Source organism: Thiomonas sp. DCM-2, assembly GCF_056820905.1.
In genome coordinates this window covers 277,705-332,394 of the sequence record NZ_CM165962.1, presented here as the reverse complement: position 1 = coordinate 332,394, position 54,690 = coordinate 277,705, and the positions used below count along the sequence as shown (strand labels likewise).

General features: G+C 62.3%; 57 protein-coding genes, 3 pseudogenes and 1 riboswitch (2 of these 61 cut by a window edge). Of the genes and pseudogenes, 33 read left to right on the top strand and 27 right to left on the bottom strand.

The genetic code is table 11. From position 1 onward, the window contains the following. On the bottom strand, positions 1-1,377 hold the 5' portion of the coding sequence (locus AC1ZQA_RS01655; RefSeq protein WP_482678108.1) for an aminotransferase-like domain-containing protein. It extends 93 nt beyond the left edge of the window; 1,377 of the gene's 1,470 nt are visible here — the first part of the coding sequence; the start codon lies at positions 1,375-1,377; its stop codon lies beyond the left edge, outside the window. A gap of 98 nt (positions 1,378-1,475) precedes the next feature. Between AC1ZQA_RS01655 and AC1ZQA_RS01650 the strand changes: the two genes are divergently transcribed. Beyond that, positions 1,476-2,417, top strand: a complete 942-nt coding sequence (locus AC1ZQA_RS01650) for a DMT family transporter (RefSeq protein ID WP_482678107.1) — start codon at positions 1,476-1,478, stop codon at positions 2,415-2,417. Next, a complete protein-coding gene (locus tag AC1ZQA_RS01645) occupies positions 2,408-3,604 on the top strand; it encodes an aminotransferase-like domain-containing protein (protein WP_482678106.1) in 1,197 nt (398 codons plus the stop codon). Before AC1ZQA_RS01650 ends, AC1ZQA_RS01645 begins: the two co-directional genes overlap by 10 nt. Before the next feature lie 49 nt (positions 3,605-3,653). On the opposite strand, the gene AC1ZQA_RS01640 is transcribed toward AC1ZQA_RS01645, so the two are convergent. Further along, on the bottom strand, positions 3,654-4,127 hold the full coding sequence (locus tag AC1ZQA_RS01640) for a c-type cytochrome (protein WP_482678105.1): 474 nt from the start codon (positions 4,125-4,127) through the stop codon (positions 3,654-3,656). Between the two features lie 418 nt (positions 4,128-4,545). Between AC1ZQA_RS01640 and AC1ZQA_RS01635 the strand changes: the two genes are divergently transcribed. The 3 genes from AC1ZQA_RS01635 to AC1ZQA_RS01625 all read left to right on the top strand — a co-directional run bounded on the left by AC1ZQA_RS01635 (position 4,546) and on the right by AC1ZQA_RS01625 (position 6,164). Then, on the top strand, positions 4,546-4,845 hold the full coding sequence (locus AC1ZQA_RS01635) for an SWIB/MDM2 domain-containing protein (protein ID WP_482678104.1): 300 nt from the start codon (positions 4,546-4,548) through the stop codon (positions 4,843-4,845). 89 nt (positions 4,846-4,934) lie between these two features. Then, a complete protein-coding gene (locus AC1ZQA_RS01630) occupies positions 4,935-5,531 on the top strand; it encodes a phospholipase D family nuclease (RefSeq protein ID WP_482678103.1) in 597 nt (198 codons plus the stop codon). A 117-nt stretch (positions 5,532-5,648) separates the two neighbouring features. Continuing rightward, positions 5,649-6,164, top strand: coding sequence for a peroxiredoxin family protein (locus AC1ZQA_RS01625; RefSeq protein WP_482678102.1), 516 nt, complete (start codon positions 5,649-5,651; stop codon positions 6,162-6,164). Positions 6,165-6,180: 16 nt separating this feature from the next. Here AC1ZQA_RS01625 and AC1ZQA_RS01620 read toward each other — a convergent pair whose 3' ends face one another. After that, entirely contained in the window at positions 6,181-7,092 is a 912-nt protein-coding gene (locus AC1ZQA_RS01620; protein WP_482679262.1) for a LysR family transcriptional regulator, read from the bottom strand. Positions 7,093-7,444: 352 nt separating this feature from the next. Between AC1ZQA_RS01620 and aceB the strand changes: the two genes are divergently transcribed. Beyond that, the gene (aceB, locus tag AC1ZQA_RS01615; RefSeq protein ID WP_482678101.1) at positions 7,445-9,031 is read left to right on the top strand and encodes a malate synthase A; all 1,587 of its coding nucleotides are present in this window, start codon (positions 7,445-7,447) and stop codon (positions 9,029-9,031) included. A gap of 6 nt (positions 9,032-9,037) precedes the next feature. Here the strand turns inward: aceB and AC1ZQA_RS01610 are convergent, their stop codons facing one another. Beyond that, the gene (locus AC1ZQA_RS01610; protein WP_482678100.1) at positions 9,038-9,478 is read right to left on the bottom strand and encodes a hypothetical protein; all 441 of its coding nucleotides are present in this window, start codon (positions 9,476-9,478) and stop codon (positions 9,038-9,040) included. Positions 9,479-9,487: 9 nt separating this feature from the next. On the opposite strand from AC1ZQA_RS01610, the gene AC1ZQA_RS01605 reads away from it, so the two are divergent. The 3 genes from AC1ZQA_RS01605 to AC1ZQA_RS01595 all read left to right on the top strand — a co-directional run bounded on the left by AC1ZQA_RS01605 (position 9,488) and on the right by AC1ZQA_RS01595 (position 11,168). Next, the gene (locus AC1ZQA_RS01605; RefSeq protein ID WP_482678099.1) at positions 9,488-9,775 is read left to right on the top strand and encodes a GGDEF domain-containing protein; all 288 of its coding nucleotides are present in this window, start codon (positions 9,488-9,490) and stop codon (positions 9,773-9,775) included. 176 nt (positions 9,776-9,951) lie between these two features. Continuing rightward, on the top strand, positions 9,952-10,644 hold the full coding sequence (locus AC1ZQA_RS01600) for a cupin domain-containing protein (RefSeq protein WP_482678098.1): 693 nt from the start codon (positions 9,952-9,954) through the stop codon (positions 10,642-10,644). Positions 10,645-10,682: 38 nt separating this feature from the next. Then, positions 10,683-11,168 carry a transcriptional repressor gene (locus tag AC1ZQA_RS01595; RefSeq protein ID WP_482678097.1) on the top strand — a complete coding sequence of 162 codons (486 nt, stop codon included), beginning with the start codon at positions 10,683-10,685 and terminating at the stop codon, positions 11,166-11,168. A 10-nt stretch (positions 11,169-11,178) separates the two neighbouring features. On the opposite strand, the gene AC1ZQA_RS01590 is transcribed toward AC1ZQA_RS01595, so the two are convergent. From AC1ZQA_RS01590 to lipB, 3 genes are all read right to left on the bottom strand, one after another. After that, positions 11,179-11,634, bottom strand: coding sequence for a DUF3429 domain-containing protein (locus tag AC1ZQA_RS01590; protein WP_482678096.1), 456 nt, complete (start codon positions 11,632-11,634; stop codon positions 11,179-11,181). A gap of 93 nt (positions 11,635-11,727) precedes the next feature. Further along, positions 11,728-12,690: a lipoyl synthase gene (gene lipA, locus AC1ZQA_RS01585; RefSeq protein WP_482678095.1), complete on the bottom strand. Its 963-nt coding sequence runs from the start codon at positions 12,688-12,690 to the stop codon at positions 11,728-11,730. A gap of 20 nt (positions 12,691-12,710) precedes the next feature. Continuing rightward, a complete protein-coding gene (lipB, locus tag AC1ZQA_RS01580) occupies positions 12,711-13,373 on the bottom strand; it encodes a lipoyl(octanoyl) transferase LipB (protein ID WP_482678094.1) in 663 nt (220 codons plus the stop codon). A 105-nt stretch (positions 13,374-13,478) separates the two neighbouring features. On the opposite strand from lipB, the gene AC1ZQA_RS01575 reads away from it, so the two are divergent. Next, a complete protein-coding gene (locus AC1ZQA_RS01575) occupies positions 13,479-14,153 on the top strand; it encodes a class I SAM-dependent methyltransferase (RefSeq protein ID WP_482678093.1) in 675 nt (224 codons plus the stop codon). A 53-nt stretch (positions 14,154-14,206) separates the two neighbouring features. After that, positions 14,207-14,371, top strand: a complete 165-nt coding sequence (locus AC1ZQA_RS01570) for a hypothetical protein (protein WP_482678092.1) — start codon at positions 14,207-14,209, stop codon at positions 14,369-14,371. Between the two features lie 8 nt (positions 14,372-14,379). Here AC1ZQA_RS01570 and AC1ZQA_RS01565 read toward each other — a convergent pair whose 3' ends face one another. After that, entirely contained in the window at positions 14,380-14,994 is a 615-nt protein-coding gene (locus AC1ZQA_RS01565; protein WP_482678091.1) for a Crp/Fnr family transcriptional regulator, read from the bottom strand. 70 nt (positions 14,995-15,064) lie between these two features. Further along, positions 15,065-15,145: riboswitch (S-adenosyl-L-homocysteine riboswitch) on the top strand. Between the two features lie 55 nt (positions 15,146-15,200). On the opposite strand from AC1ZQA_RS01565, the gene metH reads away from it, so the two are divergent. Further along, entirely contained in the window at positions 15,201-17,939 is a 2,739-nt protein-coding gene (gene metH, locus AC1ZQA_RS01560) for a methionine synthase (protein ID WP_482678090.1), read from the top strand. An 88-nt stretch (positions 17,940-18,027) separates the two neighbouring features. Here metH and AC1ZQA_RS01555 read toward each other — a convergent pair whose 3' ends face one another. The 3 genes from AC1ZQA_RS01555 to AC1ZQA_RS01545 are packed head-to-tail and all read right to left on the bottom strand — an operon-like array spanning position 18,028 to position 23,906. Continuing rightward, a complete protein-coding gene (locus AC1ZQA_RS01555) occupies positions 18,028-21,147 on the bottom strand; it encodes an efflux RND transporter permease subunit (protein WP_482678089.1) in 3,120 nt (1,039 codons plus the stop codon). Positions 21,148-21,161: 14 nt separating this feature from the next. Next, positions 21,162-22,346, bottom strand: a complete 1,185-nt coding sequence (locus AC1ZQA_RS01550; RefSeq protein ID WP_482678088.1) for an efflux RND transporter periplasmic adaptor subunit — start codon at positions 22,344-22,346, stop codon at positions 21,162-21,164. 54 nt (positions 22,347-22,400) lie between these two features. After that, the gene (locus AC1ZQA_RS01545) at positions 22,401-23,906 is read right to left on the bottom strand and encodes an efflux transporter outer membrane subunit (RefSeq protein ID WP_482678087.1); all 1,506 of its coding nucleotides are present in this window, start codon (positions 23,904-23,906) and stop codon (positions 22,401-22,403) included. A 247-nt stretch (positions 23,907-24,153) separates the two neighbouring features. On the opposite strand from AC1ZQA_RS01545, the gene AC1ZQA_RS01540 reads away from it, so the two are divergent. The 3 genes from AC1ZQA_RS01540 to AC1ZQA_RS01530 all read left to right on the top strand — a co-directional run bounded on the left by AC1ZQA_RS01540 (position 24,154) and on the right by AC1ZQA_RS01530 (position 27,277). Continuing rightward, positions 24,154-25,056, top strand: a complete 903-nt coding sequence (locus AC1ZQA_RS01540; RefSeq protein WP_482678086.1) for a helix-turn-helix domain-containing protein — start codon at positions 24,154-24,156, stop codon at positions 25,054-25,056. 68 nt (positions 25,057-25,124) lie between these two features. Then, positions 25,125-26,402, top strand: a complete 1,278-nt coding sequence (locus AC1ZQA_RS01535; RefSeq protein WP_482678085.1) for an O-acetylhomoserine aminocarboxypropyltransferase/cysteine synthase family protein — start codon at positions 25,125-25,127, stop codon at positions 26,400-26,402. An 83-nt stretch (positions 26,403-26,485) separates the two neighbouring features. After that, on the top strand, positions 26,486-27,277 hold the full coding sequence (locus AC1ZQA_RS01530; protein WP_482678084.1) for a glycine zipper 2TM domain-containing protein: 792 nt from the start codon (positions 26,486-26,488) through the stop codon (positions 27,275-27,277). Between the two features lie 297 nt (positions 27,278-27,574). Here AC1ZQA_RS01530 and AC1ZQA_RS01525 read toward each other — a convergent pair. Next, positions 27,575-28,162 (bottom strand): annotated as a pseudogene (locus AC1ZQA_RS01525) (ATP-binding protein); the annotation flags it as partial. Between the two features lie 432 nt (positions 28,163-28,594). Between AC1ZQA_RS01525 and AC1ZQA_RS01520 the strand changes: the two are divergent. The 8 genes from AC1ZQA_RS01520 to AC1ZQA_RS01485 all read left to right on the top strand — a co-directional run bounded on the left by AC1ZQA_RS01520 (position 28,595) and on the right by AC1ZQA_RS01485 (position 34,171). Beyond that, positions 28,595-29,665: an ImmA/IrrE family metallo-endopeptidase gene (locus tag AC1ZQA_RS01520; RefSeq protein WP_482678083.1), complete on the top strand. Its 1,071-nt coding sequence runs from the start codon at positions 28,595-28,597 to the stop codon at positions 29,663-29,665. Positions 29,666-29,675: 10 nt separating this feature from the next. Beyond that, a complete protein-coding gene (locus tag AC1ZQA_RS01515) occupies positions 29,676-30,233 on the top strand; it encodes a hypothetical protein (RefSeq protein ID WP_482678082.1) in 558 nt (185 codons plus the stop codon). Continuing rightward, positions 30,157-30,774, top strand: coding sequence for a thermonuclease family protein (locus tag AC1ZQA_RS01510; protein ID WP_482678081.1), 618 nt, complete (start codon positions 30,157-30,159; stop codon positions 30,772-30,774). The genes AC1ZQA_RS01515 and AC1ZQA_RS01510 overlap by 77 nt, the downstream gene beginning before the upstream one ends. A gap of 50 nt (positions 30,775-30,824) precedes the next feature. Continuing rightward, a complete protein-coding gene (locus tag AC1ZQA_RS01505) occupies positions 30,825-31,124 on the top strand; it encodes a type II toxin-antitoxin system YafQ family toxin (RefSeq protein WP_196240184.1) in 300 nt (99 codons plus the stop codon). 126 nt (positions 31,125-31,250) lie between these two features. Beyond that, positions 31,251-31,826 carry a recombinase family protein gene (locus tag AC1ZQA_RS01500; protein WP_482678080.1) on the top strand — a complete coding sequence of 192 codons (576 nt, stop codon included), beginning with the start codon at positions 31,251-31,253 and terminating at the stop codon, positions 31,824-31,826. 106 nt (positions 31,827-31,932) lie between these two features. Next, positions 31,933-32,520 carry a recombinase family protein gene (locus tag AC1ZQA_RS01495; protein ID WP_482678079.1) on the top strand — a complete coding sequence of 196 codons (588 nt, stop codon included), beginning with the start codon at positions 31,933-31,935 and terminating at the stop codon, positions 32,518-32,520. A 119-nt stretch (positions 32,521-32,639) separates the two neighbouring features. After that, entirely contained in the window at positions 32,640-33,338 is a 699-nt protein-coding gene (locus tag AC1ZQA_RS01490; protein ID WP_482678078.1) for a DNA adenine methylase, read from the top strand. After that, positions 33,335-34,171: an 8-oxoguanine DNA glycosylase gene (locus AC1ZQA_RS01485; RefSeq protein ID WP_482678077.1), complete on the top strand. Its 837-nt coding sequence runs from the start codon at positions 33,335-33,337 to the stop codon at positions 34,169-34,171. Before AC1ZQA_RS01490 ends, AC1ZQA_RS01485 begins: the two co-directional genes overlap by 4 nt. Before the next feature lie 33 nt (positions 34,172-34,204). Here the strand turns inward: AC1ZQA_RS01485 and AC1ZQA_RS01480 are convergent, their stop codons facing one another. From AC1ZQA_RS01480 to AC1ZQA_RS01465, 4 genes are all read right to left on the bottom strand, one after another. Then, positions 34,205-34,867: a nitroreductase family protein gene (locus AC1ZQA_RS01480; protein WP_482678076.1), complete on the bottom strand. Its 663-nt coding sequence runs from the start codon at positions 34,865-34,867 to the stop codon at positions 34,205-34,207. Next, positions 34,857-35,465 (bottom strand): 7-cyano-7-deazaguanine synthase, encoded by a 609-nt coding sequence (locus AC1ZQA_RS01475; RefSeq protein ID WP_482678075.1) that lies wholly within the window; start codon positions 35,463-35,465, stop codon positions 34,857-34,859. The genes AC1ZQA_RS01480 and AC1ZQA_RS01475 overlap by 11 nt, the downstream gene beginning before the upstream one ends. Beyond that, positions 35,462-36,679 (bottom strand): nucleoside 2-deoxyribosyltransferase, encoded by a 1,218-nt coding sequence (locus AC1ZQA_RS01470; RefSeq protein WP_482678074.1) that lies wholly within the window; start codon positions 36,677-36,679, stop codon positions 35,462-35,464. Before AC1ZQA_RS01470 ends, AC1ZQA_RS01475 begins: the two co-directional genes overlap by 4 nt. A gap of 521 nt (positions 36,680-37,200) precedes the next feature. Continuing rightward, entirely contained in the window at positions 37,201-37,914 is a 714-nt protein-coding gene (locus AC1ZQA_RS01465) for an autoinducer binding domain-containing protein (RefSeq protein ID WP_482678073.1), read from the bottom strand. 107 nt (positions 37,915-38,021) lie between these two features. On the opposite strand from AC1ZQA_RS01465, the gene AC1ZQA_RS01460 reads away from it, so the two are divergent. From AC1ZQA_RS01460 to AC1ZQA_RS01430, 7 genes are all read left to right on the top strand, one after another. Then, a complete protein-coding gene (locus tag AC1ZQA_RS01460) occupies positions 38,022-38,459 on the top strand; it encodes a DUF4902 domain-containing protein (protein WP_482678072.1) in 438 nt (145 codons plus the stop codon). Between the two features lie 83 nt (positions 38,460-38,542). Continuing rightward, the gene (locus AC1ZQA_RS01455) at positions 38,543-39,097 is read left to right on the top strand and encodes an acyl-homoserine-lactone synthase (protein ID WP_482678071.1); all 555 of its coding nucleotides are present in this window, start codon (positions 38,543-38,545) and stop codon (positions 39,095-39,097) included. 83 nt (positions 39,098-39,180) lie between these two features. Beyond that, entirely contained in the window at positions 39,181-40,554 is a 1,374-nt protein-coding gene (locus tag AC1ZQA_RS01450; RefSeq protein WP_482678070.1) for a saccharopine dehydrogenase NADP-binding domain-containing protein, read from the top strand. Positions 40,555-40,579: 25 nt separating this feature from the next. Continuing rightward, a complete protein-coding gene (locus AC1ZQA_RS01445; protein ID WP_482678069.1) occupies positions 40,580-41,689 on the top strand; it encodes a hypothetical protein in 1,110 nt (369 codons plus the stop codon). A gap of 347 nt (positions 41,690-42,036) precedes the next feature. Next, positions 42,037-42,645, top strand: coding sequence for a GNAT family N-acetyltransferase (locus tag AC1ZQA_RS01440; RefSeq protein ID WP_482678068.1), 609 nt, complete (start codon positions 42,037-42,039; stop codon positions 42,643-42,645). 217 nt (positions 42,646-42,862) lie between these two features. Continuing rightward, positions 42,863-43,393, top strand: coding sequence for a MarR family winged helix-turn-helix transcriptional regulator (locus tag AC1ZQA_RS01435; RefSeq protein ID WP_482678067.1), 531 nt, complete (start codon positions 42,863-42,865; stop codon positions 43,391-43,393). Between the two features lie 65 nt (positions 43,394-43,458). Continuing rightward, a complete protein-coding gene (locus tag AC1ZQA_RS01430; protein ID WP_482678066.1) occupies positions 43,459-44,334 on the top strand; it encodes a DMT family transporter in 876 nt (291 codons plus the stop codon). Between the two features lie 27 nt (positions 44,335-44,361). Here AC1ZQA_RS01430 and AC1ZQA_RS01425 read toward each other — a convergent pair whose 3' ends face one another. From AC1ZQA_RS01425 to AC1ZQA_RS01375, 11 genes and pseudogenes are all read right to left on the bottom strand, one after another. Continuing rightward, a complete protein-coding gene (locus tag AC1ZQA_RS01425; RefSeq protein WP_482678065.1) occupies positions 44,362-44,616 on the bottom strand; it encodes a DUF2442 domain-containing protein in 255 nt (84 codons plus the stop codon). Further along, on the bottom strand, positions 44,600-44,806 hold the full coding sequence (locus tag AC1ZQA_RS01420; protein ID WP_482678064.1) for a DUF4160 domain-containing protein: 207 nt from the start codon (positions 44,804-44,806) through the stop codon (positions 44,600-44,602). Before AC1ZQA_RS01420 ends, AC1ZQA_RS01425 begins: the two co-directional genes overlap by 17 nt. 58 nt (positions 44,807-44,864) lie before the next feature. Further along, positions 44,865-45,053: pseudogene (locus tag AC1ZQA_RS01415) on the bottom strand (tyrosine-type recombinase/integrase); the annotation flags it as partial. 44 nt (positions 45,054-45,097) lie between these two features. Continuing rightward, a complete protein-coding gene (locus tag AC1ZQA_RS01410) occupies positions 45,098-46,012 on the bottom strand; it encodes an ornithine cyclodeaminase family protein (protein ID WP_482678063.1) in 915 nt (304 codons plus the stop codon). A gap of 32 nt (positions 46,013-46,044) precedes the next feature. Beyond that, the gene (locus AC1ZQA_RS01405; protein WP_482678062.1) at positions 46,045-46,659 is read right to left on the bottom strand and encodes a hypothetical protein; all 615 of its coding nucleotides are present in this window, start codon (positions 46,657-46,659) and stop codon (positions 46,045-46,047) included. A 15-nt stretch (positions 46,660-46,674) separates the two neighbouring features. Further along, the gene (locus AC1ZQA_RS01400) at positions 46,675-47,619 is read right to left on the bottom strand and encodes an aminotransferase class IV (RefSeq protein ID WP_482678061.1); all 945 of its coding nucleotides are present in this window, start codon (positions 47,617-47,619) and stop codon (positions 46,675-46,677) included. 1 nt (position 47,620) lies between these two features. Beyond that, positions 47,621-49,027 carry a phenylacetate--CoA ligase family protein gene (locus AC1ZQA_RS01395; protein ID WP_482678060.1) on the bottom strand — a complete coding sequence of 469 codons (1,407 nt, stop codon included), beginning with the start codon at positions 49,025-49,027 and terminating at the stop codon, positions 47,621-47,623. An 8-nt stretch (positions 49,028-49,035) separates the two neighbouring features. Beyond that, a complete protein-coding gene (locus AC1ZQA_RS01390) occupies positions 49,036-49,458 on the bottom strand; it encodes a DUF2000 domain-containing protein (protein ID WP_482678059.1) in 423 nt (140 codons plus the stop codon). Beyond that, positions 49,455-50,384, bottom strand: a complete 930-nt coding sequence (locus tag AC1ZQA_RS01385; RefSeq protein WP_482678058.1) for a DMT family transporter — start codon at positions 50,382-50,384, stop codon at positions 49,455-49,457. Before AC1ZQA_RS01385 ends, AC1ZQA_RS01390 begins: the two co-directional genes overlap by 4 nt. A gap of 5 nt (positions 50,385-50,389) precedes the next feature. Further along, entirely contained in the window at positions 50,390-50,737 is a 348-nt protein-coding gene (locus AC1ZQA_RS01380; RefSeq protein ID WP_482678057.1) for a Dabb family protein, read from the bottom strand. A 159-nt stretch (positions 50,738-50,896) separates the two neighbouring features. Then, positions 50,897-51,139 (bottom strand): annotated as a pseudogene (locus AC1ZQA_RS01375) (zinc-binding alcohol dehydrogenase family protein); the annotation flags it as partial. A 260-nt stretch (positions 51,140-51,399) separates the two neighbouring features. Here AC1ZQA_RS01375 and AC1ZQA_RS01370 point away from each other — a divergent pair. The 3 genes in view from AC1ZQA_RS01370 to AC1ZQA_RS01360 are tightly spaced (at most 5 nt apart) and all read left to right on the top strand, a layout consistent with a single transcriptional unit that may run on beyond the window. Then, entirely contained in the window at positions 51,400-52,284 is an 885-nt protein-coding gene (locus AC1ZQA_RS01370) for a phosphoribosyltransferase-like protein (protein ID WP_482678056.1), read from the top strand. Further along, complete coding sequence (locus AC1ZQA_RS01365) at positions 52,281-54,251, top strand: ORC-CDC6 family AAA ATPase (protein WP_482678055.1); 1,971 nt, start codon at positions 52,281-52,283, stop codon at positions 54,249-54,251. The genes AC1ZQA_RS01370 and AC1ZQA_RS01365 overlap by 4 nt, the downstream gene beginning before the upstream one ends. Positions 54,252-54,256: 5 nt before the next feature. Continuing rightward, a protein-coding gene (locus AC1ZQA_RS01360) for a hypothetical protein (RefSeq protein WP_482678054.1) crosses the window boundary here: on the top strand, positions 54,257-54,690 show its beginning. The gene runs 475 nt beyond the window's last position; only the first 434 of its 909 coding nucleotides appear in the window; the start codon lies at positions 54,257-54,259; its stop codon lies beyond the right edge, outside the window.

Below are 54,690 nucleotides of genomic sequence, written 5' to 3'. Positions count from 1 at the left end.
GTCGAACAGCTGGCCGGGCGCGAGCAGATAACCCGCGTCGAGCAGGCGCTGCGCCAGCATGGCGGTATCCGCTCCGGTGTCCACCCAGCCCAGCAGACCGCGCGGCGGGGTGACGAAACGGCAGCCCGCCTTCTCCGCCAGCCGCACGGCGCGGGCACGCGCCGCGTCCAGGCGGTCGCGCACCTGCTGCGTGATGCGGCGCAACTGGCCCTGCTCCAGGAGGTGCGCCAGCGCACGCTCAGTCAACGCCGGGGTGGTGAGCACGGCCAGCAGCTTCTGGTCGATCAGGCGTTCGACGATCGCGGGCGCGGCAGCGACAAAGCCCACGCGCCAGCCCGGGGCGAGAATCTTGGAAAAGCCGCTGAGGTAGATGGTGTGCTCCAGTTGGTCGAGCACACTCATGCGCGGGCTGCCCGCCTCGGCCAGCGCGGCGTACACATCGTCCTCCACCACCTGAAAGCCGTGGCGCTGCGCCAGCTGCAGCACGCGGTGGGCACTGGCCGCGCTCAGGCTTTGCCCGGTGGGGTTGTGCAGCACGCTCACGCAGATGAACAGCCGCGGCGCATGGGCGCGGGCAAGCTGCTCCAGCACCGCGAGGTCGGGGCCGTCCGCCCCGCGCGGCACCGGCAGCAGCTTCAGACCGTGATGCGCCATCTGCGCGAACTGCATGGCCCAGCCGGGGCTTTCCACCAGCACCGCGTCGCCGGGCCGGGTCAGTGCGCGCAGCACCAGATCGAGCGCCTGCGACGCACCACCAGTGGTGACGATCTGCTGCGCCGGCGCGTGCAGCGACAGGGCGGCCAATTGTTTTGACAGCGCCTCGCGCAGCAGCGGGTCACCCATCGGATGGCCGTAGTGCAGCGAAGCCTGCTCCAGTTCACCGGCACGGGCAACGCGCCGCAGCACCGCGCCCAGGGCCGGGCTTTCCAGCCACTGCGCGGGCAACACGCCAGAGCCGGGCGCGCCCCGCAGGCTCACACCCGAGCCCGTGCCCATCTGATGAAACATGCCGCGCACCAGCGCCGTGGCGTGCGTCGGTGCGGTCAGTGGGGCCGCTGGGTCGGGCGTGCGATCGCGCAGCGCCGTTGTTGGCAGCTCATCCGCCGAAGCGCGCACGAAATAGCCGCGATGTGGACGTGCTTCCACCAACCCTTGCGCCTGCAGCCGGTCGTAAGCCGCCACCACCGTCTGAGTGCTCAGGCTGTGGTGACGTGCGCAGTCGCGCACCGAGGGCAGGCGGCTGCCCGGCGGGAGCAGGCGGTTGCGGATGCGGGCGGCAAATTGCGCACTGAGCTGTTCCGCCAGGGTGGTCGAGGCCTTGCGCTGCAGCGGACTGGCTGCGCCAGGCTGCAATTCTGTATTGCTGGAATCACGCATACAGCGCCTTCTTTGTTTATTGAATGTGTATTGCTTCTGTAGTGGTTTTTGATTCTAAGCTTTGGAGCATGCAATTCATCAATCGACCCGCACATCGCATGCCATCGCGTCGGCCCGACGCCTGGAAGGCCCTGGCCCTGGGTCTGCTGGGAGTCGGATTGTTCGCCCTGTCGCTGCCGATGACGCGACTGGCCGTGGGCTCCAGCGCGCAACCGCAGCTCTCGCCGGAATTCGTCGCTCTGGGTCGCGCCGCAGTGGCCGGAGTGCTGGCGGCGCTGTGGTTGTTGGTGCAGCGCGCCACCTGGCCGCGGCGGCGCGAGTGGGCCTTGCTCGCCGCCATGGCTGCGGGCGTGGTGTTTGGCTTTCCACTGCTGACCTCCATGGCCTTGCGCCAGGTGGATGCGGTCCATGCCTCGCTCATTCTGGCCTTGCTGCCGTTGTTCACCGCAGCGGTCGGCGCATCTCTGGCGCGGCAGCGGCCATCGCCTGGTTTCTGGATCTGCGCCGCGGTCGGTGCGGCGCTGGTGATGGGTTACGCCCTGCTGCATGGACAGGCAGCGGGTTCACTGCAACTGCACCTGGCCGACGGCCTGCTGGTCGGCGCCATGCTGTCTGCCGCGGTGGGCTATGCGCTGGGCGGTCATCTCTCGCAGACTCGCCCCGCCGGGCAGGTCATCAGCTGGGCGCTGGTGCTCAGTCTGCCGCTGACCCTGCCCGCCGCGTGGTGGCTGCGGCCCAGCGCTGCAATACACGCCGCCGCCTGGGGCGGATTCGCCTATGTGTCGGTGGTGTCGATGTGGCTTGGCTTTCTCGCCTGGTATCGCGCGCTGGCGCTCGGCGGCACGGTGCGCGTCTCGCAACTGCAGTTGCTGCAGCCTTTTCTGTCGATGCTCGCGGCAGCGGCCTTGCTGCGCGAAGCGCTCGACGCCATCACCCTGCTGTTCGCCGCAGGTGTGATCGGCGTGGTGTTCCTGGCGCGGCGCATGCCGGTGCATGCCGCGCGTTCTGTCCCATCCCAACGGAGTTCCTCATGCGCATGATTCTGTCGCAGCGCAGCTGTCACTACACCCCGTCGCCCATCCGCGAACTGCTCGCGCTGACCGAACAGCCGGGCATGATTTCGCTGGCCGGCGGCCTGCCCGCGGAGACCAGCTTTCCGGTGGACGCACTGCGCGCTGCCTGCGCAGAGGTACTCACCACGCAGGCGCACGGCGCCCTGCAGTATGGCCCGAGCGAGGGCATTGCGCCGCTGCGCGAATGGGTCGCCGCGCAGCTGCGTGCGCAGGGTGTTGCAGCGACGACCGACGAGGTGCTGATCACCAGTGGTTCGCAGCAAGGGCTGGATCTGGTCGGCCGGGTGCTGATCGACCCCGGCAGCACCGTGCTGGTGGAACGCCCCACTTACCTCGGCGCGCTGCAGGCCTTCTCCCCGTATGCCCCGCAGTGCGTCGATCTGGAACAGGACGCTGAGGGCCCGCTGCCCGCGCTGGACGCATCCGCGCGCATGGTCTATCTGCAACCCAATTTCCGCAATCCCACCGGCCAGACCATGAGCGCCGCGCGGCGCGCGCAATGGGCGCAGGCGCTGCACGGCAGCCCCATCGCCCTGGTGGAAGACAACCCCTATGGCGAACTGTGGTTCGATGGCCCGCCGCCCGCGCCGCTGGCCGCACAGCTTCCAGGCCAGAGCATTGTGCTGGGCACCTTTTCCAAGGTGCTGTCGCCAGGACTGCGTCTGGGTTATGTGCACGGGCCGCGGCACGTCATCGCCAGGATGACCCTGGCGCGCCAGGCTGCCGACCTGCAGACCTCCAGCCTGACCCAGCGCCTGGTGCTCAAGGTGCTGGAGGATGGCCTGCTCGATGCCCAACTGCCCCGCATCCGCGCCTTGTATCGTGCCCAGCGCGACGCCATGCTTTCCGCCCTGTCCCGCCACATGCCCGAGGGAGTGCACTGGGACGTGCCGCAAGGCGGCATGTTTCTCTGGCTGCGCCTGCCCGAAGGCGCAGATGCCACCGCGCTGCTGCCGCTGGCGCTGCAACGCCAGGTGGCCTACGTGCCGGGCACGGCGTTCTACGCCACGGCGCCAGCGCCGCGCAACACCCTGCGTCTGTCTTACGCCACCGCAACGCCGCAGCAGATCGACACCGCAATCGCACGGTTGGGCGAACTGTTTGCTGCTGCGCGGGACGCAAGCGCGCGCAGCGACCCGGCTCTGGCCCTCTGAAACGACAAACCCGCCAGCGGCGGGTTTGTCGTCAACCGTGGTCAGGCGATCAAAGCTCTTCGCGGAAACTGTCGTGGCAGGACTTGCAGGTCTTGGCGGTCTCGCCGAACACCACCTTGATCTCGTCGAGCTTGCCGGTCTTGGCTGCGGCCACCAGCTTGGGCGTCATGTCCTGCAGCTTGTTGGCGTCGGCCTTGAACTTGTCCATCTCTTTCCAGATCGCCGGCTTGGCATGCGAGTTCGGCAGGTCGGTGCCCGGGCCGAACGCCTGCCACGGCAGGTGCGACATCATCGCGACGATCTCGGCGTTTTCCACCGCGGCCTTGGCATCGAACGGCGCCTTGCCCTGCACCATGGCACCCAGGCGCGCGAAGCTGGTGCCCATGATGACGAACGCGGACTGGCGATACTGCACCGCCTTTTCCGGCTTGGCGAACTGCGCATACGCCGGCACTGCGGCCAGAATGCCGCAGGCGAGCACGGCGGCAATGATCTTCTTCGGGTGAAGCGTGGCTGGGTTCATCGACAAACTCCTTGCTGGGATGGATGGATGGAGGGGCGCATTCTGCCCGGCGGGGGCCGAATGGCGCGTGCAGTGTAAGAAAAAGTACGGGCCGCTGCAGAACCCCTGCATGCGCAGCGCCACGGTGGACAAGGCAACAAAACGACAGGGCAAATGCAAAAAAATGCCGCGCGCACGGCGGTCAGCGGCGCGCACGGCTTAATATGCGCAGGATTGAGTTCGATCCTCCGGCGATGTAGCGCCGATCGGGGCGCAGGAATGCAGGTCCGGGAGGTCTGGATCAGCTCAATATTTCAGCGGGCATGGAGCTTCCAGGCCCGCCTCCATGACAACGGTACATCCGCGCTGTTTGTGGCCGGCCCCAGGCCGGACGACAAGCAAGCGGAACAAAAGCTCAACTTCTCGGAGTGCACTCAATATGGCCACTGCAAAACCTGCGGCAAAAAAAGCGACCGCCGCCAAAACAACCCGTCAACCCAGCGCGGCATTCATGAAGCCACTCACGCCGTCGGCGCATCTGGCCGCCGTGGTGGGCGCCACCCCGCTGCCGCGCACCGAAGTGGTGAAAAAGCTGTGGGAATACATCAAGAAGCACAAGCTGCAGGACGCGGCGAACAAGCGCATGATCAACGCCGACGCCAAGCTCAAGCCGATTTTTCTCAAGGATCAGGTCAGCATGTTCGAGATGACCAAGCTGGTCAGCGCGCACCTGAAATAAGGCAACGCTGCTGTGATGCGGCCGCGGGCTGACACCGCCCGCCGCCCCGGGCCCGGCCATGCCGGGCTTTTTCATTGCACCCTCTCACCATGCAGATCAAGCCGCTTCCTGCACGCCATCTGGCCCGCGTGCTCCTTCTCGGTGCGCTCCTCGGTGCCGCCTGCGTCCTGCCCGCTCAGACGCGCGCGCCGCAAGCCACAGCGCTGGCGCAGGGCGCCGCGGTGTCGAGCGCTTTTTCGCCCTCCGGCGATGCGCTGGCACTGGTGATCCAGGCCATCGACCAGGCGCACAGCAGCATTCACATGGCAGCCTATCTGCTCACTTCGTCCGATGTGGCACGGGCGCTGGTGCAGGCGAAGAAGCGCGGTGTCAGGGTGCAGGTGCTGCTGGACTGGAAAGGCAATCTGGATGAGGACGCCCGCTACGCCCGGCATGCGATCGGCATTCTGCGCAATGGCGATATCGCAGTGCGCAGCATCGACGCCTATGCCATCTTTCACGACAAATACATGGTGATCGACCGCCGCACGGTGCAGACCGGCAGCTTCAACTACACCTACGCCGCCGCGCATCGCAATGCGGAAAACGTGCTGGTGGTGTGGAACGCACCCGAGCTGGCCGCGCGCTACCTGGCCGACTGGCAGCGGAACTGGGACCTGGGGCGCCCTGTCCAGTTGCCCTACTGAAGGTGCGCGGCGCCCGATGTCCTGAATTGCCGTGTCGGGCGCAGGGTAGGCGCGACATCAGGTTCGCACGGCCTAAAATTTGGCTCTATCGGCATTGCGCCGTTTCAATCCACACCCATGAAATCTCTGTCCAAATCGCTCATCGCCGCCGTGGTGCTGGCCGTTGTCGCCATCGGTGGCTATCTTGGCTGGTCCGCGCTGGATCAGAAGCCGGTGGCGCCCAACGCCAGCTTCAGCCTGCTCGACGGCAAGTCGGTCGATCTGTCCGCCTATCGCGGCAAGGTGCTGCTGGTGAACTTCTGGGCAACGAGCTGCACCACCTGCGTCGGTGAGATGCCGGAACTGGTCAAGACCTACGACCAGCTCAATCCCAAGGGTTTCGACCTGGTTGCAGTGGCCATGAGCTACGACAACCCGTCCTTCGTGCGCAATTTCGTGCAGCAGCGCCAACTGCCGTTCACGGTCGCGTTCGATGCCAGCGGCCAGACGGCCAAGGCGTTCAAGGATGTGCGCCTGACGCCCACGAGTTTTCTCATCGACAAGTCGGGGCATATCGTCAAGCAGTACGTCGGTACGCCCGATTTTGCCGAACTGCACCAGCTCATCGACAACCTGCTGGCGCAAAAGGCCTGACGCGCGCGGCCAGCGCTCAAGTGTCGGGCTGGGCGCGCTTGGCCTGCGAGAAATGCAGCTTGAGATAGTCCAGCCACAGGCGCAGGCGCAGCGGCTGGTGCTTGCGCTGGGTGAATACCGCGAATATGCCGTTGGGCGGCGCGGCGTACTCTTCGAGCAGAGCCACCAGTTTGCCCTCTTTCAGGCTGTTGCCCACTTCCCAGTAGGAACGCCAGGCGATGCCCCGGCCTTCCAGGCACCATTGGTGCAGCACCGCGCCGTCGGTGCAGTCCATGCGGCCGTTGACCCGGATGTGCATGACCTCGCCCCCGGACTGGAACATCCAGCCGCGCGGCTGGCTCCCCACTGACGAATACGCCAGACAGTTGTGGCGAGACAGATCGGCCGGCGTCGCCGGAGTGCCGTGCTGCTGCAGATAACCTGGGGCCGCCACACACACCCGACGGTTGTCCGCCAGCCGCAGGCTGACCAGCGAGGAGTCGGCCAGGTCGCCCACGCGCACGGCGCAGTCGTAGCCTTCGTTGACCAGATCGACCAGGCGGTCGGTCAGATCGAGCGACAGCGTGACCTCGGGATGCAGATCGAGAAAGCCGGGAATCAGCGGCGCGACGTGACGGCGGCCAAACCCGGCAGGCGCGGTGATGCGCAGATGTCCGCTGGCCTTCACCCCGCCGGCACTCACGCTGGCTTCCGCGTTCTGCAGATCGGCCAGAAGGCGCTGGCAATTCTCCAGAAAGGCGCTGCCCTCATCGGTCAGACTGATGCGGCGGGTGGTGCGCAGCAGCAACTTCACGCCCAGCCGCGCCTCCAGCGCATCGATGCGGCGGCCGATGATGGCCGGCGCCACCCCCTCGGCATGCGCAGCAGCCGTGAGGCTGCCCTTGGTCGCCACCGCAACGAAGGTCTCCAACTGTTTGAGTTTGTCCATCTTGACCGGAAATGGCATCTGGGAAAGTCATCAATCTTAGGCAACACTGAACAAGCCCCTGGTGCGCCGCGCATCCGGTCTGCAGGCGGTCTGCTGTGTTGCACATCTTCGTCATCGCTTGGGCTATGGCTGCGGTGTGCGCCTTGCATCCCATCCCGCAGACCGGCGCGCACCATCACAAGGACTTATTCAGTATTGCCCCACATGCTTTCGCCGCGACCCGATGGCTTGATGTCGCACTGCAGCATAAACTGTGGGCATCCCACAAAGATGGGCGTTTGCCAGCGCGCCACGCAACCCGTTGCACCGCTGACGACGCAAGCCTGCCACTCACATTCACGGAGATCGCCAAATGACTACCTCTTCCGCCCCGTCGGGCGTCACGCTGACCGCCCCGCTGCAACCGGGCTTTGACCGCATTCTCACCCCGCAGGCGCTGGCCTTCGTCGCCAAGCTGCACCGCGCCTTCGAGCCGCGCCGCCAGCAGCTGCTGGCCGCACGCGCGGCGCGCACCAAGCGGCTCGACGCCGGGGAAAAGCCCGACTTCCTGCCCGAAACCCGCGCGGTGCGCGAAGGCGACTGGACCATCGCCCCGCTGCCAACTGCCTTGCAGCGCCGCCGGGTGGAGATCACCGGCCCGGTCGACCGCAAGATGATCATCAACGCCTTCAACTCGGGCGCCGACAGCTATATGGCCGACTTCGAGGACGCGAACACCCCGAACTGGGACAACCAGATCCAGGGGCAGATCAATCTGTTCGAGGCCATCCGCCGCACCATTCGCCTGGAGACGGGCGGCAAGACCTACGCACTCAACGACACCATCGCCACGCTGCAGGTGCGCCCGCGCGGCTGGCATCTGGACGAAAAGCATGTGCTGGTGGACGGCCAGCGCGTCAGCGGCGGGCTGTTCGACTTCGGGCTGTTCTTCTTTCACAACGCGCACGAACTGCGCGCGCGAGGCGCCGGGCCGTATTTCTACCTGCCCAAGATGGAAAGCCATCTGGAGGCGCGGCTGTGGAACGATGTGTTCGTGCTGGCGCAGCAGGAACTGGGCCTGCCGCAGGGCAGCATCAAGGCCACGGTGCTGGTGGAGACCATTCTCGCCGCGTTCGAAATGGACGAAATTCTCTACGAGCTGCGCGAGCACAGTGCCGGCCTGAACGCCGGGCGCTGGGACTACATCTTCAGCGCCATCAAGAAGTTCAAGCACGACCGCAACTTCTGCCTGGCCGACCGCAGCCAGATCACCATGACCGTGCCGTTCATGCGCGCCTACGCGCTGCTGCTGCTCAAGACCTGCCACAAGCGGCGCGCACCGGCGATCGGCGGCATGAGCGCGCTGATTCCGATCAAGAACGACCCCGAGAAAAACGCCAAGGCAATGGAAGGCATCCGCCTGGACAAGCGCCGCGACGCCACCGACGGCTACGACGGCGGCTGGGTCGCGCACCCCGGCCTGGTGCAGGTGGCGATGGAGGAATTCGTCGCGGTGCTGGGCGACCGGCCGAACCAGATCGACAAGACGCGCGAGGATGTGACCGTGACCGCCGCAAACCTGCTCGACTTCCAGCCCGAGCAGCCCATCACCGAGGCGGGCCTGCGCAACAACATCAACGTCGGCATCCATTACCTCGGCGCGTGGCTTGCGGGCAGCGGCGCCGTGCCGATCCACAACCTCATGGAAGACGCCGCCACCGCCGAAATCTCGCGCAGCCAGGTGTGGCAGTGGATTCAGAGCCCCAAGGGCGTGCTGGCCGATGGCCGCAAGGTGACTGCCGAACTGGTACGCGGCCTCATTCCGGAAGAACTGGCCAGGGTGAAAGCCACCGGCGCCGAGGGTCAGTTCGACAAGGCCGCCCGCATTTTCGAGCAGATGGCCACCGGCGACACCTTCACCGATTTCCTCACCCTGCCGCTGTACGAGGAACTCGGCTGAGCCACATCAAGCCCCAGCGCGAAAGCCGCCTTCGGGCGGCTTTTTTGCGTGCGATGGATTCACGACCCAAACACGGCAAGTCATCATGCCTGGCGCGTTCACCACCATCCAATGGCAGCCGCTGTCCGTGGCGCTGCAGCAGCTGCTGTTCGCGCTGGCTTGGATGGCAGTGACAGGCCTGTTGACGACCTCACGGCGCAGCGCGCGGGCCTGGGCGGTGTTTTGCGGCATCGGCGCGGCATCGCTCACGCTGCTGGCGCTGCGCGGCCATGTGCCGGATGTACTGCGCGACACCATGGCGGATGTGGCAATGGTCGCCTCTGCGCTTGCCGCCTGGCGGGCCAGCACGCAGTTTTTCGATGGGGCAAACCGCGACCAGGAACAGGCCGTGCTGCTGATCCTGGTCGCCGCCGCCGCGCTGGCATTGGGCACCAGCCCGGCGACCATGTCGCACACATGGGCGGCGAGGAGTTCCTGCTGTTTCTGCCGCAGACCGAGCTGGCCCTGGCGCAAGCCATCGCCGAGCGCCTGCGCCAGCACATCGCCACCTGGACACCGGAGCCGGAGCATCAGTCGGTCACCGTCAGCATCGGGGTGGCCCAGGCCAGCGCCGAGGATCAGGCGTTCGACGATCTGCTGATCCGCGCCGACCGCGCGCTCTACGCCGCCAAGGCCGCCGGGCGCAACCGGGTGCATGTCGCGCAAACCGCCTTTGCCGAGCTCGGCAACCTGTCCACGGCCTGAGCGCTGAAGCAGCAAACGCACGCACTGCGGGCAATGCCAGCACGGTTGACACGTGTTTGCAGCCAGCCGCTGCAAGACCGAGGCGCAGCGGCATAGTATGTGCGCCTCCCACAAGAGCCTGCCCGACGTGTTGCATCACCACGGCAAGCCATACCTCAGCCCTGAACATTGTTCCCATGAGCGCCTTGCTTGAAATCCCAGCCCCCACCCTGCTGCGCGCCGATTTTTCCCGCGCCGAAGTCGTGGACACCAACACCCTGCCCTGGGTGGATTCGCCCGCAGCGGGCGTGCAGCGCAAATTGATCGAGCGCGACGGCGGCGAGGCGGCGCGTGCCACCTCGATCGTGCGCTACGCCCCGGGTGCCCGGTTTGCCGCGCACAACCATCCCCTGGGCGAGGAAATCCTGGTGCTCGCCGGCACCTTTGCCGACGAGCACGGCGTTTACCCGGCGGGCACGTATCTGAAGAACCCACCGGGCTCCAGCCACGCGCCGTTCACCGAACGCGGCTGCACCTTGCTGGTGAAACTGCGCCACATGCAGCCAGACGATCGCCAGCGTGTGGCGATCAACACCCACCAGATGCCGTGGATACCCGGACTGGTGCAGGGCCTGAGCGTCAAGCCCTTGTCCGACTTTGCCGGCGAACACGCAGCGCTGGTGCAATGGGCGCCCGGCACCGTGTTCACCTCGCACCGTCACTGGGGCGGAGAAGAAATCTACGTGATCGAAGGCATCTTCGAGGATGAGCACGGACGCTACCCCGCAGGCACCTGGATGCGCAGCCCGCACCTCAGCCAGCACGCCCCCTTCAGTAGCCAGGGCTGCACCATCTTCGTCAAGGTCGGCCATCTGCCCGAACAGGGCTGAAACCAATCGGCAGCGCGGTCTGTTGCATACTTGCGCGCATGACTGCACACCGACACCTCCCTGCCCACCTTCACGCCGCGCAAGACGCGCTGCTGCACGCCGAAGCCCTGTGCGCCGCCCGGGGTGTGCGTCTCACCCCGCTGCGGCGCCGGGTGCTGGAGCTGGTGCAGTCGCGCACCGAGGCGGTCAAGGCCTACGACCTGCTCGCCCAGCTCTCCACCGAGGATCACGCCGCCAAGCCGCCGACGGTGTATCGCGCACTCGACTTTCTGCTGGAACAGGGATTGGTACACCGGGTGGACAGTCTCAACGCCTTTGTCGGCTGCAACCACCCGGACACACCGCATGCGGCGCACCTGCTGCTGTGCACGCAATGCGGGCGGGTGCAGGAGCTGCACAGCGACGCCCTCGACGTCGCCATCGCGCAGGCCGTGGGCGCCACCGGCTTTGTCACCCATCATGCCCGGCTGGAAGTGCAGGGGCTGTGCGCGGGCTGCGCCGCCAAGGCAGGTCAGACCGACTGAGCGCGCAGCGTCAGCCTGCGGGCTTGAGGGTGTAAAGCCGCACCAGCGTCAGCCCCAGACCGAGCAAGGCGCCCAGGGTCAGCCAAAGCCGCAGTTGCAGGAACCACGCGGGCCACGGCAACTGCTTGCGCAGCATGACATCCACGCCATATGCCACGGCCAGACCGATGAACAGCCCGGTCATGCCGTACACCCAGTTCGATGCCCAGGTCATGCGCCAGGCCCACAGCGGCAGCACCACGCCCCAGCTCAGCAGCAGCCAGGGGCGCTGTACCTGCCCCTCGGGCAGCACAAATGCCGCCCCCCAGTACAGCGCGCCGAGAAACGCCAGAATGACTGCCGCGTATTGCGCCTGGATCACCACCACGGCGGTCAGCGAGGTTTCGGGCGCAATCCAGACAGCCAGCCCCAGCGCGATGAAGGGAATCAGCCCGGCAAGGCCAAGCGCGTAGGCGGGAAATTTCATCGAGAGGTCTCCAGTGCATGCAGGGCGAGGTGAACTGAGAGAATTGTCGCCGACCCCGCCGTGCGCACTGCTGCGCGCGCGCAAACCAGCGCGTCAAACCCCGGCTGCATGCGCCTGCTGGTCCGCGTGATAGCTGCTGCGCACCAGAGCGCCGACCGCCGCATGGGTGAAGCCCATCGCGCGCGCCTCGCGCTCGAACAGGGCAAACGTATCGGGGTGCACATAGCGCGCCACCGGCAGGTGGTGGCCGGTGGGCGCGAGGTACTGGCCGATGGTGAGCATGTCGATGTCATGGGCACGCATGTCGCGCATCACCGCGAGAATCTCGTCGTCGGTTTCGCCCAGCCCGACCATCAGCCCGCTCTTGGTCGGGATGCCGGGATGGCGCGCCTTGAAGTCGGCCAGCAGCTTGAGCGAATGCGCATAGTCGGCACCCGGACGGGCCTGTTTGTACAGGCGCGGCACGGTCTCGAGGTTGTGGTTCATCACATCTGGCAGGCCGGCAGCGAAAATGTCCAGCGCCTTGTCCAGACGACCACGAAAGTCGGGCACGAGCACCTCGATCTGCGTGCCGGGCGACTGCGCGCGGGTGGCCTGGATGCAGTCGACAAAATGCTGCGCGCCGCCATCGCGCAGGTCGTCGCGGTCCACGCTGGTGATGACCACGTAGCGCAGTTTCATCGCAGCAATGGCACGGGCCAGATTGGTGGGCTCGTCGGGGTCGAGCGGGTCGGGCCGGCCGTGGCCGACGTCGCAGAACGGACAGCGCCGGGTGCATTTGTCGCCCATGATCATGAAGGTCGCCGTGCCCTTGCCGAAACATTCGCCGATGTTGGGGCAGCTCGCCTCCTCGCACACGGTCACCAGCCTGTGTTCGCGCAGCAGCCCCTTGATGGCATAGAACTGCGACGAGGGCGCGGCCGCCTTCACCCGAATCCACTCTGGCTTGCGCAGCGGCGCGTGCTCGGCGACGATCTTGATCGGAATGCGCGCGGTCTTGGCCTGCCCTTTCTGTTTGATCGTGGGGTCGGTGTGCAGGGGGGTGGGCGGGGTCATGGCAGCATGAAAAAACGCAATCAGACCGTCATGGTAGGCGCGACGGCAGATGCCTGCCAGATCGCACCGAATTCCTCGGCGAAGGCCGCTGCCACCTGCTGGGTTGTCGCCTGCGCGCCCAGGCTGGCCATGTCGATGGTGCGCAGCCCCGGATAGCCGCAGGGGTTGATCCAATCGAACGGCGTCAGGTCCATCGCCACATTGATCGCCACGCCGTGGTAGGTGCAGCCCCCGCGCACCTTCAGCCCGAGCGCGGAAATCTTCTCTCCGCTGGCCAGATAGATGCCGGGCGCACCCGATCGTCGCTGCCCGGCGATGTCCCACCGCGCCAGCGTGCGGATCACCGCCTCCTCGATGCGCTGTACGGTTTCGCGCACCATCCAGCGGTGACGGCGGATGTCGAGCAACAGATAGATCACCGCCTGCCCCGGCCCGTGATAGGTCACCTGCCCGCCGCGGTCGGTCTGCACCACCGGCACCGCATGCGGTACCAGCACATGCTCGGGCCTGCCGGCCTGTCCCAGCGTGAACACCGGCGGATGCTCCACACCCCAGAGCTGGTCGGGCGTTGCGGGCGTGCGCGCTTCGGTGAACGCGCGCATGGCGTCCCAGGTGGGCGCATAGTCCTGAACACCCAGCCATTGCAGGACGGGTGCTGCGTCGGCGCTGGCGTTCGGGTTCATGCTAAGGTGAGCCTGTGTTGCGGCACGAAAATAGGTATCCCAGGGAGACAACCGAAGACCGGGTGAAAAACCGGCTTCGAAAGACAGCAATTGTCCTGCATCCGCATGCGTTTCACGTCAACAGATTCCACCACCCGCATTCGCACCGTGCACCAGATCCGCGTGTTTCTGCGCGCCTGGGCGCGTGATCCGATGGGCGTCGCCGCCGTGCTGCCGTCCGGTCGGCAGCTCAGCCAGAAAATGCTCAAGCCGCTGTCGCTGCTGCCGGACACCAACCCGGCGACGCAGCGCGTCATCGAACTCGGCGCCGGCACCGGCGCGTTCACCCGCGCGCTGATCGACCATGGCCTGCACGCGCGCAATCTGCTGGTGGTCGAGCGCGACGCCGCGTTGCACGGCCTGCTGTGCCAGCGCTTCCCCGGCCTGCAGGTGATCCGGGCCGATGCCTGCGCGCTGCGCACCGCGGCACAGGCGTCGGGCTATCTGCAGGAGGGACCGGCGGACGCGGTGATCAGCGGCCTTGGGTTGCTGTCGATGCCGCGCGCCACCCAGCGCGCCATTCTGACGGAGGCCTTTGCCGTGCTGCGGCCCGGCGGCTGTTTCGTGCAGTTCACCTATGGTCATGCCAGCCCGGTGTCACGGGCCCTGCGCGACGACCTGGGGCTGCATGTGCGCCGAGCGGGGCTGGCCTGGCGCAACGCGCCACCCGCCTCGGTTTTCGTTTACCAGCGTGCTTTTACAGCCCCTCACACCTGCCAGGCGCCGGACCCGACACAATAGCGGCGCGTCGATGCCGCCATGCGGCGGGCGGCGATGGATTGGAGAAACGCGCCGTGGCTGGATTTTTTGTCTCCCTCATCATCTACCCCTTCGCCGTGTATGGCCTGCGGCGGTTTTTCACCGAGCGCCTGGGCATGGAGAGCCATATCGGGTTTCTGGTCTTCCTGCTCGCCAGTGTGGTGAGCTGGCTGGCCGCAGAGGCCGTGGGGCGGCTGTAACAGCGCAGTCAATCCGCGAGGGGGTCGGACGGATCGGCCGGGTCCGCCAGTTGACTCGGCGAGAAACCCGACTTCGGCCCCAGCATCTGCGAGCGGATGGCCGGGTGCATGGCACTGACCAGACGCGACATGGAGCTGAGCTTGTTCGAGGTATCGCGCAGGTGCTCGGCCAGACGGCTGGCAATGCCCAGCGCCAGCCGCGCCGCCGCTGCGGGGTGCTGCTCCACCAGTTGCTCCAGCGCCTGGCGGCTGAGTTCCGCCAGCGCCACGTCGGAATAGGCCACGCAACTTGCGCTGCGCGGCGCGTCGAGCAGCACGCCCATTTCACCGAACATCTGCCCGGCCTTGGCAATCGACACCACCAGGCTGTCGCCCTGGTGCTGCGGCGCCTTTTCCACGCTGACCTCGCCGTAGAGCAGCATCAGGATGGTGCCATCGTGCGTGTCGTCGTCCTGCTGGATGAAGCGCGTGCCCGCCTGCACCCAGCGCACCTGCATCAGGTTGGCGATGAGCACGGCATCTTCCGCGCTCAGACGATGCCCCGGCTGGCGCAGCAGCAGTTGCGCGATGCGCGGCGCCCAGGTGGCGTGGTCGGTGCGGATGGGAGAACGTCGGTCAGGCATGGTCGAAAAAGGCGTAGCGCGCTCATGGTAGGCCTGTCGGCACGGTGACGCGCCGATCTTTACAATAGGTGCTTCCAAGGAGCGTTGCAGCATCGATTGCGGGGTCACCCGCTGGTGCCAGGCTTGGGGGAATCAACGGCGCTCACCCAGACGCCCGCCTGCACGGCGCGCAAGGCCCTGCCAGACCCCACTCCGAGAAAATCCCCATGCCCGCCGACGCCACGCATTCCGCCCCGCCTCCCCTGCAACTCTCCGGGCTGGAGCCACTGTCGATTGGCCCTGGCTCGCTGTTCGTCAATATCGGCGAGCGCACCAATGTCACCGGCTCCAAGGCCTTCGCCCGCATGGTGCTGGCTGGAGAGTTCGACAAGGCGCTTGCCGTGGCACGGCAGCAGGTGGAAAACGGCGCGCAGATCATCGATGTGAACATGGACGAAGCCATGCTCGACAGCAAGGCGGCGATGGTGCGGTTTCTCAACCTCATGGCATCCGAGCCCGACATCGCCCGCGTGCCGGTGATGATCGACAGCTCGAAGTGGAGCGTGATCGAGGCCGGGTTGCGCTGCGTGCAGGGCAAGCCGGTGGTGAACTCCATTTCCATGAAGGAAGGCGAGGCTGAGTTCATCCGCCAGGCCAGGCTGCTGCGGCGCTATGGCGCGGCCACGGTGGTCATGGCCTTCGACGAGCAGGGACAGGCCGATACCTTTCAGCGCAAGATCGAGATCTGCGAACGCGCCTACCGCCTGCTGGTCGATCGGGTGGGGTTTCCGCCGGAAGACATCATCTTCGATCCAAACATTTTCGCCATTGCCACCGGCATCGAGGAGCACAACAACTACGCAGTCGATTTCATCAACGCCACGCGCTGGATCAAGCAGAACCTGCCCGGCGCCAAGGTGTCTGGCGGCGTGTCGAATGTGAGCTTCTCCTTCCGCGGCAACGAGCCGGTGCGCGAGGCCATCCATACCGTGTTCCTGTATCACGCCATTCAGGCCGGCATGGACATGGGCATTGTCAACGCGGGGCAGATGGGGGTGTACGACGATCTCGACCCCACGCTGCGCGAGCGCGTGGAAGACGTGGTGCTCAACCGCCGACCGGACGCCACCGAACGCCTGCTGGAAGTGGCCGAAACCGTCAGGGGCGCCGCCAAGGACGACACCGCGCGGCTGGCCTGGCGCGAACTGCCGGTGCGCCAGCGGCTCTCGCATGCGCTGGTGCACGGCATCACCGATTTCATCATCGACGACACCGAGGAAGTCTGGCAGGCCATGCGCGCCGAAGGCGGGCGGCCGCTGCATGTCATCGAAGGCCCGCTGATGGACGGCATGAACGTGGTCGGCGATCTGTTCGGCGCGGGCAAGATGTTCCTGCCGCAGGTGGTGAAAAGTGCGCGGGTGATGAAGCAGGCGGTGGCACATCTGCTGCCGTACATCGAGGCCGAGAAGCTGGAAATGCAGGCAGCGGGCTGCGATGTGCGCGCCAAGGGCAAGATCGTCATCGCCACGGTGAAGGGCGACGTGCACGACATCGGCAAGAACATCGTCACCGTGGTGCTTCAGTGCAACAACTTCGAAGTGGTGAACATGGGTGTGATGGTGCCTGCGAAGGACATTCTCGCCAAGGCGCGCGAGGAAGGTGCGGACATCATCGGTCTGTCCGGCCTCATCACCCCCAGCCTCGAGGAGATGCAGCACGTGGCCGCTGAGATGCAGCGCGACGACTACTTCCGCAGCCGCAAGATGCCGCTGCTCATCGGCGGCGCCACCACCAGCCGGGTGCACACCGCGGTGAAGATCGCGCCGCATTACGACGGCCCGGTGGTCTATGTGCCCGACGCCTCGCGCAGCGTGGGCGTGGCGCAGAACCTGCTCTCCGATCAGGCCGCGGCCTTCATTGCCGAGATCGAGGCCGATTATGTGAAGGTGCGCGAACTGCATGCCAACAAGCGCGTCACGCCGCTGGTGTCACTGCAACAGGCGCGCGCGAACAAGGCCCGCATCGACTGGTCGGCCTACACCCCGCCGGTGCCCAAGTTCATCGGCCGCCGCGTGTTCCGCAACTACGACCTGGCCGAGATTGCCGCCAGCATCGACTGGGCGCCGTTCTTCCAGACCTGGGATCTGGCGGGCAAGTTTCCCGACATCCTCACCGACGACATCGTGGGCGAGTCCGCACGCCGCGTCTACAGCGACGCGCAGCGCATGCTCAAGCGGCTGATCGAGGGCCGCTGGCTCACGGCCAATGCCGTCATCGGCCTGTGGCCTGCCAACAGCGTGAACGACGACGATATCGCGCTCTACACCGACGAGAGCCGCAGCACCGAACTGATGGTGTGGCATGGCCTGCGCCAGCAGACCGAGCGCCCCGTGGTCGACGGCGTGCCCCGCCCCAACCGCGCGCTGGCCGACTTCATCGCACCCAAGGGCGTGGCACCAGACTACCTCGGCGTGTTCGCCGTGACCGCGGGTCTGGGCGTGGAAGCCAAGGAAAAGGCCTTTCTCGCCGACCTCGACGACTATTCCGCCATCATGCTCAAGTCGCTGGCCGACCGGCTGGCCGAAGCACTGGCCGAACGGATGCACCAGCGCGTGCGCACCGAATTCTGGGCCTACGCGCCGGACGAATCGCTCGGCACGGCCGAGCTGATCGCCGAAAAATATCGCGGCATTCGCCCGGCGCCGGGCTATCCGGCCTGCCCCGAGCATTCGGTCAAGGGCGAGATGTTCCGCGTGCTGCAGGCGCAGGACATCGGCATGTCCCTGACCGAGAGCTGGGCCATGCTGCCTGCGGCGAGTGTGAGCGGTTTTTACTTCGCCCACCCCGAGTCGCAATACTTCAACGTCGGCCCCGTCGGACCCGACCAGAAAGCCGATTGGGAACGCCGCGCCGGTCGGCCGCTGGAATCGGTCGCGGTGCAGGCACTGGCGCAGACAGCGGTCTGAGCCCTGTGGGCGTGCCGAGACGACAGCCCTCCACGTGACCATAAAAAAACCGACCCGAAGGTCGGTTTTTTGTGCCTTGCGACGCGGCTCAGGCCTTGCCCACCAACCCGCCGCCGTTTGCAACCGCTTGAGCCTCGGCATCCCGCAAGGCCTTGGCACGCGCTTCATGGCTGTGATCCGCGCCAATCAGCATGTACATCGCGGGGACGACGAACAGCGTGAACAGCGTGCCGATCGACAGGCCGGAGGCGATGACCAGGCCCATGCTGAAACGGCTGACCGCACCGGCACCGCTGGCGAAGATCAACGGAAACACGCCGAACACCATCGCCGCGGTGGTCATCAGAATCGGGCGCAGCCGCAGCCCGGCAGCCCGCTCGATCGCCTCGCGCTTGCTCAGCCCCTCGCGCTGCAGGTTGTTGGCAAACTCGACGATCAGAATGCCGTGCTTGGAAATCAGACCGATCAGGGTCACCAGCCCGACCTCGGAATAGATGTTGAGCGTGGCATGGCCGATGCCGAGGTTGATGAACAGCAGCGCGCCCGAAATCGCCATCGGCACCGACACCAGGATGATGATCGGGTCGCGGAAGCTCTCGAACTGCGCCGCCAGCGCGAGAAAGATGATCACCAGCGCGAAGCCGAAGGTCAGCAGCAGCCCGCCCGATTCCTGCACGAACTGCCGCGACGGCCCGGCGTAGTCGAAGCTGTAGCCCGCGGGCAGGGTGCGCTGCGCCAGGGTCTTGAGGTCGTCGAGCGCCTGCCCCTGCGCGACAAAGGGCATGGCCACGCCCTGGATGGTCGCCGAGTTGGCCTGCTGGAAGTGATTGATGGTCTCGGGCTGGACGGTGTTGGTCAGGTGCACCACGGTGGACAGCGGCACCATCGCGCCGCTGGCGGTGCGGATGTAGTAGTGCTTGACCGCGTCCGGGTTGAGGCGGAACTTCTGCTCGACCTGCGGGATGACCTTGTACGAGCGGCCGTCGAGCTCGAAAAAGTTGACATAGCCGCCGCCGAGCATGGCCGACAGCGCCGAGCCGATGTCCTGCATGGTCAGCCCGAGCTGCGCGGCCATGTTGCGGTCGATCGAGATGCGGGTTTGCGGCAGATCGATGCGCAGGTCGGACTGCAGGAAGATGAACCGCCCGGTCTTGAGCGCATCCTGCAGGAATTTCTGCGAGACCTGATAGAGGTTGGAGAACGGCTCGCTGGTGGTGATGACGAACTGGATCGGTAGCCCGCGCGCGCCCGGCAGCGGCGGCGGCTGGAACACCGCGATCTGGCTGCCGGCGATGTGGCTGAGGTCCTTTTGCACCACGGGCTGCAGCTGCGTGGCCGTCTTGGTGCGTTCATCCCAGGGCTTGAGCACCATGCCGCCGATCACCTGGCTCGGGGTGTTGAGCTGAAACACATGGTCGGTTTCAGGGAATTGCTTGAACACCTCGTACACCTGCTTGGCGTAGAGCGCGCGCTGGTCGAGCGTGGCCGCAGGGTTGTTGAACGAGATCGAGATCAGCACCCCCTGATCCTCCTGCGGCGCCAGCTCGGACATCGAGGTGGTGAACAGGTAGGGGATGAAACCGAGCACGATCAGCGCCATCACCGCGGTCACCGGCAGGAACTCGAGCGAGCCGTGCAGCACGCGCTCGTAGCGGTTGTGCAGACGCTCGAAGGTGCGGTCGAGGAACAGCACGATGCGGTCCTGCAGGCTGTGGCTCTGCGGGTTGGGTGCCTTGAGCAGCCGTGAGCACATCATCGGCGACAGGGTCAGTGCGATGATCGCGGAGATCACCACCGTACCGACCAGGGTGAAGGCAAACTCGGTGAACAGCGCGCCGGTCAAGCCGCCCATGAAGCCGATGGGCACATACACCGCGATCAGCACGATGGTCATCGCGATGATGGGGTTGGCCAGCTCGCGCGCGGCGCGCACCGCGGCGTCGTGTCGGCTCATGCCCTCCTCGAGGTGGCGGCTGACGTTCTCGACCACGATGATGGCATCGTCGACCACCAGGCCGATGGCCAGCACGATGGCCAGCAGCGTCAGCAGATTGATCGAGTAGCCCAGCGCCAGCATGACGGTGAAGGTGCCGACGATGGACAGCGGAATCGCCACCAGCGGGATGATGAGCGAGCGCAAGGAGCCCAGGAACAGGAACACCACCAGCGCGACGATGAACACAGCCTCGACCAGGGTCTTGACCACCTCGTCGATCGAGGCGTTGACGAACTTGGTCGAGTCATAGACGATGGTGCCCTTCAGCCCAGAAGGCAGCTGCGACTGGATGTCGGGGAACGCCTTGCGCACCCGCGCGATGACATCGAGCAGGTTGGCACCCGGCGCAACCTGAATGCCGATGTACACCGAGGTCTTGCCATCGAACGCCACCGCAGTGTCGTAGTCATCCGACCCCAGCGTGACGTTGGCCACATCATCGAGCCGGACCACCTTGCCGCCCACCGACTTGATCACCATGTTCTTGAAGCCCTCGAGCGACTTCAGATCGGTGTTGGCCGACAGGGCAATCTGGATCATCTGACCCTTGGCGTTGCCCGTGGAGGCCAGATAGTTGTTCGCCGCCAGCGCCTGGTACACGTCGGCGGCGGTCAGCCCGTAGGCGGCGAGCTTGTTCGGATCGAGCCAGGCGCGCAGCGCAAAGTTCTTCGCGCCGAGGATTTCTGCGGTCTGCACTCCCTCGACCGCCTGCAGCTTGGGCTGCACGCTGCGGATCAGGTAGTCGGTGATCTGGTTGGGCTTGAGCACATCGCTGTAGAAGCCGATGTACATCGCGTCGATGGTCTGCCCGATCGACACCGACAGCACCGGCTTTTGCGACTGCGGGGGCAGCTGGTTGAGCACCGAGTTGACCTTGGTGTTGATTTCGGTGAGCGCCTTGTCCGGGTCGTAGTTCAGCCGCAGGTTGACGGTGATGGTGCTCAACCCCTGCACACTGCTGGAGGTCATGTAGTCGATGCCATTGGCCTGGGCAATGGCGTTTTCCAGCGGAGTGGTGATGAAGCTGGCCACCAGATTGGCGTCGGCGCCGGGATAGGCGGTGGTGACCGTGACCACGGCGTTCTGCGTGTAGGGGTACTGCAGCACGGGCAGCAGTCCGACCGAGCGCAGCCCCAGCACCAGGATCACCAGGCTGACCACGGTGGCCAGCACCGGGCGCTCGATGAAAATGTCGGTGAATTTCTTGTTCATCGTCAGCGGCCTGTTCAGGAATTGGGGACTTGCGGGTTGGGACTGTTGGACGGCTGCACGCTGTTGTTGATCAACAGCGGAACACCATTGCGCAGCTTGAGCTGCCCGGCAGTGACCACGGTCTCACCCGCCTTCAGCCCCGAGAGCACCGCGACCTGGTCGCCGCGGGTCGGGCCGGTGGTGATGAAGCGCTGCTCGGCAACCAGCCTGGGCTTGCCATCCGCCCCCTTGCCTTCGTCCTTGACCACGAACACGGTCGCACCATACGGGTTGTAGGCCACCGCGGCGTTGGGCAGGGTGAGATAGTCGCGCGGCTGGCCGTCGTCGATGCGCACCGTGGCGAACACCCCGGGCAGCAGCGCGCCACTGGGGTTGGCGATGCGCGCGCGTACCTTGAGGTTGCGCGTGCTCGGGTCGACCTGCGGCTCGATCGCGATGACCTTGGCGGCATAGGTCTTGTCAGGTGCCGCGTTGGACTGCACCTGGGCGCGCATGCCCGTTTGGATCAGATCGATCTGGCTTTGCGGCACGGTAAAGTCGATGTCCATGGGATCGAGCTGCTGCAGCGTGACGGCGGTGGCGCCCGGCGCAAGATATTGGCCCAGGTCGATCTGCCGAATGCCGAGCACGCCCGAGAACGGTGCGCGGATGCTGGCCTGCGCGATCACCGCCTTCTGTGCATTGATCTGCTCACCCAGCGCCTTGAGCTGCGACTCGAAGCTGGCGACATTGGCGCGGTCGGTATCGACCACCGCCTGGCTGACCGCCTGCGCCTTGAGCTGCGCCTCGTCACGCTGCAGGTTGATGCGCGCCAGCGCCAGTTGCGCCTGCACTTGCCCGAGCTGCGCCTGCAGCTGCGCCAACTGCGCGCGCTGTGGGGCGTCATCGATCTGCACCAGCAACTGTCCGGCGCGCACCTTCTGCCCCGATTCGAAATGGATCGCAGTGACGATGCCACCGATCTGCGCGCTCAGGCTGGACTGCTGGCTGGCGCGCAGATTGCCCAGCGCCTCGACCGTGGGCTGCCAGCGCGAGACCTCGGCCACCGTGGTCGAGACCGTCTGCGGCGGGTTGGACTGCCCCTTGATCGCCTTGGCGATCATGGTGTTCTTGAATCCCTGGAACCACACCACCCCGCCGACGATCACGCCTGCGACGATGAGCATGATGATCATGCGCTTGGTTGTGCCTTTGGTCATCTGTGTACTCCGTGTCCTGGTTTCGGTGGTCTGCTTGGTCGAAGCGGCGATTGCTCAGTGGGCGGACATCTTCGCGGTCTGCGCCTGGGTTGCGGGCTGCGCGAGCACCCCACCGCCCATGGCCTGGTACAGCGCTGCGCTGTCGGACAGGCGCTGCGCCTGCGCAGAGATCAGGCCGATGCGGGTCTGCTGCGCCTGCTGTTGGGCGGTGAGCAGCTGCAGATAGCTGGCCGCGCCGAGCTGATATTGCTGATCGACCAACTTGAGCGACTCCTGTGCAGACGCGTCGGCCGCGGCCTGCGCCTGCAACGTCTGGGCGTCGTTGTCCAGCGCGCGCAGGGCATCGGCCACATTGCGCAGGGCCTGCAGCACGGTCTGCTGATAGTTGGCGCCCGCCGCCTGCAGGCTGGCTTCGGCCGCATTGGCGCCGGCCTTCAGCCCGGCGTTGAACAGCGGCTGCGCCAGTTGCCCGGCCAGCGCCCACACCGTGGAGCCGGGGCCGAACAAGGCGCCGAGTGTGAGCGCCTGCGTGCCCAGGTTGGCGCTGAGATTGATCTGCGGGTACAGGTTGGACACCGCCACGCCATACTGCGCCGTGGCCGCATGCAGCAGCGCGGCACTGGCCTGGATGTCCGGGCGCTGCTGCACCAGCGCAGAAGGCACGACCACGGGCAGGGTCTGCGGCAGATGGAAGTCGGCCAGGGTGAAGCGCGGGATGTCGGCTGCGCCCGGCGCCTGCCCGAGCAGCACGGCGAGCAGGTGATCGGTCTGTTCGAGCTTGTTGCGCAGCGGCGGAATGGTGGCGCGGGTCTGCTCCACCTGGGTCTGCAGGGTCAGCACGTCCGTGCGGGCGGCCGCACCGAGATCGAAGCGCTTGACCGCGATCTCGAGCTGATTCTGCTGCGCCTTGAGGATGGCCTCGGAGGCGTCGATCTGCGCGGCAAGCTGGGCCTGCGTGAATGCCGCCGTCACCACATTGGCAGCCAGCGTCAGGCGGGCGCCGTCGAGTTGATACTGCTGGTAATTGGCTTGCGCGGCCAGGGCTTCCAGCGCGCGGCGGTTGCCGCCGAACAGGTCGAAGTTGTAATTGACCGCAATGCTTGCGTTGTACAGATTGAAGATGTTGCTGGCATTGTTGCTCTGGCCGACAGACGCCGCATTGGTCTGGTTGCGACTGGCGCCGAGCTTGCCGTTGACCGTGGGGTAGAGCGTGGAGCCAGCCTGCGCGGCGTAGGTCTGCTGCGCCTGCCGCAATGTGGCCTCGGCGGCGGCCAGGGTCGGGCTGCTGCGCAGGGCCGTGTTCACCAGGTCATCGAGCCGGGCAGATCCGTAGGCGCGCCACCAGTCGGGGGCGATGCTGTCGACGGTTTCAAACCTCTGCGCCGCGCCCATGGCTCCGGGCGCGGAAGCGGTCTGCGTCGGCAGAGCCTGTCGCGTGTATTGCTTGACTCCGGGTGCAGGCGGGGTCTTGAAATCGGGGCCGACCGTGGTGCAGCCTGCAAGCAGCGCAGCGCCAAGGGCCATCCACATCACGCGAGGGGTCGCGAAAAGATTCTGCATGAGACGCGTTCCTGAAAGACGGTCGGGCGGCATGGCAAGTGCCGTGCCCGCTGAAACAACCCGCATGACCCGCCGGGATGGCGCGATTGCAGGCTGTTCTGAAGGTCGGCCGATTCTAGGGGTCAGCCCCAAAGTCTGCCGGGTGCGAACCGCAGATCCAAGGGTTTGGTTGCGAAGCATGCTAGGGCAAGGATCATTGGCCGGGTTGCTTTACTATGCCAATGAATATCGCAAAAACGCCAATCCCATGTCGGCCTCCGCACGCTCCAGTCAAGAATGCAGCAACACCGAGCTGCACGAACGCATCAACCATCAGGGCGGCGCCGAACTGATTGCGGTGAACGTCCGCAACCAGGTGGCCATGGACCCGACCACGCATTGCCATGCACGCGGCACGCTGTTCTTGCTGACCGAAGGACTGGTGGTGGTGGAAACCGCGCAAGGGCGGCAACTGGCGCCGTCGCAGACCATCGGCTGGATGCCGCCCGGCGTGGAGCATGCGGTGCAGTCTTTCGGCCCGACCGCGGGGTTTGGCGCGTTTCTCGTGCCGCAGCTCTGCGGCGATCTGCCGTCCGAGCCCGCCAGCTACGCGCTCAATCCGCTGGTTGCCCTCATCCTGCAGAAGGCGCTGTCCTGGCCGCACGACGAGCGGCTCGATCTCGGCCGCATGCGGCTGCTGCTGGTGTTGCTCGATGAATTGCGGCAGTCTCCGGCGCGGCCGCTGCAGCTGCCCTGGCCCCGCGATGCGCGCTTGCTGGCAATCGCCCGCGCGCTGATGGCGCACATCGCCAGCCCGCGCACCCTGGAGCAATGGGCGCGCTGGGCAGACATCAGCCCGCGCACGCTCAGCCGCAAGTTCGTGGAGGAAACCGGAATGAGCTTTGCGCAGTGGCGGCAGTGGGCGCGGCTCACCCAGGCGCTGGAATGGCTGGCCACGGGGCGCGCCGTCAAGGACGTGGCGCTATCGCTCGGTTATGACAGTGTCAGCGCCTTCATCAAGGCCTTTCGTCTGGCGCTGGGCAGCACGCCCGCGGCCTATTTCCAGTCGCAGCAGCGCGACATGGCGGCCAGTCGGCGCGGCCCGGCGACGGTCCCCCTGGACGAACCGGACATTGCGGCTTCGACGCAGCAGGTCGGCATACCGATCTGAACAAAAGTTCTTTGGCGTGACCCGCGGCGCGCAGTACGCTTTGCGCTGCACCAGAACAAGGAGATTCCATGAAATTCGAAACCCTGGCCGTGCACGGTGGCTACGCCCCCGACCCCGTCACCCGCTCCGTGGCGGTTCCCATCTATCAGACGGTGTCTTATGCCTTCGACAACACCCAGCATGGCGCCGATCTGTTCGATCTGAAGGTGGCGGGCAACATCTACACCCGCATGATGAATCCGACCAATGACGTGCTGGAAAAGCGCGTTGCTGCGCTCGAAGGCGGCATTGCGGCGCTGGCGGTGGCATCGGGCATGGCGGCCATCACGGCGGCGATTCAAACCCTGGCCGAGGCAGGTGACAACATCGTGTCCAGCAGCCGCCTGTACGGCGGCACCTACAACCTGTTTGCGCACACGTTTCCGCGGCAAGGCCTGGAGGTGCGCTTTGCCGATCCGCGCGACCCGGCGAGCTTCGAGCGCCTGATCGACGCCCGCACCCGCGCGGTGTTCTGCGAAACCATCGGCAACCCGCTGGGCAACGTCACCGACATCGGCGCGCTGGCCGCCGTGGCGCACGCACACGGCGTGCCGCTGATCGTGGACAACACCGTGCCGTCGCCCTATCTCTGCCGCCCGATCGCGCATGGCGCGGACATCGTGGTGCATTCGCTGACCAAATATCTCGGCGGCCACGGCAACAGCGTGGGCGGGGCGATTGTCGATTCCGGCAAGTTCGACTGGATGGCGCATGCAGACCGCTTCAAGCTGCTGGTCGAGCCCGATGTGAGCTATCACGGCGTGAGCTACACGCAGCAGTTCGGCGCAGCCGCATTCATTGCCCGCGCCCGCGTGGTGCCGCTGCGCAACATGGGCGCGGCGCTGTCGCCGCTCAACGCCTTCCTCATTCTGCAGGGCATCGAAACCCTGCCGCTGCGCATGGACCGCATCTGCGCCAACGCGCTGCACATTGCCGAGCATCTGCAACAGCATCCGCGCGTGGCCTGGGTCCGCTACGCCGGACTGGTGGATCACCCCGATCACGATGTGGCGCAGCGCCTGATGCACGGCCGCGCCTCGGGCATTCTGAGCTTCGGCCTGAAGTCTGGCAGAGACGCCGGGGCGCGCTTTCAGGACGCGCTCAAGCTGTTCACGCGGCTGGTCAACATCGGCGACTGCAAGTCCCTCGCCTGCCACCCGGCGACGACCACGCACCGGCAACTCAACGCACAGGAACTGGCCGCCGCCGGGGTCAGCGAGGACATGGTGCGGCTGTCCATCGGCATCGAGAATGTGCAGGATCTGATCGCCGACCTCGATCAGGCGCTGCAGGCCAGCGAACCATGAAACTGCCGGGCCATTTCTGGCGCTGTCAGCAAATGGCTCGGTCGTCGCGTTAAACAGCAACAAATCGACTTCGGGAGAGTGTCATGTCATCAATTCCTCCACAGGGCCCGGCCACCACGGGCAAGGGCGTCTGGATCGCCGTATTTGCCATGGGCGCGGTCATCGTGGCCCTGCTGGCCGCCGTGCTGTACAAAATGAGTCAGCCCCCGGCGAATCCTTCTGCGTCAGCATCACCCGGCGTGGCCGCAGCTTCTGCCGCAATCGCTCCGCCGCAACTGGCCTCCGCTGCGCAGAAGGCCAGCGCGCAGGCGGCAGCCCAGACCGGCGCACCCTCGCCTGCGGCGCCGCAGGCCGCTGCCCAGATCGCCCAGCGGCAGGCCGCGCCAGCACCGGTGCGGCAGCCTGTTGTCACGCGTCCGGCCCCGACGCCGCAGCCCACGCCGGTGGCGCAAAACAGCAATATGGCGCCACAGCAATTTGCACCACAACAGTTCGCCCCGCAACCCAACCCGGTGCAAGCCGCGCCGCAGCAGCCGGTGTGCAACACCTGCGGCACGGTGATCGCGGTCACGCCGCAGCAGGTGCAGTCCCAGCAGAACAACCCCGTGGGCATCATCGCCGGGGGTATCGTGGGCGGCTTGCTGGGGAATCAGGTTGGTGGCGGTGATGGCCGCAAGCTGGCAACTGTGGCTGGTGCGATCGGCGGCGGCCTGGCCGGCAACGAGATTGCCAAGCGGGTGGATGCGCAGACTGTCTACAACGTGCAGGTTCGCATGGAAGACGGGCAGGTGCGCACGCTGCAACTCAAGGTGGCACCGCCTGTCGGCCAGCGCGTGCAGATTGGTGCAGACGGCGGACTCAACCCGATTCAGTGACTGCCCAAAATTTCGCGGCGATCACACCGCCTGTTCGCGGGGTGTCGCCACACTCCATCGCAATGATTGACGGGAAAGATGTCGCGTTACAAAATGGGGTGAACTTTCCGGATTTTTCCTGAACAGAACAGGTGCTACTGTGGTTTGAGTTCTTGCTCAATCATGTGGCCCTCCAAGTTGCCCGGTTGTCTGCTCTACAGACTCTCCCCCCCGATCCGGGCATTTCCAGCCAGGTGCGCAACGCACCTGGCTTTTTTTTGCCCACAGCTGTGCCAGCCGAGGCCGTTCGTCCTGGAGTCACTGCGCGGCCAGCGCGCGGCGCAGTTGCATGGCTTCAGCCAGATGCGGCAGGGTGATGGTTTGCGCCTGGGCCAGATCGGCAATGGTGCGGGCCAGCCGCAGCACGCGATGCGCCGCGCGCGATGACCAGCCCAGACGGGAGATCGCCTGCGCAAGAAATGCGCTGCCCGCGGCATCCAGCGCACAGTGGGCATCGAGCAGGGCGCCCTGAAGCCCGGCATTGAGCACGCCTTGGCGCTCCCGTTGAACCGCCGCCGCAGCAGCCACGCGCGCTGCGATCTGCGCACTGGTTTCGCCCTGTGGCAATTGCAGCAAGGTCTCGGGCGCAATGGCGCCGACTTCGACCTGAATGTCGATGCGGTCGAGCAAGGGGCCGGAAATGCGCCCCTGATAGCGCGCGACCTGATCGGGGGTGCAGCGGCACGCGCGCGTGGGATGGCCCAGGTAACCGCACGGGCAGGGGTTCATCGCCGCGATGAGTTGGAACTGCGCGGGGAATTCCGCCTGCCGCGCCGCACGCGAAATGTGGATGCGCCCGGTTTCCAGCGGCTCGCGCAGACTGTCGAGCACAGCACGGTCAAACTCCGACTGGGAATTTCCAATAATGCAGGAATCTTCCAATGATCCTTGTGCGGTGCGTCTTCTGCGCGCGGGATGCGGCAGGGCGAGAATAGCCGGGGTGGGTTTGGTTGTGTCTCAGATTGGTAGCTGGAGCCTGTGGAGCTTGTGGGCGAAGGGCCGGTGCGGTGGGCAACCCTGTGGGCGGCGAAGTCCGTCCATAGGCGTTGTCCACGGCGGAGCGAAGCGAAAGGCCAGGTGCTCGAAGAGCATCGTCCACAAATCCACAGGCGCGCAAGTGTCGCAACTTCGCAACCACGCTGCCTCGAATTCCTTGCGCAATCGCGCAACAGCATCAGGTTTTAGATCGCGCGCGCCCGCGGAGCGCGGAGTGCGCCTAGGATCGTCGAACTCTTCTCGCCCCGGTTCCGCAAAGACTCTCTACATACAGGTGCGCCCGTGTCGCAGCAAGTCCGATCCCACGTCTCGAAGCAAATCAAGGCCGAAATGACTCGGCAGGATCTGGCATTGCCTGAGCTTGCGAACTTGTCGCGAGTTCAGAAGGGCATCATCTCCGAGTATCTTGCCGGGACGCGAGAGATCAGCTTTGGGGAGCTTCGCCAAGTCTTCGGCGCGCTTGGCAAGGATTTGATTCAAGTCCTGTCTCCGCAGCCTGTGACCGCGTTCATCTCCTGGAGAAAGTCCTCGGCCACAGAACAGCAAGCCGTTGTCGACCTGACCAAGGCGTTTCTCCGCATTGAGGATTTGCTGCCCAAGCCAAAGGTCCCCTATCTGCCCGTCAGGATCGGTGACACGAGCGACGATCCAGGGATGCTCCTTGCAGAGGTCAAGCATGCGGCGAGTGCCGCTCAAACGAAACTAGGCAGCACCAAGGTCGAGGACGCATACAGACAGTGGGGCATTCCGTTAATCGGGCTTCGTTTAGGCACTGAAGCGCTGGACGGGATGTGTCTGAGTGCAAGCTCTGGAAAGGTTCTAGTCATCGTCAACATGGATCAGCCTTTGACCAGGTTGCGGTTCACGCTGCTGCATGAGTTGTGGCACGCTCTCTTTGACCAGAAGAAGAACATCCCCCCGGATCATCTCGGCGTGGATTTCTACAAAGAAAAAATTCCCCGTGAGATCATTCCCGAATATCGGGCCAACAAATGGGCACAACTATGGCTCGTCCCTTGGGCCGATGCCGAGAAGGCTTATGGTCGCTTCGTGTCAGGGCTAGGCATGGGCGAAACCAAGCAACTGTTAAGTCAGTCCGGCGCCAGCCTTTTTGTGTTGGCGAATGCGATTTTTGATATTGCAAGACTCAGGCAAAACAAGATCACTTATTCTGTCATTCGCGACAGGCTGCAACAGGACGAAAGCCTTCAAGGAACCTTTGGTTTGCAAGATACCCGTAACCTTGTTGTCGAGACAACGCGATTTATTGTGCGGCTGATTGACGCCCATGAAGCCGAGTTCGGTGACTCCGTTCTCAGTAACCTCCGTCATACCTTACAAATCGAACAATAAAATCCGCGTGATGCAGTATGAATTTGTGGTGCTCGATATAAGCTGCGTCAAAGACAGGCTTTGCAAGGTGGACCCGGATTGCGAGTTGATGGGTCTAATGGTAGACGCATTTGGTGGTCGGGTTGTTATGGACGCGGAGCAACTGGCCAAGATCGACTGCTGCCAAGACGCGGATCCTTTGCCTTGCGCTTTATCAGACGAAGATGTGGCAGATCGCATCTTGAATGCCCCTACCGATTTGCAGCTAAAAATTAAAAAGATTGCCAGCGATCCCGCTGACCTTCGACTTTTGTTTTTTTGCGTTCAGGAAAGTGGGAAATCCATTCTTCTTGCTTGCGACAAGGCGCTACTTTACGCAGCACATGGCTATGGTGTCCCGCACTATTGCTTTAAGGCGGCGGCAAGCTATGCCGACCAAGAATTCAGTGGGCAATTAAGCGCGCAATATGCTTGGCAAGTCATCAAGGCAGATGGCGTTGATCCATTTCTGAATGAAAAAAATAATCGGTATTGTGCCGGCTGCGATCCCCAAAAGCGCTGCCATCACAACCAGCGGCATTCACGCTGAGATGACACGAACATCCATCTGGAGCGTTTTCGGTTGCGCCTTGCTTTTCGCTTTCAGCCAAGCCGCCGCAGCCTCCCTCACCGGCCAAGTCGTAGGCGTGAGTGACGGAGACACCATCACCGTGCTTGACGCCGATCACCAGTCGTTCAAAATCAGGCTCTCCGGCATTGATGCCCCGGAGAAGAAGCAACCCTTTGGTCAGCGATCCAAGCAGCACCTTTCCGATCTGGTCTATGGCCGCACGGTCGACGTGATCTGGCACAAGCGGGATCGCTACCGGCGCATCGTCGGTCAGGTCATGGTGGCCCCGCCGTCCTGCCCGGCCCCAGCGTGCCCGAAAACCACGGACGCCGGGTTGCGGCAAGTTGAAGCCGGTATGGCCTGGTGGTATCGGAAGTATTCCCGAGAGCAGGCAGGAGAAGATGCTGCAGCCTATGAACGCGCGGAGGATCTGGCGCGATCAAGGCGTCAAGGGCTCTGGAGTGAGCCGAATCCGGTGGCGCCGTGGGAGTGGCGAAAGGCACGCCGGCAGCCACAGTGAGGTGAGCAAAGAAAACGGTCGTTTTATGTACGCTCCGCCGACCAACCAAGATGTCATTTTCAGAAGACGACTGCACCAGACAACGCGGTTTGAAGGCTGTTGTGCAGTCGTCTATTGAACGAACAGTATCAGGAGTCCGCTGCACGAATGATGACCTCAAGCCGGTTCTGGTCGCGCTGGCGACCGATCAGCCCCTGGATGTGCGATACCGCGACCACGATCTTTCCGGCGATTGGGCGGGCTACCGCGAATGCCACATCAAGCCCGACCTGCTGCTGATCTACCGCAAGTCCGACGCCGACACCCTGCGACTGGCGCGGCTTGGCTCCCATAGCGAGCTGTTCGGCTGATGCCAGTCGCCTTGTCCGCCAAACGATCATTAGGCGGCCAAACCGGACGCCTGTCCGAAAACATCTTGCGCAACGGGATGACGGACAATAAGATAGACGGACGGTATAACGGACAAATGGGCGGAAATGGCACTCATCGGCTATGCGCGGGTATCGACGGCGGAACAGGACACCGCCTTGCAGACGGATGCGCTGCGCAATGCAGGCTGCGAACGGGTTTTCGAGGACACGGCATCCGGGGCCAAGGCAGACCGGCCCGGCTTGGCCGATGCGCTGGCTTATCTGCGCGATGGCGATGTGCTGGTCGTCTGGCGGCTGGATCGGCTTGGCCGCTCCCTGCCGCACCTGATTGAGACGGTCGGCAAGCTGGAAGCACGGGGCGTCGGCTTCCGCTCGTTGACTGAAAACATCGACACCACCACGCCGGGCGGACGGCTCATCTTCCATGTGTTCGGTGCGCTGGGCCAGTTCGAGCGCGACCTGATCCGCGAGCGCACCAAGGCCGGGTTGACCGCTGCCGCCGCACGCGGGCGCAAAGGCGGACGCAAGCCGGTTGTCACTGCCGACAAGTTGCAACGAGCGCGGGAGCTTGTCGCCAACGGCTTGAATGTCCGCGAGGCCGCCGCACGCCTCAAGGTAGGAAAAACCGCTCTCTACGCTGCCTTGCAGACGGCCAGTTCTGGCAGTGCAGCCGACTCCTGATATTTCGTGCAGTCGCCTTCTGAAAACGACAAGAATCCCCCGGTTCCGATTGCCTTCGCGCCAAACAACCCGTAAAGTATTCAACGTTCACGCAAGGTACGTTTGAATGCTCATCGGCTACGCCCGCGTCTCCACGCAAGACCAACATCCCGACTTTCAGCTCGATGCGCTGAAGGCGGCGGGGTGCGAGCAGGTCTTCCAGGAGAAGATGACCGGCAAGCTCGCCGATCGCCCTGAACTGGTCGCTTGCCTACGCACCCTGCGCAAGGGCGACATCCTGGTGGTGTGGAAGCTCGACCGCCTAGGGCGCTCGCTCAAGCACCTGGTGGAGATCATCCACGATCTGGAGCAGCGCGGCGTGGCGTTCCGATCGCTGACCGAGAGCATCGACACTGCGAGTGCTGGCGGCAAGCTGATTTTCCACGTCTTCGGCGCCCTGGCCGAGTTCGAGCACAGCCTCATCCGCGAGCGCACCCTGGCGGGACTGTCCGCCGCCCGCGCCCGTGGACGCAAGGGCGGGCGCAAGTTCAAGCTAAGTGCCGAAGACGTACGCAAAGCTGCCGCCATGCTGCACGATCCCTACATGACCAAGACCGAGGTGGCCAAGCACTTCAAGGTCTCGCGGGTCACCCTCAACAAGGCGCTGGAGGCGGCGGGGCATCCGGCGAATTCGACCGCCGCGCTTGCATGCTGACCCAACACAGACTCGACAAGCGAACTACAAGTGTCAAACAGCGTCCCTGCTGTTGACTGGCGTCCCCACCCGGATAGGCCCATTGACATCATCGTCAGTTCTGACGATGATTCGTACCTATGCGCTATCCCGGAGGGAAGGGTAAGACCTTCCAGCACGTCATCAACCTGATGCCACCACATCGTGTCTACATCGAGACACACTTAGGTGGCGGGGCGGTGATGCGTCACAAGCGACCGGCATCCCACAGTATCGGAATCGACATAGACAAGCAGGTGATCAGTGCTTGGTCGCAGAGTCAGGGCCGCGCGCTCGAAGTCGAGCTGCGCTGCGAGCGCGCCGAACACTTCCTCACCCAATACCCGTTCCAGGGTGACGAGGTGATTTACGCCGACCCGCCTTACCACCCTGAAACGCGTCGACAGGCCAGGGTCTACAGGCACGACTATGCCGTCGAAGACCATGCACAGTTGCTGACACTGCTCACTTCGCTGCCCTGCAGAGTCATCCTCTCCGGCTATGCCAACGAACTCTACAGAGAACGGCTGCAGGGATGGCGAACCCGGACATTCACTGCAAAAACCCACATCGATCTCCGTGAAGAAACGCTGTGGTTCAACTTCGACCCGCCAAAAGTATTGCATGACAGCCGCTTCGTCGGCGAGAACTTCCGAGATCGGCAGACAACCAAGCGCCGCTTACAGCGTCTGCAGGAGAAGTTCATCCGTATGAATCCCGTCGAGCGCGCAGCGTTCACTCAATGGCTCAGCGAAACCTATCCATTGCATGCCGCCCGCAACCAGAGCAACAGACCATGACACAGACAGCCAGCCTCCTCACCCGCACCGGCGTCATCCAAGTGGAGATGCCACCTCCTGATGAGCCGCTCATGGGCAGAGTACCTTGGGGCGCATTCGACGTGTTCCCGACGCCCGCCTATTGGCAATTTCAAGTCGTGGCGCGGCGCCTCGCAGGTCGACCGGCAGACTACAAGCTTGGCCGCACACTGGCAGAAGAAGTTGCCGCCTGCCTGCTGGGCGGCCATGGCATCCCGGCTACGGTCGGGCTGGCCGCATACAGGCGGCTTCACGAGCGCGGCGCCTTCGGTTCATTCCCCCCTTCGCAGACGACGATCGAGGAATGGTTGAAGGAGCCTTTACAGATTGTGTCGCATAAAGGCACGCGTTCGGTGCGCTACCGCTTCGCTGCGCAGAAGGCACGCTTCCTCGCGGCCGCACTACCCAAAGTCCAGGCGCCGCCCACCTTCGAAACAGGACGGCAATTGCGTGACTGGCTCATGCAACTCCCTGGTGTAGGGCCCAAGACAGCCTCATGGATCGCCCGCAACTGCAAGGACGCCGACGACGTAGCGATCCTGGATATTCACATCATGCGCATTGGCCAGGTGCTGGGCCTATTCCCTCGCGAACTCACTGTAGAGCGTCACTACTCCCAATTGGAAGCCCTGTTCCTTCAGTTCAGCGAGGCTTTAGATGTTCGAACCTCAGAACTCGATGCAGTGATCTGGTATGAGATGGCCTCGTCACCGAAAGCGGCACGCGCTGTGATCGAACATCTGGAATCCCTGTCGAACAGTTCATGCTGGCGATCGCGGGGGGCCAACCTCCAGCATGAACTGCATCTGATCTGATGCAGCCTGACGGGCACGTGCACTCGCTTCAAGTCAGGCCCTACCCATGACGGCAAGGCCCACTGCCTGCAAGGCAGAAGCGTTCGGCAATTGTGCTGTCAAATATGGTCGGCCAGTGATACCCAGTGGGCAAAATGCGACCCCAATGGCCTCGGCCACTATCGACATATAACCAAGCACTACACCAGCATCACGCCAAACTAGGGTCGCATGATGTTCATATTTTGCAGCGGTCTTGCCGGACTCAGCCACCAACCCAATCAGCAATCCGTTGGCGAGCTCAACCAACGAATCGGCAGCTTTACGACTGGCCGCTACGCTTAGCTCTGAGTCCAGCAGCTCGATGAGCGCATGTTCGAGCGGGTCGTAGCGGAACCACGGGCCAGCTTCCCGTGCAAGCAGCACGTGGATCGGATGCATCGCTCCGGCCGAGGGATGAACCCGCGACTCCTGGTCTGGCCCGAAGGCGCTTGGCCTTGAACTGCGATTGCGGCATGCGAGCCACAAGAACTCGCCCAGAGTCAATTCATCAATAGACGTCTCGAATGTCCGGCGGGTCTGGCGTTGATCCAAAAGCGCCGCAAGCTCAATCTCCAAAGGCTGCGCGCGTGGCACGAGCGGCGTTCTGGCCCCATCCGGCCAGACGTAAGGCTCATAGCGCAATGGCAGCGAACGGGGCACAGGATCAAGCAGCACCGCTGTACTCTGTACCCAGCTCCGCATAGGTGGCAAGGTATTTATTGCACCCTCGGCAGTCGCCACAAGCGATGTGCGCCTTGTGGCAACTGTGCGACCATGCAAGCAGGCTGGCTGGCACGCCCGCCATCCGGATGAGATCGGCAGTGGTGAAGTCAATGGCCGGAGCAATCACCCGCAGAGCACCTTCCTGGAACTCCATCAAGCCATCTATGCGGTTGACGAATTCTGGCATTCCGTCGCGGTGGCTATCACCATCGGATTTAACAGTGCCGATGTAAAGCGCCCGCACCTCCCGAGCGATCGCTCGCATGCTGGCCAACGTGATAAGCAATTGATTGCGATAAGGCCACCAGTCGGAAGCGCTGCCGTGTGCATCGACCGCCTTGTGCACCATGTCACCGGAACCAAGCGAGCTGCAGTCCAACTTGATGATTTCATGTGCAATACCGAGTTCACGGCAGACGTGGGCGGCGGCAAGCATTTCGGCAGATGCGGCCTTCTGGCCGTAGTCGATCGTCACTGCCCATTGAGGGCGTTTCCACCAAGCGATGGCGATCGAGTCCATTCCGCCTGACAGCAGGAGGCCGGTCTTCACAGTTTCACCGCCTCCCACAAAGTGGTGTAAAGCGCCGTGGTGTAGTTATCGCAAAGCGTGCACCCCGAGCCCTCCATCATTTTCAGGCTCTCGCCTTTGTGGCGTTCGCTATAGACGATGACCGGCTTATTCAATGCTCGCGCATAGCCGATCTCATACACCGTACCGGCGTCAAGCCCATCGGTGATAGCTAACATCAGATCACAATCCACGATCGCTTGTAAATCCTGAGCGACGACGTCATCCGCACTGCCTAGACCTACATCATGGTAGGGAGAAAAAACTCGCAATCCCATTTCGTGCAAGTTGTTGCGTGCCTGTTCGACCATCCAGACCTGCGCCAGATCGAAGAACGGCCCGGCGAGGTAAACCCGGCGCCGGATGCCGTCGTCATAGTCTGTCGATAACTTTAAGGGCTGGAAGCTATGGCTGGTGAAGAGTTGAGTACTTGGGAAGCCTTGCGTTTCACAGTAATAACTGGTTGCTCGGGAGGCGATCTCGGCGGCGTCGCGCGGTGATTTTCCTTCATGCATCCATGCGTTCGCAAAGTGCGCGACGAAGCAATCACCCGAACCTACTTTCCACACACGGTTCGTCCGGTAGGCCGACACTCGATCCGTGCCCTGGGCGGTCCAGACAAACGCACCTTCCGGCCCCATCTTGACCACCACGACTTCAGCGCCCTGCTGTTGCGCCAAGGCTGGCGCGGTAACCGATGGTGGTTGATCTGTCATGCCGGCCATCCGACCAGCCTCGAAGTTGTTCAGGACCAACGCTAGGTGATCAGCCGTGGAGCCGTTCGCTCGAAAGGGCTGGCTCGCGTGCGCATTCTGCGGGTCGTAGACCGCCCAGCGGGCGTGAACCACCGCATCTCCTTCGAGCATGCCAAAGCGCACCACTTTATCCTCGTTTACCTCGATTGATGCGAAAGGACGGTTCGGGACGTGGTGAATCTGAGGTGTCGCCAGGTCGTGCAAGTAGGTGAAACCAACCATATCTGGCACTGCAGTTGGGCGCGTTTGAAACGACTTTAGCCACGCGCCTTGCTCGTTCATTGCCGCCTGCGCTTCGTCGCTCATGTACGAGTGCAGGACAACCGGCGTATCCAAGGTCGCAATGGCGAGTGCGGCCCGTCCACCAGAGCCGAAGATCGTATTCCATCGCGGATGAACGCAATACTCGCGGTACACGCCTCCGACAACATGCAGCGTCATCCGATGTGCCCAACTTCTACCCGAACCTGGCCCCCGTTGATCGAGAGCACCTCAGCCTCATAGACGTGCCCGCCCTCGATGCAGTTACGAAGGCGTGCCGCATCAGGGCCAGCGAGCCCACCGACCAACGTGCCGTTGTGCAGTACTCTCACGACCATCTGAATACCTTGCTGTGCCACATCGATCATGAGCACACTCCCCAGCTCTAATGCAGCTACTGCTGCCGGTTGCGGGCTGGAAACAAGGATAGTGAACTTCAGTTCGCTGCAAAGAGGCTGGGGGTCGCCAACACCTCCGCCTCCGCCTCCTCCACCGCTCCCAGACATGTTTGCCTCCTTGAATTACATGGATTGGGGAATCAGCATAGATTGCTCGGTCCACGCCGTGAATGCCTGCATGGTATTTGGGCAATATGATGCAGAAACCTGTCAATCTTGACAGGGAGGACAAGATGCATCTGGAAGGTTCCGAGACCACTGCCCATGTTGTTACTGAGATTTGCTCCAGGCACGGTGGCCCTGTCAACTCAGCATCCCCAGCATTCCCGCCCGAATGACCGCAGCGGTCTTGTTCGGCGCATTCAGCTTGGTGATCACGTTGGCAATGTGAAAATTCGCCGTGCGCTCGGAGATGTTGAGGATGTCGGCGATCTCCGACGCCGTCTTGCCATCCGCCGTCCAGCGCAGCACCTCGATCTCCCGATCGGTGAGTTGGACTTCCGCTTCGGGCATCAGCTTGGCCGAGAGAATGCGCGACATACCGAGATGCACCATCTGCGTCAGCCAAGCTAGCTTGATCTCCTTGTCGCGCAATTCGATCTCGGAAATTGGCTCCCCCGATCGTGACACCGACAACAGGCCCATGGTGCTGTTCACATCCCGGCCGGATTGCGCCCAGCCGACACACAAACCGAACGAACGGGCTTCTTCCCAGAGATCGCGACTCGAGGCGAAGAACGCGTCTGACCAGATGACGGGCTGCAGGGAATGCGTACCATGGCGGACCGTGGGGTCAACCGCAATGTATCCCCTCTCCTTGTACCGTTCTTCCCACGCACGCGGATAATTGGTCAGCAACACCACCCTGGGCTGGGAGACCGGCAGCGGCATGCGTAGCCCATAGGAGCAATGGTCGAATCCGAGGTCATGGACGATCGAGACGACGAGTTCGAACAACTGCGCGTCACACGTGGTCGTCTGCAGCGCATGGAGTTGGTGTTCTTGCCATCCCTTCACGGCCTTCTCCTGCGGACAGTACTTGTGGCGGACTGTCATATTTGACACTATTCCTGCATTGTGTCTTCATGTAACGTGTCCTCTGCAATTCATTGAGGACGACCAACATGATGCACCCGACCACGAATGACGGCCTTGCATTTTTCCAAGCGTCAATGATGACCCTGTCAGATGACGGCCTGATCCGTCTCACCCTTGAAACCCTCAGGACGATACCCTTTACCCATCTGCTGTCCGGCCTGGATGTACATGATGGATCACCACCCATCTGTGAGGCTGCCAGTCTGGACCCGATCTCCGGTTATACCGAATGGCTGAGTACGACATCCCCGGCCATCACCCTGGGTTGGGACTGGTGGCTGGATATCTCTGCGATGCCGCCCGTCTACACCCCTATCGGCGAACCCCGAAGCAATGTGATGATCGTGGATGCTCAGCACCGCGATCTGGGCCGACGCAGGACCGATGCCGCGCTGGGTATGCTGATTTCAACCTGGTCTTGGCAAGCGGCGGTCGAACAGCATATTCGTTCACGTTACGCCTGATGGCCTGTCAGATCTGACAGTTACGCGCCCGCTTTGGCGCAGGTGGAATACCCCCCCAAGGATGGATGCCAATGGGAGGTGGTATGCAGATCGTGTCAGGATCCTCAGCGCAGCTTCAGCAGGGCTTGCATGCCAGCGTCGGGCGCTATCGTCATCGGGTGTTTGTGGAGAAGCTCGGCTGGGACGTGCCCACTCGGGAGGGCATTGAAGCCGACCAGTTCGATCGCCCGGATACCGTCTACGTTGTTGGTCGGGATGCTCAGGGTCAAATTTGCGGCTGCGCCCGACTGCTGCCCACCACCCGACCCTACCTCCTGGGCGAAGTGTTCCCGCAACTACTCAATGGCTTTGCGCCACCTGCATCCCCCGATGTCTGGGAGTTGTCGCGATTTGCGGCCACAGATTTCAACAGTCAGACCACGTCAGCGTTGGGAAAGATGTCCTCAGAAGCAGCGATTGCATTGATGCGCGCGTCGATTTCTTGTGCGGCGGAACAAGGGGCCAAGCGACTGATTATGGTGACGAATATCGGTGTGGAGAGGTTGCTGCGCAGGGCTGGCTTTCAAGCGCACCGTGCGGGGCCGCCCATGATTATTGATGGGCATCCGATTTTTGCTTGCTGGATTTTGTGCATGTAAGTCGTCGCGAATACGACGCAAAACCCCTGCGCCCCCGCGCAAGTGTGAATTTTCATGGCACTCGATCTGGACGTAACACCAACATGACTACTATTAGTCGCATTGTTTTGGTCGGTTTTGGCAACATCGGACAGGGGCTTCTTCCACTTCTGGACCGACACTTTCAAGCTAGGAAGACCATATTTGATAAAATGGTCACGTCTGACCGTTTGAAAGTTGCACTTGAATATTCGGCAGAACTGATTGAATGCCGCATCACCCCCGAAAACTACAGAACCGTGCTGGCGCCGCTGCTGGACGCCAACACCGCGCTGCTGAACTTCGCCGTTTCCGTATCGAGCGTCGATCTTATCCGGCTTGCCCAAGAGAACGACACCCTGTACATCGATAGCTGCATCGAGCCTTGGGAGTACGGATGCAGTGGACAAGGGCTGCTCGAAAGCAACTACGGTCTGCGTGAATCCATCCAGGCCATGCGGACCTCTTGCGCTGAAAAAGCCACTGCGCTGGTCGCGCACGGTGCCAACCCGGGATTTATCTCGATTCTGCTGAAGAAGGCCCTTTACGAAATGGCACGGAGTATCGGGTTTTCTTGCGAGCCTACCAGCCGGGATGACTGGGCCAATCTCGCTCGAACCCTAGACATCCGCGTGATCCAGATTTCGGAGCGGGACACGCAAGTGGAATCCATCCACAGGGATCCGGACGAATTCGTTTGCACGTGGTCTGTTGATGGTTTCATCACGGAGTGCCTGCAAGCAGCAGAACTCGGATGGGGCAGCCATGAAGAGCAGCAGATTCCCTCCGGAGCAACGTTGCATTGCTCGAAGACGCAATCGGTTTTGGAGTTGGCAACCCGTGGGAAAGATACACGGGTCAAGTCCTGGAGCCCCAACTACCTGGGATTTGAGGGATACCTCCTCACCCACAATGAGTCGCTTTCGATTGCCGAATATCTGACTGTGCTGGACGGCGAAGAAACTATGTATCGTCCTACCGTTTTCTATGCATATCATCCATGCGATGCAACGGTCGAGTCGCTACCGTTGCTTGCAGATGGCGACGAGGAGCGCGTTGCGAGCAGACGGGTGATCAAAGACGGCATCACCTCAGGGATCGATGAGCTTGGCATCTTTCTCGTGAGCGGTACGCATCGGTCGTTCTGGCTGGGCTCCAATCTTTCGATCGGCAAAGCCCGCAAGATGGCCGCATACAACAACGCCACGAGCTTGCAAGTGGTTTCCAGCGTTGTCGCAGCACTGAAATGGATGGAAGGCAATCCACGACGAGGGGTAATCGAGTCCGAGGAGGTTGACTGGGAATTCATTTACGAAATGACGGAGGAGTATTGGAAACCGATGTCCATGGAGTCGGTGGCCTGGCAGCCAGACAAACACAAGAGAGAACTGATATTCCAGGAATTTTTGGTGAACAGCCACATTGACCAACATGAATAACGCGGATTGATCTGGGAAAAGCGCGATGCTGATTTCTGTAGACGATGGTTCGGAACGACAAGAATCGCTTTGGGATATCATTGACAGCCTCGAAACATACCCTGATGACTTCAGTTTCGGCAAGGACATCGATGATGCGCAGCAAACACTGTTTGCACAAGGCGTCAGCGAGAGTGAATGTTGCGAGGCATTTCTAAAGTGGGCGTCGCGTCATCAGCCATGCCTCTTCGGCCGCCTGGGCGCCAAAGAGTCCAAGGGTGTAGCGTACGACATCTGCTGGTTGAGTAGCCGCGATATTGAGGCCGGAGACGCGCACGTCAGCCTGAAGATCCAAGCTGCGCGGCGGGTATGGAAAGACCGTGCAGCAGAGGGACTGGCAAGCGGCTTCTTGATCATGTTCGAACACTGGCGGCTGGCTAGAGCCAAACCAAGTCCCCGGCTTCTGGAGGCGTGCCAACGCGCATCCGAACTGTATATCGTGGAACACGCCCCCCTGCAGCGCGACACCATCTACACCGAAGCAATTCCTTTCAAGCGGGACGGCGCATATGGCGTATTCAAAGCGGGCATCAACGTCTTCTACCCTGGAGCGCACCGCACCTTGAATCACGATAGACGTGTGCCGGGCGGGCTCTTGATCTCCGTAAATTCGCCGGGCCACTTGGCAAACTCCCTCGTGCTTCGAGGAATCCAGCCCTCGTTGCACGAGGCGGTTCAATGGATATACGACATTGCAATGTTCTCGGTCGGAAATGGCGGGATCGGTCACAAGGGCACTCCAAGCAATAGCTGGCACAACACAACCACTGATCAAGAGGCGCTTGCCAAAAGATGCCCCCTAAGCCATAGGCCCGCGTACATCCCGGAGAGCTATTCCGGCCGAGTTTACTCTGCAACATATCACACCGATGTTCTTCTGCCCACTGACGTGACGATCAATGGAGAAATTGACCCCGACTTCAAAAAACATGAGATCTGGCCATGGCTTGTCATTGATTACATCTCTGAGGGCGAGATGTCGTCGGATCACATCAATTATGGGCTATTTCACCCCCATCCAATACTACCCGAGGCGAAGTATCACAACCCTTGGGCGCCACGCATTGCCCATAACTCGCCATTGTTTGAATACTAACCCAATTTCAGCAGGAAGTCTTATTCTTATGGAATTATCGAAGATCATCTCAATCTCAGATAAATACCCGTGTTCGGTGTCATTAGAACCTATTTTTGGGTTGGCAAGTTCCAGACATTTTCGATGTTGTTAAGGAAGGTCTGCACTACCCCCGTCAAAGCGCGAGTTGATGCGTGTGGATTCTATGGACAATCTGGGTTGAAAAGTGGAGGGAAAAACGCCCCCAGGCGTCTGTTTGGACTTGATTTCTGAGCCATTTCTGCCGCATCTGCATCATCTTAAAGCAGCACCCCGCCGCTGGTCTAGAATCCGTCGCCGCAACGACATTTGTTCAGCGATTCCTAGCGATGGGGCTCATCGTTGGAGCCGTCGGCCTAGTTCGATTGGAAAGGCACATGGAGTCAACCTATCTCCCCCTCACCGCCTCGACTTGGCCTAGCTTCGAGACAGTCATGGGCTGCGATCAAGGTGGAAACGGAGGTTGCTGGTGTACTTGGTGGCGTCTTGCACGCGGGGAATGGGAGCGTCAGGGGCGCGCTGGTCGGAAATCGTACTTTCGCCATATCGTGGAGAACGGGCAGCCTACCGGCATCATCGGTCTCAGGGATGGCTCGCCATATGGCTGGTGCGCCGTCGCCCCTGTCCAAGACTACCCCGTCATCGGCCGGTCACCGGTCGCAAGACCATCGCTGCGTGATGGCGACTGGTTCATTTCATGTTTCTTCGTCGAAGCGCGCTATCGCCGCAGCGGTGCGTTGCTTGACTTGCTGACGCACGCGATCGACTTCGCGCAGAGCCACGGCGCTTTAGCCATCGAGGCTTGCCCGAGGGACTCGCCAGCGGGAAGTGGCATAAGCGACTTGTTTGTTGGCAAGACGTCGGTGTTCCTTGGGTTGGGATTCGTCGAAGTTCATCGACAGCGGCATGACCGCCCACTGTTACGCCTGGAGCTTTAGCATCTCGCGCGCTGGGCGCTCCAGAACCGACAGCACGGCTTATGTGCAACTGCGCCGTCCATGGCGCACCGTGGCTGAGCACGCCCGCAGACACTTCGTTACTGCATGACAAACATGAGCGCTTCAACCGCCCTACGGCCGGACAATGTCGAAGCCGCCGCTGGTCATTTACATGCATTCATGATGTATGTATAATTCCTAGCAGGAGGATTAATCAATGGGCGGAAATGTCTCAACGGCCGACAGAAGGCTTGCCAATTTACTCGGGGCTTTCGCATGCGCCCTTGGTGATGAGGTGGAGCGGAAAGCTGAGCAGTCAACGCAGCGATCTGTAGCCTCGACGATCGCACTGATTCAACTGGAACCTCAAAGAGGCGGCTCTCTGGCAGAACTGCAGTCTGCGCTTGGCCTAACTCAACCGAGTGTCACACGGATCGTCCAGAAATTGCGAGATGACGGTCTGGTCGATGTTGTTCGCCAAGGCGCTGATGGGCGCGTTATTCACATCAATCTGACAACTCGTGGGCTTGAATCGCGTACGCAGGCACTCAAAGGTCGCGAGTCCGCAATTTTGCCGTTAATTGCAGCGTTAGATCAACAGCAGCATCAGGCGGTGCAGACCCTTATAGAACGGGCGCTCACAGTCCTGACGCCCGACCGAGCGGCCTCCGATCGAGCATGCCGGTTCTGCGATCTGGGCGTCTGCCCCCAAGAAAGGTGCCCGGCAGAGCCGAACTCCCGCCGTTGATCACCCGAGTTGCTGGTTCGTCCGAGAGGAATCTCGTTGTTCAACGCTTGAAGGCCAGGATCTCAATGACTCTTTCTGTTTCTGCATCCAAGTGGGTGGGCATTTTTTTGACCGTTCTTGCAACCCTGTGCTGGGGGAGCGGTACCGTGCTGACCAAATATGCACTTTCGCGTTCTACCGGCGGATTGGCATTTTTTCTTGTTCAGTTGCTCGCTGCTCTATTGTTCCTGGCTCCTATTGCACTCCTTCGGCGTCGACGGAGCACGCGGGAGTTCCGTCATGCATGGCTTGGATTCCTAGAGCCAGGCCTCGCTTATGCTCTCGGCGTTTTGGGGCTCAAATCAGCGACGGCAACACAGGGAGTTCTCATCCAAGCATTGGAAAGCTTCATGATCCTCGCAGTGGCGTTCATTTTGTTCGGCAAGAAAGTCAAAATCAATGCCATTGCATTTGGCCTCATCGCAATTCTGGGTGTCCTTTTTGTCAACGCGAATTCCCTTGATGCCTCCCTTGTCTTCGATGCAAATTTCGGACAGGTTCTGATTTTCATGGGTACACTTGCTGCAGCGGTCTATGTCGTGTTGTCTGGTCGCTTGGTGGATGAGACGGTGGATCCGCTGCTGTTAGTGTTCTGGCAGCTGCTTGCTGCAACTGCCGTTGTTGGTCTGCTGGTCATCGTCCTCCGCCAACCATTCAGCGCAGCGTTGTTCCATCCCAGCGTGATTATTTCCGGACTTTTGACGTACGCATTGGCCTTTGTGCTTTATCTTCAAGGGATGAAAACTGTCGAGTTACATACCTCTGCGTTTTTACTGTGCTTGACCCCGATATTTGGCGTCGGTCTCTCCGCGGCCTTTTTGCACGAACCCATCACCGGTTTCACGTTTGCCGGGGCTGCGCTAATAGTGGGCTCGCTCCTTCTTTTGACCCGATATGCTTGAATTGGCGGTGAGGCTGATTGGTCATCATCACGCTGCTGTAGCGTGACGATGGGTCAAGTCTCCTGTACCGGCAAGCAATCCCTCGACAGAAATGTCTTCATCGAGTTCTTCCCAATGCAGGCCGCGCGTACTGTGGGTGTAACGGGCTCGCTGCGCCGGGGTTGCATGCAGCAGACGTGGAAACCAGGCCAAGGGGACGCCAAGCACCCTCCCATCGGAGAGCTGCACCTGCATGCTGTCGTCGTTGAAAGCGATGGATTGCGCTCTAACTAGAATGTTCATCCCAGGCCCTTTCAATGTCAGTGACGTGGCTTTCAATCACTTGAACGAGTTCACGCAAGGTCTTGGCATCAAACCCATCATTGTACGCAACGCGCACGGGGTGGAGCCAGAATTTCGCGTCGATGCCGTCCTTGAGAGTATGGATGTGAACCGGCTTGGATGTGAACCGGCTCGCGCGGATTCCCTTCATTCGAGAAGAACAAGAAGCGAAATCTCTTGTGGCAAAAGACGACTGGCATGTCAGGATGCTATCCCAATTTTTTCGCCAACTTCTTCGCCTCTATGTGTGTGTACCGCTTGAGCATTTCCAGGGTCTTGTGTCCTGTCATGCTCGCCACGTCCATGATGCCCAGGCCCTACTCGAACAGGCGCGACGTGGCTTCGTGGCGCAGGTCATGGAAGCGCAAATCTGCCAGGAAGGCCGAATCCGGCCTTTTCGCAGTCGTTCGCATAGCGCAGTCCGTCCTGAACAATGCGTCCGTCAGGCAGCCTGCCAGAGCCGATCGATGCTGCGTGCCGCCACTAGGTCCTGCGCGGCGAAGCCCACCGATTTGAACACCGTACGTCTCTGCACGGAGGGTGAGGCGTCCGCACACAAGTCGAAGGCGTCGCGCAGGTCGGCGGATGCGGTGTCGCCGTGCAGCGCCAGATAGCGCTGAATTTCACTAGACTCCTCCAAGCAGGCCGCGCGGCAGTCGAGGTAGATGGTCGCGTCGTGGAACACCGACGAATCCAGCTCTTCGGCGCCTGGGCGCGAAGCGCCGATGGCATTGACATGTGCATGCGGTGCCAGCATGTCGCCGAACAGGATAGGGCTTATGGCGCCACTGACAGAACAAACGATGTTGGCGTCGGCCACGGCACTAGCGGCCGCGTCGCAGCCTTCGACCACGCAGCCGGCGGGCACATTGCGCCGGGACCAAGCTAGCAGGCACTCGCGACTTTCGGCACTGCGCGACCACACCCGCACCAGGCGTAAAGGGCGGATTGCCAGCATGGCCACCAAGTGCGCGCGCGCTTGGTCGCCGGCCCCGAGCAGCGCCAGCGTCTCTGCCTTAGGTGCGGCCAGCCGGTCTGTGACGAAGGCGGACATGGCGGCGGTACGCAATTCGGTGATGGTGCTGGCGTCGAATGCCGCTTGAACCATGCCGCTGTCTGGGTCAAAGATCGTGACCACGCCGTTGTGCGACGGCATGTCTTTGGTTCTAGCCTTGGCGACGACGATGTTCTTCACCCCGAAGCCGCGATTCTCACCGAAGGCGATGTAACCTGGCATCTGGCCGATGAAGCCTGTAGGGGATTCGTACACTTGGCGCGGGTAGAACACAAAGTGGCCTTCACCCAACAGCGCGAACGCGTCGCGCGCCGCCCAAAGCGCCCGTTGCGGCGTGAACACGCGTCGGATTTCCTCGTCGCAGTAAAACCGCATTACAACGTCACCGCTGAACGGTACGCGTCCTTGGCGCGCAGGCGAGGGCCACGGGTGAATACCGACCATAGCATGCGGATCGGTCGGGTGGCGGAAATAAAGTTTAGCCCGTAGGCATCGGCCGCCTTGGCAGTGGTCAGCGCGGCATGAACTTCGTCGTTGACCACAGCGAGCGCAGAGGCGCTGGTCGACAACCGGTTGACAATCTCCTTGATGCCGAAGTCCTCTGGCAGTAGTTGGTAGATCAACGGTGTCGGGGCTGGGTGGGTGGCAATCACCAAGTCGCTGGGCAGGGCAGCTTCCTTCTTGCAGGCGATGCCATACAGGGGGGTGTCGAATACGAAGGCCGCCGCTAGGTTAAGCCGACTGTCCATGTAGAAATCGTTGACGTGGGCGTAGGCGTTCGCCACCAACAACAGGCCATCGCTGGAGACCAGCAACCGGTCGAGCGCGCCTTCGTAGGATTCACTCAGCCAGACCGAGCCTTCGTCACACAGTGAGTATTGCCGCATGTAGCCGATCAGGTGACTGGCGGCGGCTTCGCTGCTAGTGCCCTGCGGCCCTAGCGTGAAGACGTTGGCCGACCCGACATGGCCCAGATTTATGTTTTGCATAAGACAATCTCCGTGTCAGTAGACCGGGGTGATCCAGTCGGAGTGGCGATCGAATCCGCCGCGTACGGCGGTCTGGTATTGCTCCAACAGTGCGCAGGCGGTCGGGCCGGGCTGACCATCGCCGATCTGATAGCCGTCGATGGCCACCACGGCAGCTATCTCACGCCCGGTGCCGGTGAGGAAGCACTCGTCGGCGCTGTACAGATCGGTAAGAGTGATGTCGCGCACCTCGATGAACAGATCGGTGTGCTCGGCGGCCAAGCGGCATACGGTGTCGCGGGTGATGCCTTCCAGGATGTGAGCAGTGGATGGTGGCGTGAGCAAGCGCCGGCCTTTGCGGATGAACACGTTGGTGGTGGTCGCCTCGGCCACGTTGCCCAGCACGTTGAGCAGGATCGCGTCGTCGCAGCCGGCGCTGTGCGCGGCCTCCATCGCCAAGGCAGAGTTGGCGTACAGACCGGTGACCTTGGCGCGCGCCGGGATACAGTAGTCGGGCACTCGCCGCCACGCCGGCACGCAACAGCGCATCGCGCCGATGGCGGGCGGGCTAGGCATCGGCAGGCAATTGATGGCGAAACCGTCGCTGACACCGTGCAGCTTCACACCGAAACCGGCGCCCGGCAGTAGTGCTTTCTTGAATGCCAATGGCCGTATGTAGCAGTCCTCTTTGCATTCATTGCGGCGCAGCACCGCTAGCACTGCGTCGCGCAGCGCGGCCAGGTCGGGCAGCGAATCGATCTTCAGCAGGCGGGCCGAGGCCTGCAGCCGCCTCAGGTGGTCGTCAAGCCGGAACACGGCAAGCGCGCCAGCGTAGGCGCGGTAGGCACGAATGCCCTCGAATACCCCGGTGCCATAGTTGAAGGCCTGGGTTGTCAGCGGCAAGCTGACGTCGCCGGCCGGGAGCAACTCGCCGTCGAGGTAGACCCAACCATAGTGGCGCGGCGCGGTGGTGGCGCTCATCTCAAGCTCCGCGGTTGGCAAAACTATTTAGCGCGGCTAGGCGTTCGTGGTCGTCGGCCGTGCGCTGATCGTGCACCCGCGCCGCCTTCCAGCTGACCATCGCCGACGTGCCGGTAATCGCGTCAGTCTCGCCGACCTCGATGCGCACCGGCACGCCCAGTGCATCCCGCATGTGACGCCCGGCACACTCGGTATCTAGCACTAGAGTGCCCGGTGCGTGGTTCGCCACCACCACGGCGATGCGGTCAGTGCCATCGTGTCGCTCAATGGCGATCTGATAATCGAGGCATCCATCCAAGTGTTCCAGTAGCGCGGCCTCAATGTCGTATGCGCAGACGTTGTGGCCGTTCAGGATTAGGCGATCACGTACTCGGCCAATCGGTGTCAACTGCCATGTGTGGTCGAGTTGGCGCCTCACCCTCATCATGTCGCCAGTGCGGTAGCGCACCAGCGGTTTTTGCCCGGGATAGAGATGAGTGATGATCAGCTCGCCTGTGTATTCCTCATGATGGCGGGCCACTTCGATGGGGGTACCGGTATCAGGGTCGAGCAGTTCATACACGTTGTTGAGGGGCAACGTGTAGAGCTGGTGATCAGGCCGAGCCACCGCCATGATCGACGCCTCCTGCGAAGCGTACATGCAGTTGTAGACCGCTGCGCCCCACACCGAGCCCAAGTTGCGCAACAGTTGCGGCGTGCTTAGCTCGCCCAGCGTGAACAGTACGCGGACGCTTGTATGGTTCGGATCCTTCCCTTGCGCTAGGAAGTGCTTGGCTAGCGAGATCGCCACCGCAGGGGTGCACACCAGCGCGGTAATCTTCAGTTCCTCGATCAACGTCGCCGCGCGCTGGTTGCCAATCACTGGCGAGCGCGGCCACATCTTGACCATAGGGAAATCCAGACTGCGCATCACGTCTTCGAAGGTGTCGCCGGTGGAGTGCACCTCGGTCGGGCCCATCACGCCGACAATGTGCCCGACGCCGTGTTGCTTCAAAATCTGTCCGTAGCGTAGGATTAGCGGCGTGTTGTTATAGATTGAGTCGATCTCGCTGCGCGGACATGGGGTGGCCTTGCCGGTAGTGCCCGTGGTCTCGTAGTACACCCACGCCTTGCCCAGCGGCGCTGACACCATGTCCCAACCGCGCTCACGTAGGTGATCCTTGGTGGTGAACGGCAGCTTTTCGAGTCCGACGCGTTGGCCCTGCGCGCTGGCGGCCAGCACCTGTTCGCCAAGATGCTGGCGATAAAAGGCTGAGTGCTCGCACACGTATTGCAGTACCTGTTCCAGCCGGAGCTCGCGGCGCGCGCGCAGATCGGTTTCAGAAAGGGTTTGCTGCTCGAACTGGACGTGTTCGTTGTAGACAGAGCGCGCCAAGTTGAGCGCGTCTTCCTTGAAGATGGCGTACATGTCGGTTCCTATTTGAAAAGCACCAGACTGCCGGTTAGCTTGTTGATCAGCTTGCGGGGTCCGACCAGCCCCAGCGCGACTAGCTTCAGCCGCTCGTTGTCGGTGTTGGATAATTTCTCCGTGTATTCGTCGTAGGTCTTGCAGGATTGCGCTAGGGCGCTGAACGGCATCAGGTAGACGCCAGTCTCAGCTAGGCCCTTCTGGTGGATGGCCGAAATGGATTGGGCATCGGCGGAAAGCACTGGCAGCGGCGAATAGACTACGCCGGGATAGCAGACCTCGTCCCTGCTATAGCGATCGGGGCCAACGATGCCGTCGATCTCGCGGCCAAAGTTGATACCGATCACACTGACCGCGTTGGCTGCCAGCCCGACCGGCAGTTCGCAGTCGACAATGATGGCGCACTTGTGCTCGGCGGCATCGAATTTCATTCCAAACCTCCACTTGATTGGCGAGCGAGTTGTTGATGTTCGAGGGGGCGGTTCGCCTTGTGGTCCATGGCGCTGACGATGTACACACCCACCACCACGATCAGACCTCCCAAGATCTGGATCGGCGACGGCCGTTCGCCAAGCGTCACCACCGCGATCACCATGCCAAACAGCGGCACCAAGTTGAGGATGTTGACGGCAGTAGACGACGACACGTACTTGACCCCAGCGTTGTAGAGTAGGAAGGCCAAGATCGAGCACGAAAGGCACAGGTAGAGCAGCAGGCCCACGTCGAGCGCGCCGAGAGTCCTCCAGGCGTGCGCCTCGATCGGGCAGGCGAGCGTGAAGGCGACGGCGCCGGCGATGGTCTGGTAGCAGGTAGCGCTGAGCGGGTCCAATCTGCTGGCGGTGGTACTGATCAGCAGACTGTAAGTGGCCCAAACTACACCACCCAGCAGCAGGATCAGCACGCCCCAGTTGCGCAGCGCCGACGTCGACTGGCTGCCGTAAGCCGCGATCAGGTAGACGCCAACACACGCTAAGATCATCCCGCTCACCTCGGCCAAGCCCGCCCTTTTGCCGCGGAACAACACCTCACCGATCAGCGTGATCACCGGGTACGAAGCGATGATCAGCGTGGCGTCGCTGGCGGTGGCAAACTCCACGCCCACGTTCTCCAGCGCGAAGTAGACGAAGATGCCGACGAACCCCGCCGCCAACGAGTGCTTTATGTCTTGACCACGTCGTGCTGGCCCCTTGCGCCAGCGCATCAGGGCGTAGAGGATCAGTGCCGCTAGCGAAAAGCGGATCGCGCCGATGGTCAACGGTGGCACCGTGGCAAGCAGCAGCTTAGTCACCGAGAACGACGTGCTCCAGAAGAATGCGGCGATGCAGATGAACAGCACGCCCTTTTTCTTGTCGTGCATGCCTGTCAACACCCGACTCTCAATAGCTCATGGATGCCTAGCCGGGTGGTCGTGCCCGCATCCATATCTATGTCAATCACCTGCCAGGTAGCGATCTCGCGCCATAGCACCACGCCTTCCATGTGATCGGCATGAACCAAATAGCTTTGAAGCGCCGCCTGATCTTTGAACAGGCCGGCGATGATGAAGTCGGCCGCAACGTCGCGTCGCGAAATATCCCGGCCGGTCAACCAAGTCAAGATCTCCTTAATGTGTGCCGGATGGTCCTTGCTCTTGGCCTCCGCGCCCACCGCGATAGGGGATTGCCATGAAAAACCGCCTTTGAACTTGAACAGCACCAAGTGCAGAATCATTGCCCACCCTTTCCGCGCGGCATGCTGCCGCACTGGTCTGCTGAACCTGCGCCGGGGATCCCGTCACGATCCACATCCAATTGGCATCTATCCCTGGAGACGTATTGAACTTGCGCCAATACGGACGCGTAACTGTCAGATCTAACAGGCCATCATTGTTGCCCAGTCGCGGGTTTCGGGGCGCGAGGCGGTGACGAGTACGGTGAGATCGGTGAGCTGCCGCGCCAGCTGGATGGCGATGGAGCCAACCCCGCCGGCGCCGCCGATGATGAGGATCGCAGGTGCCAAGCCGGGCACCGCGCGGCGCAGGTCCAGGCGGTCGAACAGCGCTTCCCAGGCGGCGATAGCGGTCAGTGGCAACACCGCGGCCTGCGCGAAATCGAGGCTGCTCGGCACGTGACCGGCGCTGGCGGCGTTGAAAGCGTAGCGCGCAGCACGATCTTGAGCATGATGCGCGGGTCGTAGGCGCTGTCAGTCCCGTACAGTTCGAGGAAGCTCAAAAAGCTTAGGTCCATGTCAACGCAACCGGCAGCAGCCCAAGCCGCGATTCCCATGGTCCTGCGGTAGTCGATTGGACTGCGAGTACACGATGATGTAATTCGGATGCGCGACAAGCTCGCCGACAACAGCATTGAAATGACATAGACCCAAAAGGGGCAAGATTGGAAAGAGACGAGCGCCTGTTCATCGAAGGAACGGTGGGCAGAGCCAAACAGCTTGTGAGGCAGCATATCTGGGCGGGCGTCGACGAGGCGCGGCTGGAGGCCTGGTTCAGTCAATTCGAAACGCGGCAAGCATCCCTGCTCGGAGCGTGCCTGCTCGATGGCTTCATCTTCCGCAGCCGAGTCCAGGTTGAAGCGATGCTGTACGGCGTGCTCTGCCGGCCTGAGCTTGTGGGGCCGACTGGCGATAGCGATCAGGCCGTGGTGGAGGCTCTCAAGGGCCGCAGCGAAGCCGGCATTCGTCTCGCGCCTGTGATTCGCCTGCAGGATCCTCCGATCAAAAGCGGCACGTACGTGCTTAGACGCCTATTCAAGCTTCTGAGGCTGAATCAGAAGTGGGCGACCTGGCCACAGAACCTGCTGCACACCCCAGACCTGAAAATGATCATCTTCGTGGATGACTTCTGCGGCAGCGGTCAACAATTCTCCGACTTCGCAGTGTTCGTTAGTCTTGAGCAGCTGATGGCCGCCAACCCGAACTGCCGATTCATCTATCTGACCGTGGCGGCGCATGAGGATGGCATCGACCACGTTCACAAAAAGTATCCGCGTGTCGAGTTCATCGCTGGCGAGATCCTCGGCGCAGGTCATCACTTCTTCGAGGGCGAGAACTTGCGAAACTTTAAAGTCGATGGGCTCGTCGAGCGGCTGCGAGCCGACTACGACCGCATCGCCAGGGAGGTCGGATTCGGGCTCGGCAAGGTTCCGGCACTCGGCTTCGAGGAGCAAGCGCTGTGTTACGCGTTCGATCACGGAACGCCGAACAACACGCTACCTATTTTTTGGAATCAAAGAGACCAATGGTCTTCGCTGGTGGATCGATGAGCACGACCAATCTCGCTGCGCAAGCATTTGCGAAGAATCGGGCTGAGGAACTTGGCTTCGACCTGTGGGGCGAGTTTGTCGTCCCCCTTTACTATGACCGACTGGCGCTGGACGAAGTCCGAAAACCATTGATTTTTGAGGGCGGTCGCGGCTGTGGCAAAACAACGCTGCTTCGATACCTATCGCACGCGACTCAGCTCAGTCCGAACCGAGAGATGACGCCGGAGACGTTGCCCAAGCAGATTGGGCTCTACCTGCGGGCAGACACCCAGCACTTGAGAACGTTCCGCGGCGAGGCATTGTCGGAGGACGATTGGCACCGGGCTTTCGAGCACGATTTGTGTCTGTCGATCGCTACGGAACTCCTCAGTGCATTGCAGTTGCTGAGTTCGAACGCGCAGCGACGTCAGACGTTTCCCGGCGTCGATGCTCTTGACTTCACGGCATGGCGGGACTTCGACGCGTCGGCACCGACGACTCTCGCGGCTTTGATCCGGCACATCCGCTCTGCCCGAAACAAGTTCAGCATGTGGCTGAACAACCAGGATGGAGATCAGCCGCGACCCACGTTCTTGCCGCTGCGTCCTGCATTGCTCGAACTGATCAGCGTTGTTCGCGAACAGCTCGAATTCATGCGCGACCGTGTGTTCTTCGTCTTCATCGACGAATACGAGAACCTCCTGGAGTACCAGATGCGTGCCGTCAACACGCGCCTTAAGCATTCCGAAGCACCGCTCATCTTCCACATCGCCACCAAGCGCAACGGCATGGTCACGCGACAGACGCTCAGCGCGGAGCAGTTGCAAGAGCGTGATGACTTCCGTACATGTGACATTGAGGAATGGGCTAAGGCCGATTTCTCGCTGTTCGCGGCCGAGCTTTTCTGTTCTCGGCTACAACGCAAGGGCATCGCGGTTGGACCTCAGGCGATCGAGGCGGGTATCTTGCTGTCGTTGACGGGCATCAAGACGCGCCTGGACGATCAAGCCTATCGACGCGAGACGCTGGAGACGGCGCGCAAGATCTTGCCGGGACTGAACAACGAGAACGCGGCGCGACACGTTCTGCAGGACAAGAGCTTAAGCGGTCGTCTGCGCGACAACATCAGCACAGGGCTCAAGCTGTCAGACGCGCCGTATCAACCCGATGACTTCATCCGGCAGGACTTGGCGCAAGAGGCGCTTTGTGTGCCGGCCTTATTGCATCAGGGCAAGAAGCCCAAGGATCTCCTTACAGAGCTCGATAAGAAGGCAACGAAGAAGACGAATCAGTTTGACACGGCCAACTGGACGCACAACTACTTCAGTGCGTCCATGTATCTGTTGTTTCTTCCGTTGCCCACGCCGTGCGTGCTCTATGCCGGCTTCGATGCTTTTTTGAAACTCTCCAAGGGCAACACACGGCACTTCCTGGAGTTATGCCATCTGTCGCTGCAAGGCACGGATGTGATCGACGGCCAAGTGCAGTCCGTCGACATCAAGACCCAAGCTATGGCTGCACGCGATGCGAGTGCCTTGTTCGTGAAGGAGACACAAGGCTCGGGCGACTTCGGCAATCGGCTCTTTCACGTGGTCAATACACTCGGGCAGGTCTTCCGGCTCTCGCATGCACGCCCTTCGCAGAGTGAGGCCGAGCGAACGCATTTCGCCATCAGCGGCGGGGATCTGAAGCCTGATGCACAGAAGCTTCTGTCCGAGTGTTTGAAGTGGTCGGTACTCTTCGTCGCACCCGAGACCAAGGTCAAGGGCGCACGACTGGAGACCATGGACTACATATTCAACCCGATCTATGCGCCGTACTTCGGAATCTCGTTCAACAAGGGGCGCAAGCTGGAGCTTCCCGCGTCCTCTGTTGAGACCCTGATGACGGGGCGCCACGAAGAGATGAATGCGCTGGTCAAGTCGTATCAGAAGGCTTGGAAGTTGGATGGCGACGGCGATCAGTACTCGCTGTTCTCGCAGGCCTGACCGCCATGAAGATTAAAACGCTTTCTTCGGTCGGGCGCGAACACGAGTTCGGTGGCATGCTGTGGAAGCTTGCTTATCACGGGAGCGCGATCGACCAGCGGTCTCGCGCTGCCATTGAGATGACCAAGGCAACCTCTTCGTCGACCGTGCTGATGCAGTACCTCACCGAGCAGCCGGATCGGCTGTACGTTGATGGCAAGCTTGTTGGCAATTCCACTGTCATGGAGCAAATGCGGCGCGCCGACAAGGTGCTCCTCGAGACCACTTCCCTGGGGTTCGTCGAGGTGCTGCAGCTGCTCAAACACGCCAAGGCCGCTGGCCTCGTCGGCGTGGACTGTCTGTACGTCGAACCGTTTGAATACACCAAGGATCGTTACCTCAACTCGTCGTGGGCACGGGAATATTCGCTGAGCGAAAGCCGCCAACTTGAGTCGGTGCG

Coding starts and splice junctions, on each gene's coding strand:
- AC1ZQA_RS01650 (WP_482678107.1), top strand. CDS start 1,476: ATGCCATCGCGTCGGCCCGACGCCTGGAAGGCCCTGGCCCTGGGTCTG.
- AC1ZQA_RS01645 (WP_482678106.1), top strand. CDS start 2,408: ATGCGCATGATTCTGTCGCAGCGCAGCTGTCACTACACCCCGTCGCCC.
- AC1ZQA_RS01640 (WP_482678105.1), bottom strand. CDS start 4,127: ATGAACCCAGCCACGCTTCACCCGAAGAAGATCATTGCCGCCGTGCTC.
- AC1ZQA_RS01635 (WP_482678104.1), top strand. CDS start 4,546: ATGGCCACTGCAAAACCTGCGGCAAAAAAAGCGACCGCCGCCAAAACA.
- AC1ZQA_RS01630 (WP_482678103.1), top strand. CDS start 4,935: ATGCAGATCAAGCCGCTTCCTGCACGCCATCTGGCCCGCGTGCTCCTT.
- AC1ZQA_RS01625 (WP_482678102.1), top strand. CDS start 5,649: ATGAAATCTCTGTCCAAATCGCTCATCGCCGCCGTGGTGCTGGCCGTT.
- AC1ZQA_RS01620 (WP_482679262.1), bottom strand. CDS start 7,092: ATGGACAAACTCAAACAGTTGGAGACCTTCGTTGCGGTGGCGACCAAG.
- aceB (WP_482678101.1), top strand. CDS start 7,445: ATGACTACCTCTTCCGCCCCGTCGGGCGTCACGCTGACCGCCCCGCTG.
- AC1ZQA_RS01610 (WP_482678100.1), bottom strand. CDS start 9,478: ATGGTCGCCGGGCTGGTGCCCAATGCCAGCGCGGCGGCGGCGACCAGG.
- AC1ZQA_RS01605 (WP_482678099.1), top strand. CDS start 9,488: ATGGGCGGCGAGGAGTTCCTGCTGTTTCTGCCGCAGACCGAGCTGGCC.
- AC1ZQA_RS01600 (WP_482678098.1), top strand. CDS start 9,952: ATGAGCGCCTTGCTTGAAATCCCAGCCCCCACCCTGCTGCGCGCCGAT.
- AC1ZQA_RS01595 (WP_482678097.1), top strand. CDS start 10,683: ATGACTGCACACCGACACCTCCCTGCCCACCTTCACGCCGCGCAAGAC.
- AC1ZQA_RS01590 (WP_482678096.1), bottom strand. CDS start 11,634: ATGAAATTTCCCGCCTACGCGCTTGGCCTTGCCGGGCTGATTCCCTTC.
- lipA (WP_482678095.1), bottom strand. CDS start 12,690: ATGACCCCGCCCACCCCCCTGCACACCGACCCCACGATCAAACAGAAA.
- lipB (WP_482678094.1), bottom strand. CDS start 13,373: ATGAACCCGAACGCCAGCGCCGACGCAGCACCCGTCCTGCAATGGCTG.
- AC1ZQA_RS01575 (WP_482678093.1), top strand. CDS start 13,479: ATGCGTTTCACGTCAACAGATTCCACCACCCGCATTCGCACCGTGCAC.
- AC1ZQA_RS01565 (WP_482678091.1), bottom strand. CDS start 14,994: ATGCCTGACCGACGTTCTCCCATCCGCACCGACCACGCCACCTGGGCG.
- metH (WP_482678090.1), top strand. CDS start 15,201: ATGCCCGCCGACGCCACGCATTCCGCCCCGCCTCCCCTGCAACTCTCC.
- AC1ZQA_RS01555 (WP_482678089.1), bottom strand. CDS start 21,147: ATGAACAAGAAATTCACCGACATTTTCATCGAGCGCCCGGTGCTGGCC.
- AC1ZQA_RS01550 (WP_482678088.1), bottom strand. CDS start 22,346: ATGACCAAAGGCACAACCAAGCGCATGATCATCATGCTCATCGTCGCA.
- AC1ZQA_RS01545 (WP_482678087.1), bottom strand. CDS start 23,906: ATGCAGAATCTTTTCGCGACCCCTCGCGTGATGTGGATGGCCCTTGGC.
- AC1ZQA_RS01540 (WP_482678086.1), top strand. CDS start 24,154: ATGTCGGCCTCCGCACGCTCCAGTCAAGAATGCAGCAACACCGAGCTG.
- AC1ZQA_RS01535 (WP_482678085.1), top strand. CDS start 25,125: ATGAAATTCGAAACCCTGGCCGTGCACGGTGGCTACGCCCCCGACCCC.
- AC1ZQA_RS01530 (WP_482678084.1), top strand. CDS start 26,486: ATGTCATCAATTCCTCCACAGGGCCCGGCCACCACGGGCAAGGGCGTC.
- AC1ZQA_RS01515 (WP_482678082.1), top strand. CDS start 29,676: ATGCAGTATGAATTTGTGGTGCTCGATATAAGCTGCGTCAAAGACAGG.
- AC1ZQA_RS01510 (WP_482678081.1), top strand. CDS start 30,157: ATGAAAAAAATAATCGGTATTGTGCCGGCTGCGATCCCCAAAAGCGCT.
- AC1ZQA_RS01505 (WP_196240184.1), top strand. CDS start 30,825: ATGTCATTTTCAGAAGACGACTGCACCAGACAACGCGGTTTGAAGGCT.
- AC1ZQA_RS01500 (WP_482678080.1), top strand. CDS start 31,251: ATGGCACTCATCGGCTATGCGCGGGTATCGACGGCGGAACAGGACACC.
- AC1ZQA_RS01495 (WP_482678079.1), top strand. CDS start 31,933: ATGCTCATCGGCTACGCCCGCGTCTCCACGCAAGACCAACATCCCGAC.
- AC1ZQA_RS01490 (WP_482678078.1), top strand. CDS start 32,640: ATGCGCTATCCCGGAGGGAAGGGTAAGACCTTCCAGCACGTCATCAAC.
- AC1ZQA_RS01485 (WP_482678077.1), top strand. CDS start 33,335: ATGACACAGACAGCCAGCCTCCTCACCCGCACCGGCGTCATCCAAGTG.
- AC1ZQA_RS01470 (WP_482678074.1), bottom strand. CDS start 36,679: ATGACGCTGCATGTTGTCGGAGGCGTGTACCGCGAGTATTGCGTTCAT.
- AC1ZQA_RS01460 (WP_482678072.1), top strand. CDS start 38,022: ATGATGCACCCGACCACGAATGACGGCCTTGCATTTTTCCAAGCGTCA.
- AC1ZQA_RS01455 (WP_482678071.1), top strand. CDS start 38,543: ATGCAGATCGTGTCAGGATCCTCAGCGCAGCTTCAGCAGGGCTTGCAT.
- AC1ZQA_RS01450 (WP_482678070.1), top strand. CDS start 39,181: ATGACTACTATTAGTCGCATTGTTTTGGTCGGTTTTGGCAACATCGGA.
- AC1ZQA_RS01445 (WP_482678069.1), top strand. CDS start 40,580: ATGCTGATTTCTGTAGACGATGGTTCGGAACGACAAGAATCGCTTTGG.
- AC1ZQA_RS01440 (WP_482678068.1), top strand. CDS start 42,037: ATGGGGCTCATCGTTGGAGCCGTCGGCCTAGTTCGATTGGAAAGGCAC.
- AC1ZQA_RS01435 (WP_482678067.1), top strand. CDS start 42,863: ATGGGCGGAAATGTCTCAACGGCCGACAGAAGGCTTGCCAATTTACTC.
- AC1ZQA_RS01430 (WP_482678066.1), top strand. CDS start 43,459: ATGACTCTTTCTGTTTCTGCATCCAAGTGGGTGGGCATTTTTTTGACC.
- AC1ZQA_RS01425 (WP_482678065.1), bottom strand. CDS start 44,616: ATGAACATTCTAGTTAGAGCGCAATCCATCGCTTTCAACGACGACAGC.
- AC1ZQA_RS01420 (WP_482678064.1), bottom strand. CDS start 44,806: ATGAAGGGAATCCGCGCGAGCCGGTTCACATCCAAGCCGGTTCACATC.
- AC1ZQA_RS01405 (WP_482678062.1), bottom strand. CDS start 46,659: ATGCAAAACATAAATCTGGGCCATGTCGGGTCGGCCAACGTCTTCACG.
- AC1ZQA_RS01400 (WP_482678061.1), bottom strand. CDS start 47,619: ATGAGCGCCACCACCGCGCCGCGCCACTATGGTTGGGTCTACCTCGAC.
- AC1ZQA_RS01395 (WP_482678060.1), bottom strand. CDS start 49,027: ATGTACGCCATCTTCAAGGAAGACGCGCTCAACTTGGCGCGCTCTGTC.
- AC1ZQA_RS01390 (WP_482678059.1), bottom strand. CDS start 49,458: ATGAAATTCGATGCCGCCGAGCACAAGTGCGCCATCATTGTCGACTGC.
- AC1ZQA_RS01385 (WP_482678058.1), bottom strand. CDS start 50,384: ATGCACGACAAGAAAAAGGGCGTGCTGTTCATCTGCATCGCCGCATTC.
- AC1ZQA_RS01380 (WP_482678057.1), bottom strand. CDS start 50,737: ATGATTCTGCACTTGGTGCTGTTCAAGTTCAAAGGCGGTTTTTCATGG.
- AC1ZQA_RS01365 (WP_482678055.1), top strand. CDS start 52,281: ATGAGCACGACCAATCTCGCTGCGCAAGCATTTGCGAAGAATCGGGCT.